Here is a 57,671-nt window from a genome sequence, read left to right on the forward strand (position 1 = left end):
ACGGGTTCTGCATCCCTTTCACGCCAACGAAAAAGGACCGCCTATGCGGTCCTTCTTCTTAGCGGAGAGAAAGGGATACTCTTCACTTCGTTCCGAGGCTGCGATGCCTTTGCTTCCGATGCTTATGCTTCGGCGTCCCCTTCCGACGGGTTCTGCATCCCTTTCACGCCAACGAAAAAGGACCGCCTATGCGGTCCTTCTTCTTAGCGGAGAGAAAGGGATTCGAACCCTTGCGGCTGTTACACCCTAACGCTTTAGCAAAGCGCCCCCTTCGGCCTCTTGGGTACCTCTCCATATGGCTCCCCGAACAGGACTCGAACCTGTGACAACTCGATTAACAGTCGAGTGCTCTACCGACTGAGCTATCAGGGAAAGTACAAGTTCAAATGTATCAGATCCCGGATCGTTAGTCAAGGGGAAGGCACCTATTCCCAACGGCGACAAGGTCTTGCTTCAGCCACTCCTTTTTGGTCTCATCGCGAAAAACGGCGGAAGGGTGATAAGTAGGCATGACCTGAATCCCGTCGATCTCCTGCCACTGCCCGCGGATCTCGGTAATTTTGGCCTTGGGATCGATAACCGCCTGTACGGCAATACTTCCGAGACAGACGATGAACGCCGGACGGATGAGCTCAATTTGCCGCAGCAGGTAGGGAAGCGCAACGTTGACTTCCGATTTCCGCGGGGTTCGGTTTCCTGGGGGCCTGACTTTAATCACATTCGTCACATAAACAAGTTCCCTCAGAATTCCCGCTTTGTCCAAATACCTGTTGAGCAGCCTCCCGGCGTTGCCCACAAAAGGATGTCCCGACTCCGCTTCCTGTTCCCCCGGGGCTTCCCCGATCAGGAGCAGACGGGCATGCTCGGGGCCTTCGCCGAATACAACCCGCTCACCCGCTTCCGGTACGAATTCGCGTTCACACACTTCGCGCAAGGTGGCCAAGTCTTCGATCCATTGTAAATCCGGCCGGTCGATCGTTCCCACGCTCATGTGGGCACCACCTCCTGCTCGAGCATTTCCCGCAGCATCCGTCCGTTAATGACGGCCTGCGCTCGATAATGATTGTTCATGCTGACGAACGTCTTTTCCGTTTTCTCGGCAAGCCTGCGGATATTCGGAACCCAATCCTGAAGCTCGGTGTCGGAGTACAAATAATCGTAGCGCTCGTACGCTTCTTTGTGCTGCCACCACTTCTTATAATTCCGGCCGTGGAACCGGACATAGCCGATTCGGCTCGTCGCGCGGACAACAGGCGGAACAAGCGTCTTGAACTGCGGCTCGTCCACACAGACGTACCCCAGCTCTTCCTCTTCCAGCAAATCGAATATCCGTTCGTCAATCCACTCTTCGTGGCGAAATTCGACGACGACCGGAATGTCCCCCATAAGCTCTTTGAACTCTTTGAGATAATCCCGGTTTTCGTCCCGATTTCGGAAGCTGGTCGGAAACTGAGCCAATACACAGCCCAACTTTCCCACCTCGATCAGCGGCTTTAACGCCTCTTTAAAATCATGAAAATGCTGTTCGTTGTCCTCCCGCTTATGCGTCATCCCGCGGTATGCTTTCATCACGAATTGAAAGTGCTCCGGCGTCTTCTCCCGCATGTGGTACAGCATGAACCGGTTAGGCATCGCGTAAAAAGAGGAGTTTACCTCCGTAAAGGGAAATTGCTTGGCATAAAACGCCAACATCTCTTTTTTGTCCAAATCCTCCGGGTAAAAAGGACCCCGCCAATCCTCATAGCTGTAGCCGGCCGTGCCGATCAGAAGCATGATTCATCCTCCAAGCGCCTTGATTTTGTGGGTCACGACTTGCATCTTCCCTTCTTGCGTCCGAACGATGCCTTCGATTAATATGCCCCGTGGGTTCAGCTCGTATAAAAAGGCTTTGTAGGTGTCAGGATACATCACCGCTTCGATCATATCCGTCTGATCCTGTACGACGAGCGAGAGCACATAGCCTCCGCCTTTCGCCGGCAGCCGACGGCTGTGAATGATGGTTCCGCATACGCGTACCCGTGTAGAGTCGCGGCAACCGGACAAGGACTCGATCGGAATCACGTTGAAGCTTTGCATAAACTTCTGCCATTTTGCGGTTGATTGGGCGGGTTGAAGCGAAAAGCCTAGCAGAGATTTTTCCAGCTTTCTTTTTTCCTGTTCGGTAAAATCAGGCAGCGTTGATGGAAGCAGGGCATCCAGAGACTCCTCAGGCTTTTCGCTCAAAGCTTCGAGCATCTGGCGGCGATTCCCCCACAAGCGATCGCAGGCTCCGGAAGCGATCCACGCCTCGAATACGGGGCGAGTAATCCTATACGGTTTCATCCGATTGACGAAGTCCGTGAACGTATGGAAATCGCCGCCTTGGCTGCGTGCGCTAAGCAGAGCTTTGACCGATTCCAAACCGGAACCGTGAATTCCTTCCATCCCCACACGGATTCCGTTATCTTCGGCACGGAACCCAAACCCGCTTCGATTAATATCCGGTCCGAGCAGCGAGAGACCCATTTTGGCGATTTCCCTCAGATAGACCGATTTATCGTAATACCCTTCCCCTTCGCTTACCAAGGAGGCCATGTATTCTTTGGGAAAGTGAGTTTTCAAATAAACCGTCCAATAGGACAAATAAGCATAGGAGACGCTGTGCGCTTTGTTGAAGCTGTATCCGGCGAAGCGAGCCAACAAGTCGAACAGGGCCAAAGCTTCTTTCTCCACAATGCCCTTTCCGGCAGCCCCCCGGACGAACTTCTCCTGGTGATGCGTCAATGCTTCGACAGATTTGCCCGACAATGCCCGCCGCAGGGAGTCTGCTTCGCCCATGGAGTACCCTGCCGCTTCGTGTGCGATGGCCATGACCTGCTCCTGGTACAAAATCAAGCCGTAAGTCGGCGCAAGGATACGCTGCAGCTCCGGCCATGGAATCCGGTAGGTCTCTTCTCCGCGGCGTCTGCGGAGATACGTCTCGACGATCCCTTCTCCCCACGCCCCGGGCCGGTATAAGGCGAGCAGATCGGCCAGTTCCCCGACATTGTGCGGCTGCATGCTGCGCATCAAATGGCGGATCCCCATGCTTTCGAGTTGAAAGCACCCCAGAGTATTGCCGCTGCATATCGCGTGGAACGTATCCGCGTCGTCAAGCGGAATCCGGTTCACTTCGAGCCGTTGACCGGCACGCGAGCGAATCGCGGCTAGCGTATCGTGAATGACCGTCAGGTTGCGCAAGCCGAGCAGGTCGATTTTCAATAGGCCAAGCGCTTTGATATCTTCCTTCGTGAAGGGCGTCATCGGTTCTCCGTTCACCCTTGTCTGGAGAGGAATCGTACGGGACAACCGTTCGTCCCCGAGCAGAATCCCCGAGGGGTGAGCGGAGTGGGTGTGAGGGAGTCCCTCAATCCTCTCGGCCAGTTGGAACATGGAGCGGAACGGGTCTTGGCGGAACAAAGGCTTTTGCAATTCCGGAAGATTCTCCAAGCAGTGACGGATCGCACCTTGTCCCGAGAAAGCGGGCATCAGCTTGGCTATAACGTCGATTTGTTTTTTCGGCATGCCCAGATACATTCCAGCCTCCCGGACCGCACCCCGAGTCCCATACGTGTTCAGCACGCCGATATGCGCAAAGCTGTCGGAGCCGTATTTGTCTTTGACATATTGAAGAAGCTCCTGCCGCCTCCTATGGCAGACGTCCAAGTCGATATCCGGCAAATCCGGACGGTCCGGGCTCAAAAAGCGTTCAAATGAAAGGCCGTGTATGAGCGGATCGACCTCGGTGATGCCGAGCAAAAAAGCGACCAAACTGCCTGCAGCCGAACCTCTTCCCGGCCCAATGGGGATACCTAAGTTTCGTGCGGCCTGAACGATATCCCAGACGATGAGAAAATAGTCCGAAAGCCCGCGGTTCCGGATGAGCTCCAGCTCCTTATTCATTCGATCCAAGATGGTCCGGTTCTTCGGGTCCTCATATCGAGTCATTAACCCTTTTCGGCATAAAGTAAGCAACCTCTCATCCGAGTTCAGGCCCCCTTCCCGTTCCTCTTCCGTCATAGAAAACCTCGGAAGCCTATAGGTTCCCCGTTCCGGTCTAAACCGGCAACGCTCGGCTATTCGTACGGTATTCTCTAAAGCTTCGGGAAGATGGCGGAATTTGTCCCTCATTTGTTGCGGGGAAGGGAGATAGAATGGGCCTGCTGCCGGCGGCGGAGCATTCTTGTCCTGCCCAAGCACGTGAAGAAGCGGAGCGTCTTCGGGAACGAGGTAATGTACGTCGTGGGTGGCCACAATCGGAATCCCTGTACGCTCCGAGAGCCGAACCGTCCGTTCGAGCAACGCCCCATCGCCGGAGAAACCGTGATGATAGACCTCAAGGTAAAAATGGTCTTTGCCGAACCAGTCCGCATATAAGAGCGCCTGCCGTTCCGCCAGCTCCATCTCCCCGCTCGCGATCAAACGATGAATTCGGCCTTTTCGTCCTCCGCTTAGCGCTATCAGATCCCCTTGGGCATCAGGGGGTTTGAACGCACCGCCGTTCAACCGTTCGACGATGTGTTCATACCCCCGATTTGTCACGGCCAGTAGAAGGAGGGTTTCTCCTGTTCCCTCAACCGTCATTTCACACCCAACAATCGGGCGAATCCCATACCGTTCCGCCATCTCGCAAAATCGAATCGCCCCACTGATCGTTCCCTTATCCGTGATCGCGAGCGAATTCATGTTCCACGCTTTGGCCGCTTGCAGCAAGTTTTCCAGCCGACAGGTCGCTTCCGCCAAGCTGTATTCCGTATGAACGTGCAAATGCACGAAATTCGTTCCCGAATGGCTCACTCTCAGCTCACCTCTAACCCGATAAGAACATTTGTTCTATCATACCGAGAGAAGCGCCATGCTGTCTAATGGATGTTGTTTCCTTACCTGCACAGCAAAAAAGCAGCCGTCGGGCAGGCTTCGAGCCTCCACCTAAAGGTGCTTTCTCCAATCATCAATCTATACTTGCTCATACACGCGCCCCAGGTAACTCGACGAGACTCAGCTTGCCCCGACATTTGCCGCAAACGTATTTCCTGAGGTCCATCTTCCTCTTCCGTAAATAATGGGTCCCACAAGCCCTACACTCAAGCCTGTACTTGTAAGCGGCCGGTTTGCGCGGGGCGAGCGCCTTGCAGAATCGGGTGCCTCCGACTTCCTTGAGCAGCTGTTTGAACTCCGGATCGCTATGCTTGTACCCTTTGCGCTGCAGATGCAGGTGGTAGTGGCACAGCTCGTGCTTGATGATTTTCTCCACCTCGGCCGGCCCGAACGTCTCGTATTGCTGCCAGCTGATGTCGATATTGTGGGACTTCATGAAATACCGCCCGCCCGTGGCACGAAGCCTGCGATTGAAGGTGGCCTTGTGGCGAAAGGGAACCCGGAACGACTCCAGCGAGATACGCTCCACCCAGGCCTGCAGCTGTTGATCGTCCATCGTGCTCCCCTCCCCAAGGTTTTTCCGCGTCTCGTCGCGGCTCTCTTGAATTTGTACCCCACATTAGCTACACTGTCAAGTAGATTGACGAGACGCCGCTATTCTGGAGAGGAGCTAACGACCCGCATGTCGAAAATGAAATATGCTTTGCTGCAGCTGAACACTCAGGTGGATTTCGTGGAAATGCCCGCCTCGCACGTATACCAATTGACCGCGCTGAACCGGAGGCTGCACAAGGAGCTGGACAAGCTGACCGCAGGCAACGTGCCGGAGCTCGGCCATATTCTCGCGGAATGCGAGCAGGTCGAAGTCGTAGCCGGCCAATGCCGCATCCTGCAAGGACTGACCTATATGAACGAGCTGGAGCAATCGTTCGCCGCGATCGAGGAGAAGTCGTACCCCTTGATTTCCCTCCTGACCGAGATCCGGGCGCTCCAAGCCCAACTCGAGCAATGGTACGAGGAAGAGGAAGAATCGCAGCTGGACTGAAGCGGACCTGCACCAGAGCCCACCTGTTCCCATATGCTAATAGGGTAAATGACTACGACGCATAGGGCCGATCCGCACTCGGTCCGGGGAAAGGGGATGCGACAATGCCGCAATGGCTTTGCCATCAGTTGGAACGGGCTTTCATGAAGAAAGACCTCCGGCAAATTCGTCTGCTGAACGATTGCTGGTACTTCTACCGCACCAAAACCACAACCGATTCGAAAGAGTCCGTTCCTATAAGTTCCCGACCTTGAACTGCCTACAACTTCCGCAAGCCGAACAGCCCGATCGTATGGAGGTATCTACCTGCCATTCGAATCGGGCTGTTTCGTTTCGGTCTATATGCTGCCGTCTAGGAAGACTGCTTCGGGGCTTTCATCGTAAGGCTGACACGGCCTTTCTTCTCATCCACGCCCAGTACCCACACGGTCACCGTGTCGCCGACGGACACGACGTCCATCGGATGCTTCACGAAGCGATCGCTCAGCTGGGAAATATGGACGAGCCCGTCGTTCTTGATCCCGATATCGACGAATGCGCCGAAATCGATGACATTGCGCACGGTGCCTTGCAGCTGCATGCCGGGCTGGAGGTCTTCGAGCTGCAGCACGTCCGTGCGGAAGATCGGCGGAGGCAGCTCCTCCCGAGGGTCGCGGCCAGGCCGCTGCAGGCTCTCGAGGATGTCGCGGAGCGTCGGCACCCCGACATCGAGCTGCTCGGCCAGCTGCTCCGGCACGACCTGCTGCAGCCGGCTCTTCAGCTCGGAGCTGCCGATAGCTGTCTTCGCCAGCTTCTGCTGCTTGAACAGCTTCTCTACGGCGTCGTACGATTCCGGGTGAATCGGCGTATTGTCGAGCGGATTGTCCCCGTCGCTGATGCGCATGAAGCCGATGCACTGCTCGTACGTTTTCGCTCCGAGCCGCGGCACCTTCTGCAGCTGCTTCCGGTTCGTGAATTTGCCGTTCTCCTCGCGATACTTCACGATGTTCTTGGCGATCGTCCCGTTGATGCCCGAGACGTACGCCAGGAGCGATGGAGAGGCCGTATTCAGGTCGACGCCGACGTGGTTAACGGCGGACTCTACTACGACCTTCAGGCTCTCCTCGAGCCGTTTCTGGGCGACGTCGTGCTGGTACTGCCCGACGCCGATCGCCTTCGGCTCGATCTTCACCAGCTCGGCGAGCGGGTCCTGCAGCCGCCGCGCGATCGAGATGGCGCTGCGTTCCGCGACGTCCAGCTCCGGGAATTCCTCCTGCGCCAGCTTGGAGGCGGAATACACGCTCGCGCCGGCTTCGCTCACGATCATGTACTGCAGCTGCCGCGTGCCTCGCAGCTTCTTGATCAGATCGGCGATGAACTGTTCCGTTTCTCTCGAGGCCGTCCCGTTGCCGATCACGATCAATTCGACGCCGAACTTCTCGATCATCGCCTTGATCTTGCTCTCCGCTTCGGCGACTCGATTGTTCGGCGGCGTCGGGTAGACGACGGCAATCTCGAGCGTTTTGCCCGTCTCATCCACGAGCGCGAGCTTGCAGCCAGTCCGGTAAGCCGGATCGACGCCGAGCACGACCTTGCCCTTGATGGGCGGCTGCAGCAGCAGGTTCCGCAAGTTCTCGGCGAAGATCGTTATCGCCTGCTCCTCGCCTTTGTCCGTCAGCTCGCCCCGGAGCTCCCGCTCGATTGAGGGTGCGATGAGCCGCTTATACGAGTCTTCGATCGTAAGCCACAGCATCTCCTTGACGATCGACTCCCCGCGGATTAACTGTCGCGCCATGTAGTCGTGGATCTTCTCCACCGGGACGTCCACGGTCACCTTCAGCACGTCCTCCCGCTCCCCGCGGTTGATGGCGAGCGTCCGGTGTGGCGGCAGCTTGCGGATCGGCTCCCGGTAGTTGTAGTACATCTCGTAGACGGACTCCTGCTTCGCATCCTTCGCCTCCGTCACGAGGCTGCCCTGGTCGCGCGTGTACCCGCGCACCCAGGCGCGAATTTTGGCGTCGTCGGCGATCGTCTCGGCGATGATGTCCATGGCGCCTTGGAGCGCCTCCTCCGCCGTGTTGACCTGCTTGTCCGGGTCTATGTATTTGGCCGCCTCCCGCTCGACAGAGCCCTGCCTAGGCTGCGTCAGGATCCATAGGGCCAGCGGCTCCAGCCCCCGCTCTTTGGCCACGCTGGCCCGGGTCTTGCGCTTTTGCCGGTAAGGCCTGTACAGATCCTCGACCTCCTGCAGCTTCACCGACCGTTCGATGGCCGTGCGCAGCTCGTCCGACAGCTTGCCCTGCTCGTCGATGAGGCGGAGTACCTCCAGCTTGCGATCCTCCAGGTTGCGCAAGTATTGCAGCCGCTCTTCGATCGAGCGCAGCTGCACTTCATCAAGCTCGCCCGTCATCTCCTTGCGGTACCGCGCGATGAACGGAATCGTGTTGCCGTCGTCCAGCAGCTCCATCGTCACTTTGACCTTGGTCGCCGGCAGCTGCAGTTCGGCCGAGATTTGCTTCAGGATGCGTTCCTGCGTCTGTTTTTGCTGTTCGGGCGTCGGCTTGTATTTGTCGTTTGCTGCTTCTTCTACGGCTTGCTCTCGGGCCATCTCTCTACCATCCTCTACCATTGGAATCGTATAATCGCGGGTGCGGCGACCGGAAAACCAAAAAAACGAGGGAGCTCTCACACCCTCGTCCTTGCCGTTTTCGTACCTGGTACCCATTAAAATTCAATCAGTCCTACGCTGATCTGCAAGGAATCGTCCACCTTGCGCATCGTCTCGTCGTCCAAATGCGTAATCTTGTCCGTGAGCCTCTGTTTGTCAATTGTCCGAATCTGCTCCATCAGAATAACGGAATCGCGATCAAATCCATGCGTCTCGGCATCAATCTCGACATGCGTCGGCAGCTTCGCCTTCTGGATCTGGGCCGTGATGGCCGCCACGATCACCGTCGGGCTGAAGCGGTTGCCGATATCGTTCTGGATCACGAGGACCGGCCTTACGCCGCCCTGCTCCGATCCGACTACGGGAGACAAATCTGCAAAAAACACATCGCCACGTTTTACAATCAAGCTCTACACCCCGCTTACTAAGCGATCGAGGGTACTATCCGCGTCTTCCTCCGCCTGAAATGCCTCCGCTGCCATGTGAAGATTGATTTTTGCCATTTCCATGTACCCGCGCTGCATCATTTCCCGCAATTGACGCTTCTTCCGCTCCAAGAGGTACAGCTTCATTGCTTGACGGATGAACTCGCTGCGGTTGGAGTTTTCCTTCTCCACAATCCCGTCCACCTCTTGCAATAAATGATCCGGCAAACTAATCATGATCCGTTTGGTGTTATGCACATTGGCCACCGATTACGCACCCCCAAAACATTCCCAAACCCATATTACCATTATGTCGTTAACCAAACCATTTTATACAATCCAAATATATGCCGCCGATGTAGCAATTATGCTATACCGGCCCTCAGGCGAGACTCCAGCTCATAAAAAACAAATTCGATAAAAAACGGCAAAATCCTTCTTTTCCACTCGTGGGAACTACTGGTAGTTCGGGCGATTTTCCGCTACCTTAAGAGCGGATTGGACACCTTCACTCGCTGTCCGTTTTTTGATATACACCCGCGGCACCCTGTGCCGACGCATCCGCTACCTCAAGAGTGGATTCGACACTTTGACTCGCTGCCCGTTCTTGATGTACACACGCGGCAACCTGTGCCGACGCTTCCACTATCTCAAGAGCGGATTCGACACTTTGACCCGCTGCCCGTTCTTCATGTACACCCGCGGTACGCTGTGCCGACGCTTCCACTACCTCAAGAGCGGATTCGACACCTTCACCCGCTGTCCATTCTTGATGTACACCCGCGGAACTCTGTGCCGACGCTTCCACTATCTCAAGAGCGGATTCGACACCTTCACTCGCTGTCCGTTTTTGATATACACCCGTGGCACCCTGTGCGAAATCATGCAGGTGATCTCATAGTTCACCGTTCCGAGCAATGTTGCGAGATTTTCCGCGGAGATGCATTCCGCCCCTTGACGCCCCATGAGCACCACTTCATCGTCCAAAGTCACTTGGTCCAAGGCGGTCGCGTTGATCATGCACTGGTCCATACAGATGCGCCCGACGACGGGCACCCGCTTCCCTTGCACCAGCGCTTCCACCCGTCCGGACAGCATCCGGCTATACCCGTCCGCATACCCGACCGGCAGTGTTGCAATCGTCTCCTCATCCTTCGTCCGATAGGTTACTCCATAGCTGATGCCCGTTCCTGGCGGCACCGTCTTGACCATCACCGGCTTCGTATACAGGCTCATCACCGGTTGCAGATCCAGCCGCTCCATGTGCACCTCTTCCGAAGGGTATAGCCCATACATGCTGATGCCGAGGCGCACCATATTATAGGAAAGCTCGGGACAATCGATCGCCGCCGCGCTGTTCCCCGTGTGCACATAGGGAAAGGTCACGCCTTGCTGTGCGAAATGGGCTATCACTTTGTCGAATCGGTTGTGCTGCATTCCGGTGTACGCTTTGTCCCGCTCGTCGGAGCTGGCGAAATGCGTGTACACGCCTTCCACTTCTACCTCTGGCATCCCCAGGGCCTGTTCCAAAAATGCAATCGCTTCATCTGTGTCGGTCAGCCCGAGCCTTCCCATGCCGGTGTCCAGTTTCACGTGGACCTTCAGCTTGTGCTCGGGATTCGCATGCTGTGCTGCCGCTCGCAGCACCTCTTGGCTGAATACCGTTAGCGTAACGTCGTGTTCCAGGGCAGCCGGGATTGCCTCAGGCGGCGTATAGCCCAGCACCAGGATTGGGAGTCGGACTCCGGTCTGGCGCAGCTCGATCGCTTCATCGAGGAAAGCCACTCCAGCGTATGTCGCTCCGGCCTCCACCGCTTCCCGCAGAACCTCCACCGCTCCATGCCCGTAGGCATCCGCTTTCACCACCGCCATCATCGCCATCTCGGGAGGCAGCCACTGGCGAAAGCAGCTTACATTGTGATGCACTGCATCGAGAGACACCTCCACCCAAGTCGGGCGATAAAACGTGTCCATCTGACTCACCTTCTCACCTAAATCCACTAGAGACACATAAAACCATGTTAAACGCTACCCGTTCCGGCTGTCAAATGGGAATGGTTCCAATTCGTAAACGAAAAGGAAATCCCAGAGAGCGCGGCGCGAGGCCTTTTCCGGGATTTCCTTTTATAGGATGAAGCTATGCTTTTGTAAGATTACGTGCGATTACCGTACGGTTATTTGCCGACTTGCCCTTGTACGGACTGGGCGATTTGGATCATTTCGGTTTGTGGGAGGTCGCTGGTGGACAGCCGGTACTCCATGCCGTCATACGTCCAAGTCAGCGTCCGCAAGCCGTTCTTGTCGCCCGTCACCACGCCCAAGGTGTAGCCCAGGTCGAGGATGTCGCCCGGCAAGAACGTCACCGTCACCGCACGAGGCTGCATCTCCGTCAGCGTGTAGTTGTACTTGCCGGTGTAGCGGAACAGGATAGCCTGCTCGTCGCCGACTTTAATCTGCTTCACTTCTTGCTTCACGACGTTCTTCGGCGTATACTCTGGCTCGACCAAGCCCAGTACTTGTTGCAACGCTTCATGATTGTTTTGCGCCGTTGCGGCCGCTCCGGTGCCGGTTGCAGCTCCGGTGGACGTCGACGATGTTGGGCTTGATTTGGAGGCGTCTGTTGTTGTGCCAGACTTGGAGGCGTCGGTAGTTGTACCGGCTTTCGCACCGGCGCCGGCTGCTGCGCCGCTTGTGGCTGCGCCATTGGCGCTGCCAGTGCCCGTAGTGCCGGCTGCCGTTCCGGATTTCGTGGCTCCGTTCGCACCTGCTGCACTCGTGCTGCCCGTCGCTGCTGTGCTCGAGCCGTTCGCCGCAGTACTATTGGCGGTGCCGCTGGTCGTGCCGTTGCCAGTTGCTCCGGCATTCGCGGCCGTACCTGTACCTGTACCAGTTCCTGCTCCTGCCTTTCCGGCGCCGTCTGCAGCCGTCCCTGTGCTCGCTCCCGCCTTACCGTCGCCGGTTGCAGCTGTCCCTGTGCTTGCTCCCGCCTTACCGTCGCCGGTTGTGCCGGTTCCGGTCGTGGCGCTAGTACCTTGCGTCCCGCTTGTCGTACCCGTCGTCGCTTTGCTCGACCCGGCCGCCCCAGCCGTGCCGCCGGTTCCGGTCGCGGTACTCCCGGCTGCCGTACCGGTAGCCGTCCCTGCCTCCGGCGATCCCGCCTTCGTGTTCGTGCTGGTCCCGCCCGTCGCCGTCGTCGGCATCGACTTCAGGTTCCAGCTCGTCATATTGCGCTGCATATCAAAGGAATCCTTCTCAAACTTTTTGCCAAACTCGAACTGCGTAAAGTCCACAACCACCATCACATTATTGCGCTCGTCCGACACTTCCACATGCTGAGGGGCCAGCGTCTTCTTGTTCAGCCAGATCTTCTGGCGGGCGAGAAGGCCGTTCTGGTAGTTCGCAGCGACGTCGAAGACATACGCATCCTTCTCGGTGTTAAACTGCCGCTCCGTGTCCGTCACAATGCTCTGAACGAGCGATTGGTACAGATACACCTGACCGGAGTTTTCCGGCCAATCGCTTTGGAACCGGAACATCTTATTCAGATGCGGGGTGAGCACGAACACCCCTTCATCGTTGCGTAGCACGATTTGCGTTACATCCTTAGACTCATTCGTCAGGGAGATGCGGTAGAAATGCGGCGCCTGGTACCAAACTTCCACATCATACTTCTGCGGCTGTTGCCCGGTCTGCAGAATCATCTGCCCCGATCCCTGATAACTGTCCAGTTTGCTGACCACATGATCCAAATCGTTTACCACTTGCCCTGCGTTCCTTGTTCCACAACCGGCTGCAACCAGTGCTATGCCCATCACGATGGCCAATATCCATGTGATCCGACGCATTGCATCATCCCCTCTTCACACGTAATGAACTACTTGTACAATGTCTATGAGGGGGGTTGTTCGATTATGCGGACTAGTTTCACCAGAGAATCTTGTCATTATGTTGATTTAGAATTGAAAATAAATAAATGGTGAAAAACTTACTGGCATCAAAAAGAGTAAACCTAATAATACGAAAAAGAAAACAAACAGACCACTAAAAGTAGTCAATTTGAGAACGGCATACCCCTTCTTTCTTTTACCAAAAATATGACAAACAACAATCAGAGGTAATATTAACAAAAACGATGTAGGAATCCACAAAATACCTTTATCCGGAGTGAAAAATAACAATTTCTTAATTATGTACATAGCAGTATCAATATTTGGTGATCTAAAGAAAACCCAAGTCAAACAAACAAAAGTTACTGTAACAAGCCAAGACCATGTTTTGTAAACAATCGTATGAATTTCTTTTCCGCGTAAAATGTACTCCAAGTATAGCTTATGAGCAACTAACGCTATTCCGTGAAGCCCTCCCCAAATAACGAAATTCCAACTGGCTCCATGCCATAACCCTCCTAGAAGCATTACTATGGACAAGTTAATCAGTTGTCGCACTTTCCCTTTTCTGTTTCCACCCAGAGAAATATACAAGTATTCCCTCAACCAGGAGGATAAGGAAATATGCCATCGTTTCCAGAATTCAGTCATACTTCGAGAGATATAGGGCATGTTAAAATTATGGGGAATCTCGAATCCCAAACATTTTGCCGATCCAATAGCCATATCAGTATATCCTGAAAAATCACAATAAATTTGTATAGCGTATGCAATCACTGCTAACCAAATTGAAAAAGAACTATAAACCTCGGAATCTTTAAAAACGGGATCCACGAATAAAGCCAACCTGTCAGCTATTAATACTTTCTTTAGCATCCCAAACAAAAAAATTTGGACCCCGATTTCAACATTAACCCATCTTATTCTGATTTCCTTCTTGAGTTGAGGTAGAAAATGAGACGGTTTTAATATCGGACCAGCTATTAGATGTGGAAAAAAAGCTACTAAAAGGGCAAAATCACCAAATGAATCCGCTGATTTTCCCGTTTTCCGGTAGATATCAATCGTATAGCTCATTACTTCGAACGTAATAAAAGAGATCCCTACTGGCAAAATAATATCTAATAGCGAGAATCTTACTCCTATTGAATCTAACATATTATTAGCAGATTCGATAAAAAAGTTATAATACTTGAAGTAACCAAGAACACATAAATTAAAAAAAACACTTATTAACAGCCATAACTTTCTACCTTTTTCTTGATTGGATTCCTCAATCTTTTTTCCAATAAAGAAATTAACAACTGTCATAAGAAACATTAATGCTACAAATCTATAATCCCAGTAAGAATAAAAATAATAACTACTCAATAATAAAATTGTCTTTTTAACTCTGCCTGACTTAATAATAATGAGTAATACAATAACTCCAACCATAAAAACCAAATAATCAATACTTGAGAAGATCATTTCAATATCCTACCTTCAAAGAAAGAAACTAATTTTAAAGCTATTAATTTATGTCCTATCTCATTAATATGTCCAACTCCAGGCTTGGTATTATAGAATCCATAGCTGGGCCATTTTCTATTATTATCATTATTAACAAAGGTTTCACGCATATTAATTACGTTAACTCCAACCTTTTCACCATATAATTGCACCTTTTCTTCAAATATCGAAGGAGGTTCATTTAAATATTGATAATTTAACGTCGGAATGTATATCACTAAAACATTATTATAATTCTTTTTTAGTGTTTCCATCGTCCAAGCAATTAAACTTTCGTCATAATGAGAGGGTTCCTTACTATTTGTTCGGATTTCTTGAGTATCCTGAGTTTTGGAAGAGGTGGAAGTAATAAATTTTTGCAGCTTATCTGCTCCGATTCTTACTGTGGAATAATTTAATAAGAAATATAAATTTTTTAATTTCTGCGCAATCTCATTGTTACTAGCAAAGTGTGTATTTTGAAAGGTTTTGAAGCCATCTCCATTTTTTTTAACAAAGAAGTTGGCATCGCCGCTTAACATTTCACTGAAATCTCCGTCATTTATTTCGACAACAACATAATTCGGCTTGTACTCATTATTGTAATAATTCGCTAAGTGCAAATAATGGGCAGGGGAAGCATAGCTTCTTCCTAAATTAATAGTAATAACTTCGGAAAATCCCTTCTCTTTTAAAATCAGTTCTGTTAAGTTAGAATATTTGTCCTGATCAGATACCTGGACTCCTTCTGTAAAGGAATCACCAAGAACAAGTATCCGATAACGTTCATTCATATCACTTGGAACTGGTTTACCAACAACACCATTTGGGAAAATTTTTGTTCTACTAAATCCTTCTGAACCTTGTAAATAGGTACCCTCATTTAATATTTTCCCCATCACAGGATGGTTACTGTAACCTGTCGTACTAATAATGGTGTTCTGTAATATTAGTTCCCAAATGAGAAGAGCTAACAATCCAGAAACCAGTATTTTAGAAATAATTTTCATGTCCCAACCTTCAGTTCCCTTTAATATTATTCCAATGTGCTGGATGTTTCTTTGTATCCCAATTCATTCATCAATTTTTTTTTAAAAGCGTTATTAGCCTCTTTGACTCCTTCAGCTTGTTCACGCTGCAGTACTACCCTGATGGTCTGAAGCATAATCTTTATATCCAAGGCGAAAGAATAATTCCTTATATACATTAAATCAAATCGCAATTTATCTTCCACAGAGCTGCTGTAATTCCCGAATACCTGTGCTAATCCGGTTATCCCTGGTTTTACAAGCATTCTACTTGAATAGTCGGGAATAACTGCAACAAATTGGCGGATAAAATGGTCGCGTTCGGGTCTTGGACCAACTAAACTCATATCCCCTTTTAGAACATTAAAAAACTGCGGGATTTCATCCAATCTTGTAGCCCGAATAAAACGTCCAATCTTGGTAATGCGCGGATCAAGGCTGCTTGCAAGCACCGGACCGCTTAACTTTTCAGCATCCTGAACCATACTTCTAAATTTATAAATAAAGTACTTTTTCCCATTTCGCCCCAATCTTTCTTGCTTGTACAAAACCGGTCCCTTGGATGTAACGGGAATAAGAATGCAGAGCAGGATTAGTACCGGACTTAATAAAATAATAAAGCATAGAGCAGTAATAATATCGAATAAACGTTTCGCAAACAATTGCCCAGGGTTTAACTTTGGCGGGGTTATGGAGAAGACAAGCATATCGCTTATATGTTGAGGGTCTGATCCAAGAACAAATAATTCGTAAAGTTCTGGAACTAATAATGCTTCCTTTCCATGTCTAGTGCAGTAACTTATAATCTCTGATTTTTGTTGTTTCGCAAGCGCAGGGCTGATTAATACAACATCGCATTCATTAATCTTCCCGACCTTGTCTTGCCACTCACTAAACGGCAGGAAACCTTTCACATCAAACCAGCCTATTGAATGTTCAATAAATTTATTGGCTATTATTACACCGTCTTCTATACTCTGACCAACAATCAATACCTTCCTGCTCCCAAAAAACTTTCGGGCAATTAACCAAAGAGTACTCCTTACGACAGCCAATAATAATATTTGTGTAAACAATGCGATAAGAATAACGCTTCTCGGGAAGGCAAAACCGCGATACCAGAATGTAAGAATCATTGTAAAAGCAGTAATCACCAATACGGAAAGTACAACTGAGAAAATTAGATTGTACAGTCTCTTTCTCCTCCAGCCAGAGTAAAGATCGAACAAATAAAATACTACTAGTGATAGTACAGACAACCATGGGATTAAATTAATATAGGGATCTAAATTAGTTCTTACCAATTTGAATTTCACTAAAAAAGTTATGTCATACCTGAGCCAAAACGCAAGAGCAAACCCAACGTTAACAATAACGATATCAAGCAGAGCAAGAAGTATAACAGATAAATTACTTCTGAAATTAGTCATATTACCTCCATTTAAATAGAACTAGTGATATTGTTCTTGCCCGGCTTCTTGCCAAATCTGTTCTAGTTTTGAGACGTTTCTTGCCCAGGAATACCGCTCTGCTACAAACCGTTGACCTGAAAAGGAATATTGCTGCCGGAGCTTCTCATCCAGCAAAAGCTCTTCAACGCCTTGTATGATTTCTTCTTTGGAATTAGCAATGAATACTTCACGATTAGTAATTCCGGCAATCCCTTGAATACCATAATTTGAACAAATTACTGGCAGTCCACATGCCAATGACTCCAGTACTTTGTTCTGTATACCTGTTCCAGCATTTAATGGATAGATTCCAATAATAGATTTCAATAAATATAAAGAAATATCCTCTACAAAACCGGTAACAACAATGTTGTACCTGTTATTTAAATTTTGAATTTCCTTGCTAGGGTCTTTTCCAACGATATATAGTTTATAATCCGGGTATTTTCGATGAATTTCGGGCCAGATCTCTTTGGTGAAATACAGCATCGCCTCGACATTTGGAAAATAACTCATGTTCCCATGGAAAATAAAAGCTTTCTCTTTACTAGGGTACTTTTCCATCTCGCTACGCGAGCAATCCATCGATGTCCCGTTGGAATTAACAACAACTCTAGGACTGTTAAAATATTCTTTTTCTTTTTCTGATACCAGAATAGTCCGATTGTATGCAGCAATAGCCTTCTCTTCATAACGTTTTAATAAAAAACTTTCAAAAAAATAAAAGGGTTTAAGAAATAATTTATCTCGTTTCGCCCTTCTCGCCATATTTAGAGAAATTGCATCTATCATATCCAAAATTTTAATGGTTGGATATTTTGTCATATACTCAGCCATTCTAATTGTTTGGACCTGAACCAAATCCGGATGAATGCTATCCATAATAGCGTGTGCTTGTTTTAATAATTTACGGTTATAAAACAGGTTTACTTGTAATGGTTTAAAGTTGAATAGAGTCTTAAACATTCCTAGCTTCATAAACTTGCTTCTTGGAAGCACATAAATACCTTTAAATAGAGCAATCACCTCATCTGGACAATTTCTATAATTATTATCATAATCTAATGTAACTAAATATACTTCGTGCTCATTATGTAAACGTTTAATTTGCTCATATGCTATTAATTGGTCACCTTTATAAGGCGGATATGGAAATCTTGCGGTAAGAAATACTATCTTCATGATATATCTCCAAGCCTTTCCTTGGCTATTCAGTTAATCTTCGTAAATGATCTTCTTTCTGGTTTAAAACTTGCATACCATAACTTATTACTAATACTAGCACAAATCTCAAATATTGATCCAAAAGTCCAAGAAATAACACAATAAAAAAAGAAATTAGCAAATAAATAAATCTTCTATCCATTTTTTTTCTATGCACCCAGAAGACACAGAAAGGGAAGAGCCACAAGACAAGTCCAATAATTCCTCTCTCAGAGAGTAATTCCAGAAAAAAGTTATGCGGTTCTAGAGTATGATATCTCTGTTTCTGGTCTTCATTTTTAGCCTTCTTAGATAGATACTCCTGATAACTATTCGGACCTGTGCCAAACACAGGATTCGATTCAAAATTAGCCCATCCTACTGTTAGCAGCATATATCTTTCCTTAGTTGATGCTTCGCCTGATGTAACATTCAGTTTTTTTGTAACCGCTACTATTTGATCACTATAAGAGACGGCGAAAACTAAAGATGCTGCTATCAACAATGCTTTATAGTTGATGCTCATTTCTCTAAATCTATTGATTACTCCGTTTACAGCTAGTAACAATCCGGTTTTAGCATTGATTATTAAACTAACAAGTGAATAGATCATGCTGGAGACGATAAATGTAAAGCTGTCTTTGATAAGCAGAATTAAGAAAATCAACGGAACGATAATAAACTTTGTTATTTCATGGTAAACCAGAAAAGAAGATACGATCTCTCCTACGCTAGCTATAATAATGGCGGTAACTATATCTCTGGAATTCAATTTCGAGAAGAATAATAGCATGATCGAGATACAAACATAGGTGTCTCTTATTAAATCCATCCTGATTTGTTGCGAAAAAATGCACCAACCAATAAGATAAATAATATTCAACAGTAGGATTAAGATTATATAAATATTTAATCGCTCGATTTTTTTATTCAAGTCTAAAGAAATAAAAGCATATCCTATCAGGAATAATTCAAACAATGAGAAATACGCATGAAAATCGACAGTGACAATAGACAATGCAATAAACGATAAATATTTAACAATTTTCATAAAGCACTTCCATCGTGTCAGTAAATTTACGGAATGAAAAGTGTTCCATTACTAGTCTTCTGCATTTTTGATAGTCTTCGTCTTTTCTCATATGCTGCAATTGCTGTTGGTTTTGAATTTCGTTAGCGAATTGCAAATAATCTTCCTTATCGCATAGGGATAATAAGGGTGTATTTAATAATCTATCAATATCTATGATGCCGCCCTCTTTTGAGGCTATCACCGGTTTTCCTAAATATAGTCCTTCAATGATCACTCTACCAAACCCTTCTCTTCTAGAGGGAACTACGAGTACATCGCAATGACGAATAAATGATTCTGGATCGTCGACAAAACCCGTCATTTTGTATGGGATTTTTAAACGCAAGCATTCGCTCTCTATTTCATCGGACAAGCTCCCGCTTCCAATGAACAAAAGCTCGTGTTCAATTTCGTGCACCTCGCTTAAAATCTTTGAAATCGAAATAAGTGCCTGAGGATTTTTTTCCTCCGAGAGTCTTCCGCAAAATCCAATAATAATTCTACCCGATTGTCTTAGGGAGTTAAAATCCAGTTTCTCGTAATTTTTGTTTAAGTAGTTGTAGACAACATTAATCTTAGTTGAATTTCTTTCGTCAAGAAAAGCGAAATGTTGTTTTACATAATTAGAAACAACAACTACCCGATTCATGTGTCGCATCGTTAAATTAAAAACAAAAGCTTTCAATGACTTTTTTTCGTACCAACCATAATTGTTATGAATGTGGGAAATGAAAACAAGCTTTTTATTTCGCATTTGACCGAATTTCAAGAAACAAGCTAATATTGAAGCAAAAACATCATGGGCATAGACGATATCTAAATTCTTTTCTTTTATGAATGTCAAAAGTCGACTTGTAGATTGCAATAGTCTGTTAGGGTTATAGTTTACGACATTTCCGTACTTTTCTTGATAATGGTCACTGTTAGTACCACCTGGTATTGCTATATAGCATTCATATTTTTGTGTTTGCTGGTAATAAGAGCAAATCTCATCAATCATCAATTCGGCTCCGCCGATTCCAGAACTATTTTTTAGAATGATTAGAATTTTTTTACTCATTTATACCACCTTCTGGTATATACGCAAGAGATACCATAAAACAGCAGAGAACTTGGTCTTTTTCGAAATTTTGTAGATGTTAGGATACTTTATGAAATCCATCGTTTCTTGCATTTGCTTATTCGCAAACTTTGTAGATAATTGGTCATCGCTAATAATAAACTTGCTCAGCGCTTCTTCCATAATAATGAACTTACGTCCACTATTAATATATCTATAATATAGATCAAAATCAGCAGAATATATGTATTGCAAGTTGTAATTTCCAAGTGATTCAAAAAATTCCTTTTTAAAAAAAACGCTGCTGTCACCTACATGACAGTCTACTAAGGATAAGATTGTGGGGTTATTCATAAATTTGGGAACTATTTTTTTTATGGGCTTTAGGTCAGGTTTGCAGAAATATTGCCCGCCAACCAGCGCTAATTCATTTGCTGGATTAAGTTTATGAAAGACTTTTAATAAAGCTCCAGCCAAATAAACATTACCAGCAGTAATGATGCCTACAATATTACCCGTACTTTGCATTAGCCCTTTATTAAGGGCGTCATATAAGGATTTATCCTTTTCACTAATAAACCGAATAATACCGGGATATTTCCTTACATATTCATTGACAATTGAAGCTGTCTGATCCGAAGAAGCACCGTCCATAATAATATGCTCCAGATTGAACTCCTCAGATTGTTGCTCTAGCACCGAACGGATTGTCTGTTCAATATACTTTTCGGCATTGTAGGTTGGAGTAATAATACTTATTTTCACGATTATGATTCCTTTCAAAGAATAAGATTAAAAAAGAGATGAAAATAAAAATAAAATTGCTCCCACAACTATTAATGGAATAAAACTATAAATAATAGCAGCAGAAATATAGTTCTTCTTTATGGCGATCATCGTATATATCGCAGTGCTAACTATTGTACTTATAATTGTAGCATAGACAATTCCATTCAACCCATAGTAATTCACAAATAGATAACCTAATATAGCATTCGTAATAAGACCGATTATATTAATTGCAGAGAGTATACTAGTATTGTAATGACAATAATATATTTTGCTTAATATTAATTTCCCAGCGATCCATCCGACGTTAAAGATCAGTAGAATGGCTAAACTAAAAATAATTTTGATTTGGTTTTCTTCTAACCTTATAAATACCAATTTCACGACAGGAAAACCAATATACGTAAATATTAGAAGTATAACACTAATAATAAGATTAAGATAAAAGTTTGTTTTAATAGATAACCGCGATATGTTTTCAGATTGAATAATCATTTTGGATATCTTCGGGAAATAGATGCTTACTACGGGACCAACCAAACCCGCTAATATAACTTCTTGCAGCACTAAAGAATAAGAGAGTAATGTTAAACTCCCAGTTTCAAGGAAACTGGCCAGAAACTTATCAATGAAATGTGAGATGTTTTCGATTCCACTCGAAATCATAACTGGAATGGCCAGAACGAAAATTGTCTTACTCATTTTGAGATCTATTCTAGCAATATATAACTTTGCCTTTAACCAAATGACTCCTATTCCAGCAACCAAGGCATTTGCAAGCAATGTAGACAGCGGCAAAAGCACTGCTTTATCAAAATAGAAAACAAACATAAATAATACAAGGGAAAGGCTGATTAGGAAATTTAATACAGCAGATTTGAAATACTCCCCATTAGCAGCCAGCAGACTCATACACAAATCGATTAGTGCTAGAATAGATATAAGCGGTGAGAGCATTATGATATAGTGCTGTGATATTCCTAAAACCTCATCCGATATTCCTGGAGTAAAGATTTTTAGAATTACCTTTGAATTGATTACGATTATACAAATCAAAAAAAATGTAAATAGTAAATTGGTTGATAAATAAGTCAAAATAGACTGTTTTTGTTTTTTAGTGTTTTCTAGGTATACGGGGACAATCACATTGGTCAACGCTGTCCCAAAAGTCATTTTGAAGAACATGATCGGAAGCAGTGCAGCCCAAAAAGCATCTGTGTATACCGACACACCAAACAAAAACGCTATAAACCAATTCCTAAAAAGTCCAAAAGCTTTTGATGAAAGATTAAATAAAGTGTAATAACCTGCAACCCAATAAGTATTTGATCTGTTAAATATCCTATTTAGCATAAAGCGGTTCTCTTAGGTAACGCTTATATTTTTGTTCCATTTCCACCAAAGCCCTTTTACTTATGTACTCCTCTTGAAGCTTATTCCACCTGCTAACTCGATTAAGTATGTTTAATTCAGCTAAGATGGTTTTGATTCTCTCTTTGCATTTCTCTTTGTTTATTATTTGTTGAGGAAAATCAGTATGATCAGCTAACCTCCTCGCTTCTTTGCTTACCATATTCTTAATCGCTTCGGCTGTTCTTTCAAAAGACATCCCGTCATTCGGGCCAAAATTATCCTCTATGAAAGAGTTGAATTCATCTACATGCCAATAAGCTGTCTCATCGTAGTTATGATTAAGACATAGGTTTAACGCATTCTCGAATTGATCATAAGTTTTAATAGATTTTGCGTAAGCAAAATGCGACAGCTTACTGTATCTAGTATCCACAGCATCAACAAGCCAACAAGGCTTGTTATTCATAAAGGCATCCATTATTGTAGTACTGGTCCAGGCAAATATAACATCCGATTGAAGAATCCACCCCTGAATACCATCTCCGTATATGATCTTCAATTGATCTAACTTTGGAAATCTCTTTTGTACTTCTTCAAGCGGCTCGGCAGGATGAGGTCTCAAGACAAATACATAATCATCATTCTTATTGTTTTCAATATATTGAGTAATATAACTTGTAATTTGAGTCAATTGATCGATGTTTTCGTCTCTCTCCTTATAAATATTAGGCATTTCTTTCTCCAATGTTTCCATTTCATGCGTCTTATAGTATACGATATTGAATGACATTGGAAACAAAATAACCTTCTTACATTCTAATCCGTATTTACTCTTGATGTCTGAACTATAGATCTGATTATACGGTTTTTTGTAAAGGTCCATACGTGAATTCCCGACAATGTAGGAAAACTCCTCGACCCCATCCAAATAGTCATTCTTAAACTTTTCCCCCCATGATAAATGATAATCGGACACTTTAATTGTGTTGTTTCTTAACACATCGTAAAGTGTTGTTTTGTCCATAATTTGTTCCGCATGAGAGTCAATCACGATGATGTTCGGATTTACTTTTCTAGCTGCTTGGATAAACCTTGTATCGTAGCCCCACGGCATAAAAAGCAAGTCGGGCACAAACGCGGTAAGAGTTTTCATAAAGCTATACGAAATACTTGCAATACGACACTGGAATCCGGCGTCTTCAAGTTTGATTTTCAAGAAAACAAGATAATCAATCTCTCTTCTTCTATGTTCATATACTAACATGATCTTCGTGTTGTTCATTCTGCTTCCTCCATCTTACAGATCATCCAACTCAGATTAAATAAATTCTATTATAACAAAAATATTTAATCTAATTAAGTAGAATTCAGCAATTTTCGATTGGCCATGGAATATCGCTTTTTTTATTTGTAATTATCTTTAAAAGTCTGGTAAGATATCTGTTGAGTCTTGTCAGAAGGAGGAAATGATTTTGTCTACTAGTGTCAAATACCGTCATTTAAAAACACCGATCGTTAAAAATCCTACCTTTACATATTGGTGCGGTTTTTCGCTCTTATCTATTTTTTTGTTTATACTTCCTTATTATAAGGGAGTTTTTAATGGTGGGACTGTTACATTTCAAAAGCCTTTATACGCATTCTTCCTCATATGCTCCGGTATATTGCTAACAGTTGCCATATCAAGCTTTCGCAATAAGCTTAACAATTCCCTTTCTTTATTTGCTTTGTGTATTTGGGGATTCCCCTTACTTTACACCCTCTCAATGTTAAACTCCGCTTCCGCATATCAATCCGCAATAATGGTCATTGTTCATATATCGTACACTGCCCTATTTCTATTAGGTATTTATATGACTCGCGAAGAGAAGGAGAGCAAACCTTTAGAGTTCCTGATATTATCATCAGGATTTATGATCGCAATATTCGGATTCATGAATATATTCGGTAATGTTCATTATGCGGATGCTATTTATCAACAAAGATTAACTTCTGTGTTCCAATATCCTAATACATATGCTGCTTTACTGATGGGACTATTGATAAGCAGTTTATATCGCACAAGTAACAATCAGACGGCTAACAGATCGTTTATAGCAACCTCTTTATTTGTAATTCCGATCGCTGTTTCCTTTTTTTTAACGTACTCTCGTGGTGCCCTTTTAACCCTTCTAATTGTGGTATTGTTAGTATTATTTCTAATGAAAAGCTCAAGGCAGATTAGTTTCCTTTTGAATTTTGCCGTTGCAATTGTAATTTCGTTGGAGATATCCGACCTCCTTCATGGAATGTATTTCCTGGATGAGAGTGCTCCATCGAAATCTTCGATAATAGGCTGGATGATCTTAATAGGAGCCTCCTTATTTTATTATGGGCTAGTCTTTATTCTTAATAAATATTTCGAGCCTTGGCTGCAAAAACGGATAGGTACCTTCGAAAAACACAGATTTATTGTACCTTTATGCGCCTTATTGATTGGGACTATATTATTGTTTTCTTTAACTTATTTGAACTTTTCCTTTTTACCCGATTCTATAGCAAAAAAGATTGAGAATATTAACTTTAAACAAAGCAGCGTGCTGGAAAGAGGAACATTTTATAAAGATTCCATAAAAATACTTAAAGACAATCCGATGATAGGAGCTGGAGGAGGAGCATGGTCCGCATTATTTGAAAAATACCAAAGCAATCCTTACGTCAGTAGACAAGCTCATAACTACTTCCTGCAGAATATGGTGGAGACTGGAATACTCGGACTGTCATTTTCCATAATATTATTTGTACTGCTATTCTCATTATTCATTCGATTCGCAGTAAGAAACGGGATAAATTCAATAACCTTTTTTATCATTCCATTCTCAATTCTCGCCCATAGTATGCTTGATTTTAATATGAGCTTTATTTTTATAGGCGGACTTGTTTTTTTGTGCTTGGGTGCAATGATCGGGCAAGTAAGCATGAAGTCCATCTCCATGCCTAATATCTATACTCAATTTAAGAAGAAAATTTATCCAACCTTATTATGTATTCTATCTATCAGTTTATTGGTTATATCTATGCTACTATTACGAGCACATAACCAATACACAACTGCTGTTGCTTTGTTACAAGCATCCAAGCCGGTTGATCAAGTGTTTCAGTCCTTGGATAAAGCAATAAATACATTTCCTAAAAATCCGGAGTACAGCCTGTTAAAATCAAACTTATTGCTGCAGTTATTTACACAAACCAATCAGGAGAAATTCGCAGATGATGCTGCAAGGATAATTAATCAATTGAAGAGAGTTGAACCGTACAACCGGTTCAATATTGAAGAAGAATATAACCTTTATATGAAGAGAAAACAGTACTCACAAGCTTTGGAATTAATAAAAGGAGCAATGAATACCCATCCTTGGGAAATCAGCTTTTACGATCGGAATATTGCTTTGAATTTAACTCTTGGCAACGAAATCTATACCTCTAATCCAAGCGACCCCAGTCAGAACAAGTATTGGAATCAAGCCATTGAAACTTACATGGAAGTAATTAGAAGAGAAGAGATCATCAGGATGTTGCCTGCTGAACAAGTAAAAGGTAACCCGTTTACGCTTTCTGACAATACATATTTATCCTTGGGCCAAATCTATTATCTGTCAGGGAAATATCAAGAAACTCATGATTTGCTCTATCCATTGCGTTCAAGGGTTCTTGATAATATGAATGAGGAGCTCAATCGCAAGATTGCTAGGTGGTATATTGCCGCTATAACCAAATTAGGCAGGCATGATACTGTATTACTAGATAAACTTACATCAATCGATTCTAATGAGAACAAGAACATTGATGATTTGATTAATATTAGAAAGTAAGCAACCAGAACTAATGAAGGAGGCTTTTCAATTGGCTAATGAAATTAGTTTGAGAGAGATTATTCAGGATGCTTGGCGAAATAAAATATGGATTGCTTTAGTGATTATTTGTGCAATGTTTATTGCCGGGGGTTACTCATATATGCAACCTTCCATATTTGAAAGTACTTCTATTGTAAGTCTAGTCCCTTCGGAAAAAGATGCAAAAACGAGTGATTTATCTTCCGCGAAAGAACAGGTGAAAAGTAAATTTACCACAAGCAAAATAATAAATGGATTAAAATTGGATCCGACAAAGTACACGATTGACTCTCTTATGAACAATATCTCAGTAGAGTCCCTGCCTAATTCAAGCTATATAAGTATTAAAGTTAAAGGAACTGATAATCAGGTTACAACAGACATTGCAAACTTATTGGCATTTAGTACCGGCTCGAACATTGAAATATTAAAACACTTAAGCAAACAAACCGAACAAAAAGCGAAACTCGAAGAAGTAAAAAGCAGCATGCAAATTGTCGAATCAGAACTAAATGAAGTCAGTAAATTGATCCAAGTTACTCCCCAAATTCTTAATACAAAGAAAGCCTTGGCGGATGATACATATCTAGTTAATGGAAAACAGTTGGGTGCATTGCAGTTGTCAAATGAAGAAATAAATCCTGTTTATCTTTCTCTGCAATCCAGACAAGCTGATGCTACTGTACAGAAATCAAAGCTAAATAGCGAAGAAGCGTCCCTTAATGAAGACATACAGTCACATAAGAAAACTATAGCTGAACTTGAACAACAATCTATTAATGGTAAACCTTATGACTTTAATTACGTAATGATAACTCCGGCAATCGTGCCTGCAGTTCCTATTGGTCCAGCTAAACTCATTACCACTGTACTGGGGGGAGCTATTGCACTATTATTAGCACTCTTCTTTCTCGTTATCCGAGCGTACTGGATCCGGAATCAAACGAGTAATTAGTAAAGGAGTTTATTGCAATTATGAAGATATTGGTTACAGGCGGAGCAGGCTTCATTGCTTCAAATATTGTTGATGAGCTCATCTCACTTGGTCACAGCGTAGCCGTTCTGGATAATTTGTCGTCAGGCCATAAAGCGTTTATTAACCCTCAAGCACATTTACTTCAAGCCGATATCGATGACTCCAAGATTGGTACTTATATTAAAGAGTTTCGGCCTGAGCTGCTAATTCATCATGCAGCACAAATTGACGTCCAGAACTCAATGTTAGATTCAGTACATGATGCGCGTGTTAATATTCTTGGAACTCTCAATGTCCTGGAATGCTGCAAAAATTATATCAGAAAAGTTGTATATGCTTCTTCCGCTGCTGTGTACGGAGTACCAAAATACATTCCAATAGATGAAGCCCACCCGATAAATCCAATATCTAATTATGGGATTTCAAAATATACACCGGAAAGTTATTTGAGAGTTTATTCAGAGCGCTTTGGGATTCCATACACAATACTTCGTTATGGCAATGTCTTTGGAATCCGCCAAGACCCAAATGGCGAAGGCGGTGTAGTTTCTGTTTTTCTAGACAAATTATTAAACGGTCATCGCCCAATTATTTATGGAGATGGTGAAAATACCAGAGACTTCATATTCGTCAAGGACGTAGTAAAAGCAAACATACAGTCTTTATATACAGGCGATAACCGCGTGTTAAATATCAGTTGCGGCAAACAAACCTCGGTAAACCAGCTCTTAGCCGAAATGTGTTCCATATTAAATGTACCATTCAATCCCATTTATCAGCCTAATCGACCTGGAGATATTATCCATAGCTGCTTAGACAATACGTTGGCGAAGCAGATATTAGATTGGGAGCCGGAATTCTCGATAAAAGAAGGCGTCAAACAGACAATAAATTACTACTTAAATCAAAAAATAGAAGCGGTTGGGCAGGGATAGCTCCCTGCTCAACCGCTTTTACAAAGCATAACTGTTAATTAACATGACTATACCAATCAAAAGGAAAATGTACGATATCTTCTTCGACGATTTTTCCGGTTTGAACTTCAATCAACTCCATGTTCTCATGAGCTAAGATACCGTGTTTAATCTTGGGATAGATTTTAACCACATCATTGACACTAACTTGTATTCGTTCCCCGTCAATGATGACCTCTCCACTCCCGCTGATTATGGTCCATATCTCGGTCCGGTAAAAATGAGCCTGATACCCAAAGGTTTCCCCGGCTGATAAACTGATCCTTTTGGTCAAAACCTCATTCCCGTCGCCAAGCTTGGTATAATCCAACACCCTATAGGAGCCCCATAAACTTTCCTCATACATGGGACGGTGGTCGAAGCGGATTAAGTCTTTCAGCCTTGGACTAGCCCCCTTGTCGGAAACCAATACTCCGTCGGGACTTACAGCGACAACCGCATTAGAGAGGCCTAACACGACCACAGGAATATCCAGTTCGTTTATTAAATGAGTATTGAAAGAGTCATCACTAAGAATGCCATTTCCAATCAGACTTGTATCCATTTCTTCAGTGAGCGTGTTCCAGGTACCAAGGTCTTTCCAATCCCCTTCATAAGGAAGGACGACGATTTGGGACTCTTGCTCTACGATTTCATAATCAAAGCTGATCTTGGGTAACCGATGATACTGCTTCAAAAGCTGCTCATACTGAACCGGCAGCCCTTTTTCCAACAAAGCATGAACAATATATTCCAGTTTAAAGGCGAACACACCGCAGTTCCACAATGCATTATTATCCTCAATTAGAACAATCGCCTGCTCTTCCGTCGGCTTCTCCTTAAATTGCTTCACCTGATAGTAAGACGACTGAGCAAATCCATCCTCAGGAACAATATAACCGTACTTGGACGATGGATATGTAGGACGAACCCCCATTAAGGCAAGTCGAGCCGAAGATGCTTGCAAGACGGCTTGCAAATCTTTCAGTCTATTAAAAAAGTGATCATCCACATAAGGATCCACCGGAAGAATAACGACCACTTCATCCAAACTGACCCCTTGAATCGAATATAAATAAGATGCAGCCAAGGCAATGGCCGGAAAAGTGTCTCTTCGTTCCGGTTCGATTAGGATAGGCACATTCATGCCGATCTGATGATGAAGCATGTCCACTTGAGTGGGATTTGTGGCAATAATGGAGGAATCCGCTAATCCACATACCTCCAATTGCTGCCAAACGCGCTGCACCATTGACTCCATCTGCCTAGACTTGTTCTCCAGTATCTTCAAGAATTGTTTGGATCTAGCATCATTGGACAATGGCCAAAGTCGTTTCCCTGAGCCGCCTGATAATAAGACAAGCTTCATTGGCAAACCCTCCATTCAAAAAAGAATCTTATGATTGTTTCAGATACCACTGATATGTCGACTTCAGGCCGTCACTTAGTGAGATCTACCTGGTATGCCGAGTCAATAACGTTTGTTTGTATCATCAAATTGTCGCGAATAAAGTCAGCGGGATAATTGTTATTTGCAATAATCCCTCCGACCTTTGCAGCTGCAAGGAAAACATAGTCCGGTCTCTCTTCATTGAAGTAGCTCAACACTTGTCTATTGTCCCTTAAGTCGACTTCCTTGCTGGTTCGATAAAGAAGATTACTGTACCCTTGAGAATCCAAGTATCTTAATATAGCGGATCCTACAAGACCCTTATGGCCGGCCACGTATATTTTGTCCGACGGCTTCATCTGACTCACTCCTCACCGCAAACAATGGGTTTATGTGATTGAAGCTCTGCTTCCGCCTCTCTCAGGTCCGCATCGACCATAAGGGATACAAGCTCTTGGAACGACACTTTAGACTTCCAGCCCAGCCTCTGGCGAGCTTTGGATGCATCCCCTAGCAGTAAATCAACCTCCGTAGGTCTGAAATATTCAGGGTCCACTGAAACGACAACCTCCCCCGTCTCTTCGTTAATACCTACCTCCTCGATCCCCATGCCTTTCCAAACCACTTTAATCCCCACTTGGCTAAAGGCGAGCTCAACAAATTCTCGGACCGTTCGTGTCTCCCCTGTGGCAATGACAAAATCTTCAGGAGTTTCTTGCTGAAGCATTAACCACATTGCTTCCACATAATCCTTTGCATATCCCCAATCCCGTTTGGCGTCCAAATTGCCCAAATATAGTCTCTCTTGTACACCAAGGCTAATACGCGCAACGGCTCGGGTGATTTTACGAGTAACAAATGTCTCTCCTCTTAACGGCGACTCATGGTTAAATAAAATACCGTTACAAGCAAATACGCCATATGCTTCGCGATAGTTTACTGTAATCCAATACGCATAGAGCTTCGCAGCAGCATAAGGGCTCCTCGGATAAAAAGGGGTTGTCTCCTTCTGCGGCGTTTCTTGTACCAGTCCATATAACTCGCTCGTAGAGGCTTGATAAAACTTGGTCTTACTTTCCAACCCTAGTATGCGAATCGCTTCAAGCAATCTCAGAGTACCGATCCCATCCGCGTTCGCCGTATATTCGGGGGTTTCAAATGAAACCGCTACATGGCTTTGGGCGGCTAAATTGTAGATTTCAGCCGGCTGTACTTCCTGAATAATTCGAATCAGATTCGTAGAATCCGTTAAGTCTCCATAATGAAGAACGAACCGCACATTCTTCTCATGCGGATCCTGATAAAGATGATCAATTCTTCCTGTATTGAAAGAAGAAGATCGCCTCTTTATCCCATGAACAATATATCCTTTGTCTAGTAAGAATTCAGCCAAATAGGCCCCGTCCTGACCTGTAATACCCGTAATTAATGCGACTTTCATTTATTTCTCTCTCCCTTTGGTAATTATTATTAGGACAACTAGGTGATTAATTAAGTCGATTATACATGTTAAGTATTAAGAATGTCGAATTGTTTTGGCCGGCTCTATTGAACACTTTGAGCATGTTGTTGGCCTAGACTGATTTGAAGAGGTATCGTATAATTACGGTTGGGAGTTTTTGAATAAACAAGAAGATTTGAAATATTTTTTGTTGCGAATTACGAGGTTTCATATAAAAAACGCAAAAGAGAGTGAATGGAATGAATGGTTTCTATAAGAATAAAAAAGTACTTATTATCGGAGGGACAGGTACAATTGGGCAAGGTTTATTAGAACAAATTTTAAAAGATGAACCGGCTGTGGTACGGATTTTGTCCAGAGACGAGCACAAGCAATTCCTCTTACAGCAAAGAATGCGCCAATATGATAACATACGTTACTTAATAGGTGATGTTCGAAGCTTGGAGCGTGTCATCCGAGCGATGGAAAGTATTGATTATGTATTTCATGTTGCCGCTATGAAACATGTCCCTTCTTGCGAATATAATCCATATGAAGCCGTGCAAACGAATATAATCGGTACGCAAAATGTTATTCGCGCAGCCATCGAGACAGGGATCAAAAAAGTAGTCTTTACAAGCACTGACAAGGCGATTGCCCCTACTAACACTTACGGTGCAACGAAATTGATGGCCGAACGATTGATAGCAAATGCGCAATACAATAGCGGAGCACATGAAACAGACTTTTCTGTTGTACGATTCGGGAATGTAATTGGTTCACGCGGATCGGTAGTTCCATTGTTTTTTTCGCAGATTCAGCGGGAACGTGCCGTTTATGTTACAGACATACATATGACGAGATTTATGATGACTTTAAATCAAGCGACCTCCTTAACTCTAAAGTCGATGCAACAATCTAGAGGCGGGGAAATATTTGTGTTGAAAATGCCTGTTATTCGTTTGAGTGATTTAGTACAGGTGGTGATCGAAAAGGCGACAAGAATTTTGAATATTAATCCCGAGGCAATAAAAATCCATGAAATCGGCTTGCGACCTGGTGAGAAAATGTTCGAGGAGCTAATGACGATTGATGAATCGAACGGTGCTTGGGAGCTTCCGGACATGTTTGTCATTCCAAACCCATTGTTAGAGAGGTCTGTACATTACGATTCCGCCAATACAGCCGAAATTAAAATGTATAGCTCACATGATGAAGAGCCGATTTCCATTGACTCTGTTAGGACTTTGCTGGAAAGGGAATTCTTTAAGGAAATTAGCAGCTATGAAGGATAAGATTGCTTTCTTAGTAGCGATAGGTAACCGAATAGGCACCGGACATTACAGAAGAATGTGGAATGTAAATAAATATTTTCGGAGCAAGGGTGTCCAAACTTTATTCTTCGCTGTTTCCGAAGTTAATTCCACGCAATTGGAACATGAAGTTATGCAGCTTGATGAGTTGGGACAATTGAAAGATCATTTAATAGAAAATAAAGTAGAGAAAATAATAATAGACATTCCTGCCCTTTATTATTATGATCCTATTTTCACAACGATTCGCTCTCTAGGCGTACAAATAACTTGGATTAATGATAGCGCGGAAGCTCGTATTCAAGCTGGAGAAAAGTTAATTTCATGTAGTTTGAATTTTGATTCACAACAATCAGACGATTATGTTTTTTATGGCTTAAAATACGTTATATTAAATCCGCTTATATCCGAACTCGCTTCAACCCAACGAATGATTCAACCCAAAATCAAGAAAGTATTGGTATCGTTCGGCGGTACGGATCCCAATGGTATAACTTTGCGCCTATTAAACCTATTAGACGGAATGAAAGGTATTTGGGATAACAATCTAGAGATAGACGTCATATTAGGCAGCTCGAATATAGACTTGTCATCCTTACATACTGACAAATTTCCATATAAAATGTATGTTCACCAATACATACAAGATATGGCCGGCAAGTTATTGTCCTCTGACTTGGCCTTCATTTCGGGAGGCATGACTATGTATGAAGCTTGTTCATTGGGTACCCCCTCTATCATTATTAATCAAAATTCGGAGCAAAATGACGAAGCGGCTTCGTTTCATAACAGAGGCGCTGTGTATAATTTAGGGAGCTACAATCAGCTTAATGCAGTTTCATTACATGATGCAATTACGCATATTCAAGGACAAACGATCCGGGAACAGATGTCCAAAGAGGCAAAAAGTTTAATTGACGGCAAGGGAATCGAGAGGATATTTCAAATTGTTTGAGAGAAGGTTCGTATAATGATTCCATTAGTGCATCCATGCGTGGAAGCAGATGATCTTCATATTTTACAACAGTATGGTAAGCAGGACAGCTTTAAAAACTCAAAGCTAAAATTAGAGAACGAATTTGCTGATTTTTTAGGTTATAAATATGCCATTGCGGTAACTTCAGGAACGGCCGCTCTTCATTTAGCATTACTTGCCTTAGGCATTACCAATGACGACGAAGTTATTTGTCCCTCTTATACATGTACAGCAATACTGAACAGCATATTATATACGGGTGCTAAGCCTGTTTTTACAGACATTGCAATGAATGTGCAAAACTCGGACTTCAGTATGGATCTGCTGCATGCTAGAGCAAATATTACGGAAAGAACCAAAGCATTAATATTTACGCACATGTTCGGTAAAGCGATTGATCTAGATGAATTTAAGAGCTTGAACATTCCCTTGATTGAGGATGCCACACTATCATTAGGCGCCGTTTCGAAGAACAATCGTAAGGCTGGAAGTAAAGGAGATATTTCCATTGTTTCCTTACACGAAAGCAAAATGATTTCTGCGATTGCCGGCGGAGTGTTGTGTACGAGTAACGAAGTGTATTATCATGCTGCTCTCGAGTATCTAGAGTCTACTAGTCACTCAAAGCTGTTCCATCTGAGATATAATTATGAGATGCCTCCTATTCACGCTGCACTAGCAATAAACCAGCTTCAGAAGCTTCCTAAATTTATTGAGAGGCGGCTGCAGCTGGCATCCTTATATAAGGAAAAATTAATGGCTTACAAGCACGTGCTGGAACTTCCTGAATTAATGGATGATAACATTTTTTTCCGCTATATGGTTCAGCTGAAAGAAGGCATCACTCCAGAGAGCATATTATCACAAGGTCTTGAGTATCGGATTCAATTTGGCAGAGGAGTATATCCCTCTCTTCACCAATATACCGGAATATCTAATGAGCTTTTCCCTAACACCACGGAAGCTGTACAAACGATGCTTAGTATTCCTTTATACCCCGCATTAACGGATTCGGAGGCACTCCATATTCTTGATACGCTTATCCATATATTAATGAAAAAGTAAAGGAATAATAAAATGAGAAATGTAGCGATTATTCAAGCCCGCATGGGCTCGACTCGGCTTCCTGGAAAGGTATTAAAAATGCTTGGTGAAACAACTGTACTTGAGCTGGTTGTGAACCGTGTTAAAGCCTCCCAAAAAATACAGGAGGTTATAGTAGCTACATCGATTTTGGAGCGGGATGACCCTATTGAATCGCTTTGTAAATCAATCAATGTTAGATGCTACAGAGGCTCAGAGACCGATGTGATGGAACGATATTATTATGCCGCCAAAGAAGCAAGAGCAGATAACATTGTTCGGGTTACATGTGATTGCCCATTAGTAGATCCTGATACGATCGATGAATTGATTGAACTTGCCTCAACTGGGCAATACGACTATATTCTGAAGGATGAACTGCCAGTTGGTTTAACATCAGAATTGTTCTCGATGGATATCCTTACGAAGCTTACTGAGGAAGAAACCTCTTTAAAGCATCGCGAACATATCGTGACTGCATTTTTAGATCATATGGAGCAGTATAGAACTTGCATCTATTATCCTGAAGCAGCTTTACGTCACCCGGAAATTCGATTGACCCTTGATACTTCGGATGATTACAAACTGTTGGAGCATGTGGTACAACACTTTAGAAATGATATGCCCCTTGTGAATATTAGTAAAGTAATCGATTATTTGTTAGCTAACAAAGAGATATTAACGAACTAGTGCTGAGAATTTGAAAGTGAGGTAGATTATGTATATATCCGAGCATCAATTGAAATGGGATGAATTACATACAAACCAACGTTTTCTACTAAGGCACCCAGACGAATCGGTACTAAGATTCGTGGAATCAAATTATGACGAACCGAGAAAAACACATTTATTGGATCTAGGCTGCGGAGCAGGTCGGCATGTGATATTTCTGGCCCATCAAGGTTATAGAGTAACGGGCATCGATTTTTCAGATCAAGCTCTTCAATTTACAAATTCAATTCTGCAAGAATACAAACTTCAGGCAGATTTAGTACAAGGAAATATTCTTGCATTGCCTTTCGATACAGAGTGTTTTGATGCTGTTATTTGCTACGGAGTACTCTATTATTTCTATAAAGCAGATATTGAGACCATCGTACGTGAATTATACAGAGTAATGAAACAAGGCGGAAAGGCGTTTTTTGTAGTAAGATCAATTCGTGATCAAAGGTATGTTTTAGGACAAGAGGTTGAGAAGAACACAATTGTGTTAAACGATAATCGAACCAATGAACAAGGTATGAGAATGCACTTTTTTGAACCTGAAGAATTAAACAGTCTCTTTTCTGAATTTTCGGAAATAGAAATAGGCATTAAGGAAGAAAGCATGTATAGCAAAGAAGTTGTTAACTCAGATTACTTAATTACTGTAACCAAATAATCCAAATAAGGATGAGGATATGAGCGCCCTTTCGAATCTTCCAAGTGAATTAGTGATACGCTTTGTTAAAACTCACTTCAAAGAGCGAAACAGTTATCATCTTGCCGACTTAAGCTGTGGCAATGGAAGACACATGCTATTTATGTTAAGGGAAGGACATGTCGTAGCCGGTACTGATAGTTCTACCAGGAATGTAGAGTCCGCACAACAACTTTTAACAAAACATGGTTTTGAACCCCTTATAATTCAAGCCAATTTAACTAACCTTCCATTCGAAAACGAACAGTTTGACGGTCTACTATGCGAACATATGCTCATGTTTCTTAATCAGCAGGAGCTTGAACAGGCTATAGGAGAGCTCTACAGAATATTAAAGCCCGGGGGCAAATGTTTTATCACGGTTAGAAATACAAACGATACGCTCTTCCGTACTGGTAACACATTGGAGGATCACACTTTTATTCATTTTTTCACAGAAGAGGAAATTCATCAATTATTCAAAGCTTTTATGAACGTAACGATTGGAGTTAAACGGTTCAGTCAAAACTCTTTAACCCAATATAGCTCTGAATACCTCATCACTCTTGTAAAATAAACCATGGGGGAGTCGGATTAATGGGTAAATTACTAATTATTGGTGCCGGACCTCTTCAGGTCCCTCTTATATTAAAAGCCAAGGAATTAGGACTGTATACCGTTGCGGTCGATTATAACCCCGAAGCACCTGGTGCAAAGCTGGCAGATGATTTTTATGCAATCAGTACAAGCGACCAAGAACGAATTGTTCAGCTTGCGGATGATTTGAGCATCGATGGAGTTGTAACCAACTCGGACTTTCCAGTAAGGGTTGCTAGTATTGTTGGGAATAATAGAGGACTTCCTGGTATTTCGCCTTTAACCGCAACTATAGCAACGAATAAACTGCTGCTGCGTGAGATATTAAGAGAGAACCAAATTAACCAACCGAAGTTTTTCAAGGTTTCTACTCTCGAAGACGTCCGATATTTCAATACAAAGCTTGGTCTCCCATGGATTATTAAACCGGTCGATTCTTCCGCAAGCAGGGGAGTCAGCTTAGTTGTTTCTGAAAGTCAGATTGAATATGCCTTTCACCGGGCACAGCAAAATTCAAAGTCTTCCATATGTATAATGGAGGAATATGTAACGGGTGAAGAATATTCCATTGAAAGCTTTACAAACAATGGGCATACAGAAATAATAGCTATAACTCAAAAAGTAACGTCTGGTCCCCCCTATTTCGTCGAGACTGGGCATATCATTCCCGCACCTATTGATGATGAATTAAAAAGGCATATTTCGAATTATGTGAAGGATGTAATAAAAAGTATTCATTTTACTTGCGGCCCCACTCATACAGAGATCAAAGTGAAAAGTGACAAAGAAATTGTACTGATCGAAATTGGCCCTAGGCTGGGTGGAGATTACATTACTACCGATCTAGTACCTTTTGCGACTGGTTATGATATAGTAGAGAATACAATCAGAGCAGCTTGTAATATGGAATTAATCAATTTCGATACTAGTGGCGAGAAATGTGCAGGAGTTCTTTTTATAAAGCAAAAGAAAGGTGTTTTTAAAGGTATTGAGGGCTGGGAAGAGATACTATCGAAACCGTATGTCAAGCGCGGAGAGTTATTCGTAAATATAGGTGATTCAATAGATGAATTACAGAGCAGTCAATGCAGGATTGGATATTTAATCCTAAATACCGACCGTTACGCAGATATTGAAAGCGCCTTTCGTACAATAGAAAAGGAACTACATTTGATCATTACTTAATTATTGCGGCCTTAAAAATTGAGTGAGAGAACTAGCGGAGGGTATAAATATGTTTACAGTTCATAATCATGGCGTAAGCCCGGGTCATCGCCCTTTCATCATCGCGGAGATGTCGGGCAATCATAACCAATCGCTTGATCGGGCACTGGCTATCGTGGAAGCGGCGGCGGAAGCAGGGGCGCATGCGCTTAAGCTGCAGACGTATACGGCTGATACGATGACACTTGACTTGTCAGAAGGGGCCTTTTTCATCGACGACCCGAACAGCCTGTGGAAAGGGACCTCTTTGCACAAGCTGTATCAGGAAGCTTATACGCCATGGGAATGGCATAAACCGATCTTCGAGCGATGTCGGGAATTAGGTATGATTGGGTTCAGCACTCCATTTGACGAGTCTGCAGTTGATTTTCTGGAATCGCTAGATGTACCGCTCTATAAGATCGCTTCGTTCGAAAACACGGACATACCTCTTATACGGAAAGTAGCAGCTACAGGAAAACCTATGATCATATCGACGGGCATGGCTTCCATTGCCGAATTAGATGAGACGGTAAGAGAAGCTAGAGCTGCAGGCTGCACAAACTTGGTCCTGCTAAAATGCACTAGTACATACCCCGCTACTCCAGAGTATTCCAACCTGCTGACAATTCCGCATCTAAAGCAGTTATTCGGGTGCCAGGTTGGTTTATCCGATCATACGATGGGTGTTGGAGCAGCAGTTGCTAGTGTAGCTCTAGGGGCAACGGTAATTGAGAAGCACTTCACTCTCCGAAGAGCCGACGGAGGTGTCGACTCGACCTTCTCATTGGAGCCGGAAGAGATGAAGTCGCTTGTTGTCGAGACGGAGAGGGCTTGGCAAGCGTTAGGACAAATTCATTACGGATACACGGAGAAAGAAGCTCCTTCACTCAAATATCGCAGATCCCTATATATCGCTGAAGATATGAAAGCAGGAGACCAATTCACCGCTCGCAACCTCCGAGCTATTCGTCCGGGATTCGGTCTTCCTCCCAAGCATTATGATCAACTGCTTGGCAATACCGTAAAGCGGGATGTGGCTAAAGGCACTCCAGTTACGTGGGACTTATTCATATAATATAGAAAGCAGGGGAACCATTACATGAAAAATATTTTACTAACCGGCGGAGCCGGGTTTATTGGGCGTTGGGTCGCCAAGCGATTGCTCGACGACGGAAATTCCGTATGGATACTAGACGATTTGTCCAATGGACAAGAAGCAAATCTGACCGAATTTATGAGTAACCCCCGGTTAAAGCAATTTATCCATGGGGACATCAAGGACGAGTCGCTTCTGGAGCAATTGTTTTCTTTAACCCGATTCGACATCTGTTACCACCTTGGTGCATCGATCAATGTGCAGGATTCGATAGATGATCCGCGAACGACGTTTTACAACGATACAATAGGGACGTTCTTCTTGATGGAGCAGTGCCGGAAACATCATGTGAAGGTCGTATTCATGAGCACTTGCATGGTTTATGATCGCTGTACAGATGAGACCGGAATTACCGAACAGCATCCAATCAAGCCTGCATCGCCTTATGCAGGAGCAAAGATTGCCGCTGAGAACATGGTACTGTCCTACTATCATGCATATGGATTGCCGGTCGTTGTTATACGGCCGTTCAACACATACGGCCCGTTCCAGAAGACCGGAGGCGAAGGCGGCGTCGTTGCCATTTTTATTCATAACAAGCTTGCTGGCAAGGACCTCAACATTTACGGCGAGGGAACTCAAACCCGCGATCTGCTATATGTCGAAGATTGTGCTCACTTCGTCGTAGAGGCGGGATACTCCGACCAGGTGGACGGTCATATCGTGAATGCCGGTCTCGGACGGGATATTTCCGTTAACGATCTGGCTCTGCTGATCGTTGGGGATCCGTCTAAGATCAAGCATGTCGAACACATTCATCCTCAAAGTGAAATTCAAAAGCTGCTGGGCAACTCAGCGAAAGCTAAACAACTCCTAGGCTGGGAGCCTCAAGTTAGTCTGGAAGAGGGCATTCGCTTGACCGAAGAGTGGATTAAAGCCAACCTGTTGTCAGAAAAGGCGGTAAAATAAATGAAGCCATCTACGAGTCAAGTGAGTACGCCGGTTCGCAGCACGATGCTCTCCTATGGCCAGCAATGGATTGACGAGCAGGACATCGCCTCCGTTGTGGAAGTGTTAAAAGGCAGCTACTTGACGCAGGGCCCGCGAATTGCCGACTTTGAGAGAGCGGTTGCGGAGGAAGCGGGTGCCCGTTATGCGGTGGCTTTCTCAAGCGGTACAGCCGCTTTACACGGTGCCGCATTCGCTGCGGGCATCGGACTGGGCGACGAGGCGATAACAACGCCGATTACGTTCGCGGCAAGCAGTAACTGCGTGCTCTACCAACGCGGCACACCTGTTTTTGCCGATATTAGGCCAGATACTTACAATATCGACCCGGAGGATATTGAGCGTAAGCTAACCTCTCGTACAAAGGCCATCATACCTGTTGATTACACAGGCCAGCCGGCTGATATGGATGCAATCCGAGCACTGGCGGATAAGCGAGGTCTGGTCGTAATTGAAGATGCGGCGCACTCCTTGGGAGCTACGTATAAGAATCGTAAAGTCGGTACTCTAGCCGATATGACGATGTTTAGCTTCCACCCGCTTAAGCATGTGACGACGGCCGAAGGCGGAGTAATCGTGACCGATCACCACGAATACTATAAAAAGCTGGAGTTGTTCCGCAGCCACGGTATTACGAAAGACCCCGAGATGCTGCTAACAGACGAAGGTCCTTGGTATTACGAGATGCATGAACTCGGATATCACTATCGGATGACAGATCTGCACGCAGCGCTAGGCTTATCCCAGATGGCCAAGCTGCACTCTTTTGTTGAGCGGAGAAGGGAAATCGCTTCGATTTATAACGAGGCATTCAGCGATCTTCCTGGAATCGTCCGGCCATATCAACATCCTGATACGAATTCCAGTTGGCACTTATATATGATTCGATTGGAGTTCAGCGAATTCTCTGTAGGCCGCAGAAGATGGTTCGAGGCCCTTCGCGCTGAGAATATAGGCGTACATGTCCATTATATTCCTGTTTACAAACTGCCTTACTATCAGAAGCTGGGCTATAAGGCGGGACTATGTCCAATAGCAGAACAATATTATGAGTCGGCGATAACACTCCCCCTGTTCCCTAAGATGTCGAATCAAGATGTCCAAGACGTTATTCACGCCGTGAAAAAAATACATGCCGCTTATAAATACTGAACTAAGCCGGTAGGGTCCATTAAGCAGCTGAAAGCCGACAAGTGAGGCTAAAGCCTGCTGAAAGCCACCTCTGGCTGAAGCCGCTCAAGCTTCCGACTGAAACTCGGCAATCTTATTGGCTACTCTTTGATGCTGTTGTCCTTCGATATACCGCCGGATCGTATCTTCATTCATGGTACCGACAGTTGCACAGAAATATCCTCTGGCCCATAGATGTTGACCCCAGTATTACTTCTTGAGATGTGGGAGTTCATCCTGGATAAGTCTTGATGACCTTCCCTTGAGGTGGCTGGGGCCATCGTGGGCGGGCAGGGTATCAATAAGTGGATATGATCCTTCCCCACGCTACCCTTTATAATCGTGATCCCACGGGTGAAGCAGCATTGGTTTATTAACTCTCGAGTTCTCATGGCAATTTCGCCAGTTAGCCCATGATAGCGATATTTGGTAATCCAGTCATATACCGAATGTCCTTCGGTCTGGTAATCGACCATGTTTTTCACCTTTACCATTATGGTAGAGGTGGCATGCTACACTGTCAATGTGCTGGAAGCTGACCGCCTAAAGGCGGTAGGTTTAGACCCGTCACGTGGATACTAAATCAGATAGCCTCATGATTATGAATTATTATGCCCTCTCGCTTCCCAATAAGGTTTTTACATCTCTCAACTTACCAACGGTTGACCGACAGAGAATGCACACGGCCGGTGGAATAAGCGATATTCAATATGGTTACCTATCGTGTCCTTGATCCCGGCGGCAAACTGGCCATTGATGACTGTCGACCGTAAAGTTGTGTTTCCTGATTTGCGATCTTTCGAAGTTCAGTACGGCTTCCGGTCGATGGAAGTCAAAGAAATCGTCATCGCGACGGTGAGGCGTGGGCGCGTTATGTATTTGTCTACAATCCAGGGAAAGCCAAGTGGGATGTCGCCCGGCGTGAAGCCCATTTGGAACGCTGCACGCAAACCTGGCACGGCTGAACGAGTTCGATTATGGAGACTCTCCTCAGTTGGAGTTCATATAATTTACGAAAAATGGAACTTAAGGACCTTTATATGGCGGAAAGTCATCTGCCTCTTTTTGAAAGTCAATACTTGCTTTGCTTATCTAATAAATTGTAAAGAAACTCAATTTTATCTCTAATGTCATAGTGATGATTCCCTACAAAAAAACCAAACTTATCTATATATTCAGAATTATGAAGAGTACCGTGAACCTCTGAATCGAACCATTTGACTACTTCATTCTTTGCAAAGTTCCCTGCTACTATAGGTCTGCAGTCAATTCCATTATTTTGCAATACCGAAATAAGATCACCGCGGGTAAATGGTGCATTTTCCTTAATAATTAACGCAAAACCAAACCAACTACTACTTCCTAATTCCTTTTGGATATCAAAATGCTCATGATTAGAAAAACATTCTTTAAAATGGTCAGCATTTAAACGTCTTTCACTAATAAATTGAGGCAGTTTCTTCAGCTGTTCAATTCCTATCGCACCACTCATCTCAACAGGCCTTACATTGTAGCCCGGAAGCACAAACCGAAATGATTCTTCAAATGGATTATTACTCTTAGTTCCACATACATGATTATGCTGGGGTAAATTCCGAGTCCACCCATGGGCTCTTAATGATAATAGAATGTGATATAATTCCTCATCATCAGTTACTACCATACCGCCTTCCATTGTAGAGATATGATGACTGAAGAATGAGCTAAATGTCCCCATTATGCCATATGTCCCTGCTTGTTTCTGTTTATAAAGAGCACCTAGAGATTCACAGTTATCTTCAACAAGAATGATGTCTCGATCACCGATAATGCTACGAATTTGATCGAAATCATTGGGGTTGCCCAGAAGGTTCACTGCCATGATCATTCTAGTTTTATCGGAGACCGCTTGCTCAAGTGCTTGCAAATCATAATTCAATGTATGAGCATCTATATCTACAAATTTTATTCTGAGACCATATTGATAGAGCGGATAATAAGTGGTAGGCCAGGAGACTGCAGGCACAATTACCTCATCACCGCGTTGTAATGGATTTTCTTTACGGTAGAACAACGCTGCCACTACCAATAAATTAGCCGAAGATCCAGAGTTAACCATTACACAATAATTACTTCCAACAAATTCAGCAAAATCTAGTTCGAACTCACTTACATATGAGCCCATTGTGTACATCCCTGAGTCAATCACTTTATGGATTGCTGCGTGCTCTTCTTTTCCCCACGAACTTGAGGCTAGTGGATACATACTCATTTTCTTTCCTCCCGCATCAAAAAATGCTCAAAAGTTCGAGTTATCCCATCACTTAACGTAGTGGCTGGTCTCCATCCCCATGCTGTTTGCTTAGTTATATCTACTAATTTCTGCTTCATTCCCACAGGCTTATCTAAATTATGAATGAAACCTCCCTCAAATCCAATTATCTTCGCTGCTGCTTCATAGTACTCGTTAATTGAGAAATCATAGCCTAGTCCCACGTTCATAAGGAATGGCAACGATTCAAAATTTTCAACGCCATGCCAAATACAATCAGCCAAATCTGCTGCGTACATAAACTCTCTACGTGCTTGTCCATCGCCCCAGATCTCTACACTAGACTCATTTAGTTGTTTAGCAATATACACTTTTCGTATTACAGCAGGTATTAAATGTGAAGCATCCGGATCAAATTTATCCCATTTTCCGTATAAATTACAGGGAATCATCGTCTTATAGGAGTAAGTTGGATACTCTTTGTGTATGTAATCGCACAATTTTGCCGTTGCCACTTTGGCAATTGCATAGCCCTCATTTGTGGGCTCTAGCTCACCTTTTAGAATATCATCCTCACGAAGCGGATTCTGTGTATTCCTCGGATACATGCATGAACTCCCCAGATTGATAAGCCTAGTGATCCCTGCTTGATAAGCTGCCCAAACCAAGTTTCTCCCCATGTCCAGGTTATCAAGCAAAAATTTTACAGGTTCACGAAGATTAGCTTGAATACCCCCTACTTTTCCTGCACAATGAATTATTATATCTGGCTTATGCTTATTCAAATATTGAATAACATTTTCATATAACAACAAATTTAATTCATTGCTAGAGGGGCTCAATACATTGTGATCGTGTGCCTTATTATGGTCTAATATATTTCTCCCAACCATTCCTGAAGATCCTGTAACAAGAACTTTCATTATTATTTTCACACTCTCATTTTTGAATATTTTCAACTAATGACCTAATTTAGTATAACAAAAACCTCCTTAGTTGAGAAGGAACTTGGGATATGTTAAAAGGAGGAATTGGATAAGTCCGAGATCCCCGTCAATGGAGCAAATGTGTCGCTAATACTGCGTACAAAAATACACCGGGAGGTCACCCCATTTGTATCGGCTTAAGCCAATTCAGTATTTCATCCATTGTCACTACTCGCACAACACGGCATTGGTGGTGTTGACCCCGTACAAATCGCAAGGAACTGAAATGGCTCCTGCCGGAGGATCTGACTGATTAAGACTGTTGCTTTGCCGTTCCCAGAAAAGCCAAGTCGTTCCCGCAGTCACGCGCTCAGTGCTGCAATTACATGCGGAAGTTGGTGGCGACGACCAAAGCAATAATGCATATCCGGGACAATGAGTCGTGTCGGTACGCCGCCCAAGCGGTGAGACAGATCCTGTAGCCCGTGCTCCATGCACTCCGCGGTCTCTCCGCCGAAGAGCTGCATGTAACCAGCGTTGCTGCAGGGGAAACTGACACACAGGAACTTGTACATTCACTTCTCGCCGCTAGCGTCGTAAAAAGTCAGCTTCCCCGAAGTCCACTTGCGCTTCGCTCGGCGTCCAGTCCAGCTCAAGCATACCTTCTTGGTGCCGGTATTCCCGCATTCTCTTCACAGCGCCGGACTATCGGATACGAAGCGTCTAAACACTCTGCTATTTGCCGCTTTTGAATGCGCATCGCGGTACGGCGCTGCTTTAGCGGTTCTTACGGTTCACTTCCAGCCAGAATGAGCGGCTTGAAGGGGTCCAGCTTGAATGGTAGTTCTTCTTTCTGGGCTTTGGGCCTCTCTTGAAATCCTTCTTCAGCTACGTACTTGCTAACCAAACGAGGCACGGTTTCAGGATATGCGACGCCGGGCAATTTGAGTTAATCGGTGCTCTGCCAAGCGCATAAAAAGTAGAGCCGCTTCTGAGCAAGCGGCTCTACTTTTTAGTATTCCAAAAATCACGCTAGCCTCGGAAGTACACTGAAGCATTGAGGATGCCTAATTGAACGTTAAAGGGAATCAGTAGCTCCCCATCCGTCCAATTGGAATGTTTCTTGAAGACAGCAATCACCAGATTGCGGAATGAATATTGTTGCTTATTTGAAAGTCCAATAGATCCGCTATTAAAAGGTTCCTGCCGTTCATCACTTGAGATAGTTCTTATGCTGAAGGCTACAACTTCATTTTGACGCAGTTGAATAAACAGATTCCCTGAGCCTGTATTAGATAAATCACTACTCAACTCATCGAATACTTCTATAAGCTTTTTCTCAAGCGATGATAGTTCGATTTGGTACCCCGCCTTTGTATAGAATGGATCACAAGGCAATTATTCGTTTATAACCCTGCCGCAGCCTTCGCTGCAGCTTTCTGAGCTTCATATTCTTGTTTATATTCGGAGATAATACTAATGCTATATTCGTTGTTCCTCAATACACTTTCGAAATCGTTCATAATATTATTGAATCTACTATTAAACTCCTCTAACTTGGCAGAACCTTGTGCTTTTAGTGCCAACTTCTGCTCAGGGGTTGCCGATAGGGAAGAGAGTAAGAGATTTAAAAAATAACTTTCCGCTTCAGTTTTCAATGCAGCAATCTTAGCATCTGCCGAAGCCTTCAAGCTGTCATAAGATGGCTTCGATACCACCACTCCACCTACCCCGCCTCCACCTGGAACTATTACTGGAGTAGGAGTACTTGTAGGCTTAGCTATGGGCTGTGGGTTTGGTTTAGGTTCAGGTTTGCTAACCACCTCTTGAGTAGTTGCAGACACCGTGTAAGTGACAGGGTCCCAGTCTATTTTTTTACCTATCGACTCGCTGAAGAATCTCATAGGGACATATAGGGTATTCTCATAGATCAGACCAGGCAGATCCTTAGCCGGCTGCTTAAGTTGATTGTCAAATACGTAATTGATTGTCTTAAAATAAGCTTCAATCTGATTAGGATCCTGGACTATATCAGCTTTCGAATTATTGATACTCTCACGTACTTCCCGATTAAGTCGATAATCTTGAATTTCCACCTGTTGCTGCTTTGTCGGAGCTCCGACGGACACCGTATAGGTTTCTTGGTCCCACTCTACTCCCTTATTGAGGGCATATGAGATAAAACGCAACGGCACATAGGTACTTCCTTCATAGATAAATCCACGTTGGTCCTCAGGCGGAGTCAACTCTTGACTATCAAATACGAAATGCATGGATGGATAGTAAACTGAAATAGCCACGGATTGTTGAGTTGCTGTTACATGTATTCCCGAAAGCAAAAGTGACCCTATCGTAAAAGTAGAAAGAAAACTTATTTTTTTTGTGTTCATACTGCACTTCCTCGCTCCCATAAATAAATCTTTTCTTATATTAATTATAATATAAGATTAGAAATAAACAATGGATAATCGGAACTATCAGCATTAGAAGTATTAACACTAATTTTGTTACATTGGAATTTCGGAATTTTATCTATCACTATACTCCTTTTGACTATCAGAATAGTTCTTCCCTTGACTTAAGCCAAGTTTAGTTGCAATAGCAATAAGTTCATTATACTCCTCTTCTGTAAGTTTCTTAAGAATAATTTCCTTAGCTTGCTTCTTCTCTTCCGAAGTAACACCATTATCACTCATTCTGACAAAGAGAGTAATATCAGAGGAACTCAGCTTTTTGAGCAGAACCGACATTACTTTTGCTTTATCCTTCAACGTAATATTTTCTTGCGCAAAGTTCACCTCATCAGTTGTGATATTACCATCGGAGCCCGCTTTTTCGGCCTGAGCAACACTTCGGAAATTCTGATTTGAATCTGGGGTGCTTGTTGGAGATAATTCTCCACTTGATTTTGGCTCTTGTGAGTCCGGGATTGCTTCTGTTTGAGACGTTCCTAAGGAATATGAAAATGGAGATGGAGATAAAGGGCTACTATTTTGTGAATCTGATGAACTTGTTGCTTGCTGTGTACTATTCTCCACTGGTAAAGCAGCACTGTTCTTGCCTTCAATAGATGCAACAATTGATCGGTAGAAATAGTCTGTTAAATAGTTCAATGTTACAAAAAAAACCATGATCATTGTTATAACACTGCAGAGAGTCCAATAAATATGTTTCTTTTTTATTCTCGTTCTCATACACCATCTCACCAATAGAATGGATTCTTATATATTACTTTTCTCTTGTTATATTATATAACGTGAAACTAATATATCCGTAATTATCCACCTCTTGAATAGATTAGTATTTTTCTACCATAATTATAAGGTTTCGAAGTATAAGTTAATTTAAAAGTTGAAGGGAGTATTGTATCAAAATCGTGTATAAATTTGTAATTCGGGACGTCATCTACAATGATATTATTTATATTATTATTATTACATATTTTTGCGAAAGAGTCTCTTAAACTTTGACTATCAATGCTTTGAGTAAAGTTAACTGCTATCAAATATTCTATATCTAGATTTTGAATATCCTCGAATGTCCCTAATCTATATACTACTTTAGGATTTTTATTACTTTGATCCATTTTTATTGCAGCTTGAATTACCCGAGGACTTATATCAAGACCATATCTAGCATTACATCTTATATTACTTATTATCTCGCCTAACCCACAGCCTATTTCAACAACTACGGTACCCATAGATATCCTATCATTAATATATTTTATTAAATCTAATGTATATGGCCTAAACTCTTTAGGGGAAGTATGCCATTCTTCAAAATTGTATTTTTTTCTTAATTTTTTTAGATGTATCATCCTAAATAAGCCTTTTCCAAAGCCCCAGAGATAATTATATTCATATAATTCATATATTTTTAGAATAACTTTAAGCAATCATTTACACCACTCTTTCTTACATATTATCGATTATAGTAACCATTATTAGTTTACTAAACAGCTATTTCATCGGTTTGAATTTGACACTTTTTCTACTTATACTTCTTTTTATTAAAAGTGCGAAATAATTTAAGCGAATATTTTATAATTGTGCCAGTTGGAATATTCGAGATACTCGGAAATAGTCTTTCCGCTTCTGTGAATTTTATAACATGATTTTGATACCTCTTTAAGAATCCCTCAAGTTTTTCAAAGCCATCATTATCCATATTATTCAAATGGAGGCAAAATGTATACACACCGTATTTCATTTTCCTTGGACTTGCAAATAGTTGGGGAACAAAAAGAATCTCCTTGTATAAGTAAGGAAATAATCCATAGCCATCTGTTATTTTTAAGATACCAATTTGTTTTAAAGCTATTAAAGTATTATTATCGAACGAATGTGCAGGCGCCATAAAAGCAACTGCCTCAATATTGTTTTTTTCTAGTATCTCTTTCCCCATAGTAAGTTTTAAAAGTTGTTGATCAAATGGAACACCAGCAAATTCACTAAATCTATTTATACCCAGAATTCCTGCGCAGTTAGTTGAAAATTTATGTTGATACCCGTGTAATGCTATTTCCCATCCACGATCTTGGACAGATTGAATCTCATTCCAAAAGTTTCCCGCACACAGTGGAAATTTTTTTAATTCTGGATCCTGATTGTCAGGTATTACACCTAAGATAGGTTTGACATTATATTTTACGAGAATATCCTTTACTCGGAAGTAATTTTCCCAATTCATATTAGGAGCAATATCATCGAACCTAAAAATATATCTATCGATCATACTATTCTCCGATCCAATTAATTTACACAAAATCCACACTTACTAGGGATAAGTGCTTAGATCAGCAATTTTTTACGAATTTTATGAAAAAAGATACTTATATATCCCATTACTACTTTCAACGCTTTGGCTTCAACAATCGAGAATAATGATAGATAACCTCCTCCTATACATATCAGAAATACGACAAATACAACTCCAAAATCAAAATAGGATGTAATAGTATATTTAAAACAATTAGCAAGATAAACAATTACACTACCTAATATCAAATTAATAAACCAACGTCTTACTGGAATTATCCAACTTCTACGTAATAAGTACTTATTGGAATATCTTATTACAGCAATTGTGTAGAATAGCATTGCAATTATTGTCGCTATCAAAACTCCGTATATGCCGTATTTCCTAACTAATAGTATTGAAAGAGATATATTCAGAATAGCTTCAAAAATAGCGTACCACTTTAGTTGATTAAAGTGCCCCGCTATACTTGCGACAATTAAAGAAGGCTCTCTAAGACTTTCTAAAAGTCTTATTGACACAAATAATAATGGTAACCAAGGATCAACATAATTAATATCAGTAATGTCAGCTGTGTATAACTTAATAAAGGGCAGCATTAAAATATAAGCAATTATCATAACTGTAAACATTAAATAGGTATACAATGCTTCAAAAGAGTCAAATAACATCTTAAATCTTAATTTATCCTCAACAAATAAATGCCCAAATCCTGCTGTAAGACTTTCAGAAAACATCTTTGGTATAAATAAAACTTGGATACAGATAATATTGTATACTGTGTAAAGACTTACTAATTTTAAATTGCAAAAAATAGTTAAGATTAATATATCTACATTATTAATAATAACTGATAGAACCTGTTGAATTAGCACCGCACTTTTTTTTGAGATAGCTGAAAAATCAGGAGTCACTGACAAATCTAGAAATTTGTAATTCTTTTTTACATAACTAACAATAAATAATATGCGTAATGTTGTTAGTATCAAAACGGAGAACAAAACAAATACAATACTAAATTCAAAAATAATCAATAATACTTTAATTATACTAGACAATACAGATAAAATGGTGGAAGAAACAACCAGAATATAACTTTTATTGTCAGCTAAAAGAAGAACATTATAAATACCTTTAAAATAGTATTCAATGAATGATGTTAATGCTATAGTTAACACGATAGCAACAACCAACCAATAATTAATTCCTGTTTTTACTAATACTGGATAAAGGAGTGCAATAGTGGTTACACACACTAAATAAACAATACTTGTCTTTTTGTAGAATTTAGAAGTAGCTGCTAAAATCCCATTAATTTTTGTTTTATTTTTCTTTGCAATTGCACTATATAACGCTTGAACTGATGCCCCCCCAACACCTGCCTCTAGCAGATTTACATATACAAAAATCCCTATTAATGAAGTGACCAATCCATTAATCTCGGAACCATAATAGTCAATTATTAATTTTGGTATTAGTATTCCAAGAACAGCAGTAATTAATTTGCCGAATAAATTGGATATTATATTAAATAAAGCAATATTTGTTTTCAAAGAAAATTAACTCCCTGCTTTTGTTTACGTTTAATATTTGTAATTATTTCAATCAAAACAATTGGGAGTATTCCATATTTAAAGAAAGGGCTAAAAATATTCGCCAGATCTGCTCGGTTAGAGTAAAGCATAACACTTATCAAAAGCAAATATAGTACAAATCTATAATTACTTTTATTGCTTTTAAAATAGAACCATTTAACAAATAATGCAATAAAAACATACCATATAACAATTCCTATTATTCCGAAATTCAAATAACCTTCGCCGACTAGTGTAAATCCCATACCTGAGGTAGAGGTTTTCCAAAAAGTAGATTGATTCCAGTATACTGCACTAAAATTATTGATATTGAAAGGATTTACGTTTAATAAATCAAATGGACTTAATAAATCATATATTAAAGTTGATCCCAATCTGTAGTTCCACAAATCTTGCATTAACAATAAATAGTTTAGATTAAAGGAAGCAGCATAAAATTCTGAATACAGAATATCAATAAAAAAACTCCTTTCAGGGCTAGTTACAGCAATAAATCCATTGGCTATGAACATTTTTAATGGTGACATAATAGCCACTAATGACAAACCTAATATCCCCATAACTGTAAAAGTACTTATTTTAATTTTTTTATACGTTACATTGTATAGAAATACATATGTAAGAATATATTTTAGAACTACTGATCGATCTCCGCTAGCCAGAAATGCTAAACTTAAAACCATCAACCCAATTGAAAAATGCCAAATACGAATTTTCGCTGTTGCCTTGGGTTGTAAATACAGGAAAATGGAAGGAATTATCAATCCATTACTAGCAAACCTTCCCATTACAATGAAAAAGTTGTTTGATTGTGCAATGCTTATTTTTGTGGTGTAACCAAGTGAAACGATAAATATAACTTGCAATAATGTCAGTAAGATTGTAACTACATATAAAATAACAATGATTAACTCACTCTTTTTTGTAAGTAGCAACTTATTATAACTAACCTGTTTGTTTCCTGTAGTAACGATGAATACGCATAAGGCTAGCCATTCAAGCAATAACGTTTCTTTGGTAAAATAATATTCCGTAGCCCCCAAAATGAATAGGAGCGGAAATGAAATAGAATATATAGTAAATACAGGAACAAACCACACAAAGGGGTGCAATATATCAAAATCTATTGAATAGAAACATATGAAAGTAAGTATAATAAATGAAAGTATACTAATAACACTACTATCTAATAATAATTGAATTAATGTAGCTATTCCCATGAAGAAATATACAAAAAACATACTCTTTTTCACGTTTTCCCCCGGTATATCGCCAATAGCACAATTAGGTTCCATAATTATTTACCATTTCTTTTTTACAATACTTCGAAAACTCGTCATAAAAATTATTTCTTTGTTTACTTAACAATTCGTTTGAATATCTTTTCGCAACCTCGAAATTTCTTTTTGCACATACCTGCTGTTTTTCTTTATTAATAATAATTTCTTCAATTTTGTAGGTTAGCTGTTTATAATTTTTTGCATTAAATAAATTATCTGAATCTAATAGTTCTGACATACCTCCACCTTCCCATGAACCAAGCGCTGGACAAGCACGGCTCATCGCCTCAATCATTGAACGAGGCAAGCCCTCAGTCATACTTGGCATGATATATAAATCCAAGTTATCAAGCCAATTTAATACAGGCTGACCAGAAGGAAGCACCCCACAAAACTCTACTTTATCTAACACTCCTAGTTTAGATGCCAGATCTTTCCACTTGGCTTCGTTCCCCCCACCGAGACAACGTAAACGTATGTCATATGAAGAGTTTTTAAACTCAGCAATGGCTCTAATTGCTGATTCATGCCCTTTATATGCTACCTTCATTGAACCAATCAATCCAAGAATTATTGGTTTGTTCAAGTCAAATGATTTTATCTTATCTAATCTTTTTTGCAAAACAAAATCTTCAGCTGATGGGATGATTACATTTGAAAGTCCATCACCCCTCACTCCTTTTGTTGGATATTTTTTTTGTAAGAAAAACTTTGTTACATACAAAACGTATGGCGCCTTTTTTATGTAATGATGCGTTAATGTGTACATTACTGGAGCAGCAAGTTTACCTTGCATATTTCCATAATTGTTAAAGCCGTCCCATGGACATCCACATAATTCAACTAGCCAAGGCTTCCCTTGCTTTATACATTCTCGTGCAGCAATAAAACCTTGGACAGTTGGGAAATGTATAATACAACAATCTACCTCTGAAACCAGTTTTTTTACTGCCTTACTAATTTGAAAATATTCCAGAAAATATTGAGAAATATTATGAAACGATGGATTTTCTACTATATGAATCTTTTTGTTATTTACTTGAATAAATGTATTTACATCACCTTCAACTATCCTTCCCATATAAAAAACCTCATCAAAGTTTGACAAATACCTAGTGAAATTACGCTCTAGAGTCGCACTGCCATTGACATAATACATATCTTTATGTTTATTAATACGGTAGTCACTAATAACAGCTACCTTCATATGTTCACACACTTCTTTCTACGTAAAACCGTTGAAGTTTATCAGCTACGTATTGTGAGTCATAGCCCTTAATTAGTAGATTATTTGGATTTAGTAGTGTTCTATTATATTTTTCTTTTTTTCTTAAAACAGTATCAGCCCACTTTTCAGTATTAGCTTGGAGACTAATAAATTCAATAAGACCAGAACCTATATCCACCTCCCTTGGGATTGATGCGGAGACAACACTTGGTAAGTTTGATGCTTGTGCTTCTATTATCACCATCCCCAAACCCTCATAAATTGATGGAAATAAGAAAACATCGAAAGCTTGCATTAACTCGTTTACATCATTGCGGACACCTAAAAATTTGACTGCATGTTTTAGCCCTAGTACATCTACCTTCTTCTCAATTTTTGATCTTAATTCACCCTCACCAACTAAACAAAGTAATGAATTTTCGTTTTTTTCATATATTTTTTTAAAAATATCAATAAGAAATTCATGATTTTTCGGTTCTCTAAATCCCCCAACATGACCAATAATATAAGTATCACCATTATCACACAGCGATTTTCGTTTGATACTTCGTATTTTTTCATTAAATTTGTAACCTTCAGAATCGATTCCATTATTAATAACTAAAAAACTTGCTTTTTTACCAAATAGCCATTCGCCTGCTTTGTTTGAGCATGCAAATAGATCTGTTGCAGATCTATTAATAAATAATTTATTATATTGTTTGTAGAGGTAGCCTATATAACCACCAAAAGCTTGCGTTGAATTTTTTGTACTATGACTATGTGCTATTCTAACTGGAACACCATACTTTTTTGCTATTGGAAGAAAAAAACCACTCCACGTATTCATGTGACAATGTACTATATTATATTCAGGATGTGTTTCAAAAAATTGTTTTACAATTCTCCGGTAGTTAATATATCCTATCGTTGAAATATGAGGAAGATTATGAATCATGCCTCCTAAAGAAATAATCTCTTCGTCGTAATCTCCAACTTCTTGTCTAGTCATAAGAAAATCGAATTGTACCTTGCTACGATTAACTTTACGATAGGTGTTCATAATGAAAGTTTCCAAACCACCGCGATCCATAGCGGATACAATGTGTAGTACTTTGATCAAAGTTATCACCAACTATAAAATTTATTGAATAAGGAGTAACTTTTTAGTTACTTGACTCGCACACCAAGGCGACACTATTCGCAGGTATTGACTTAACAACAACAGGATTGCACCCAATATGTTGTTTCCAATAGTAATTAGACCAATTATTTTGGCTACTGCACCGATTATGGCATCATCTCCAATAACAGAACGAAATATTTGAAGTTTTTATTGTACTTAGGTTATGAATATCATTCTTTTCAGGAGTCGTACCAATAGTAACATGTTGATATATAATTCCTATTAAACTGCAAGCCCAAGTCCATTATGGGGAAAATAAAGGTTTTTCGAACTTGAATTTTTTAGTGTTTTGTCACAATCAATGACAACTTTAAAAAAGTCTTGGAATAAAAGGAGCTTTCTCAAATGAGTGATCGGGAGAGAAAATACCTATCCTATGTTCATCTGTGACTGCCTCATTTTAAATTCTCTTTATACCATTCCACAGCATGCTTAAACCCACGAATAAAATCCCAGTCCGGTGAATATCCAATCTTCTGTTTAGCCTTAGATATATCAGCTAAGCTGTGCCGAATATCACCATATCTTGATTCAAGATACTTTGGCTCAATATTTATTTCAAGTAACTGACACATTAAATTATATATTTGATTGACAGTAAACCTCTCACCAAAAGCTATGTTGTATGCTTGTCCTGCAGCTTCTTTAGGAGCAACGCAGGCTTTTATATTAGCCTCAATTACATTTTCAATATAGGTAAAGTCACGGCTTTGTTCCCCGTCACCATAAATTTCAACTTGTTCTCCGGCTTTTAACGCTTTAATAAATTTCGGTATTACTGCAGCATATTGAGAATCAGGGTCTTGTCGACGTCCAAATACATTGAAATATCTTAGCCCAATACACTCTAATCCGTAAATCTCTGTATATAACTTACCATACATTTCATCCACTTTTTTTGTTAATGAGTATGGTGATAATAGATTCCCTTCGGCACCTTCCTTTTTAGGGAGTGTTGGGGAATCACCATAGACAGATGATGATGATGCGTATACGAATCGTTTTACTCCGGCTATCCGAGCTGCTTCCATCATTACAGAGGTTCCTTTAATATTATTTTCTACGTAGAGTAGTGGTTGTGCCAATGAGCGAGGAACTGAGCCTAAAGCAGCTTGATTGAATACATAATCAACATCTTCACATACAGCAAGACAAGCTTCAATATCACATATGTCACCTTTAATAAAAGAATAGTTCGGATCATTTATAAATTCATCTATATTCTTTTGCAATCCTCTCGACAGATTGTCAAATCCACGTACCCTGACTCCCTTTTTGAGCAACGCCTCTACAAGGTTAGCTCCGATAAATCCAGCAGCCCCAGTTACTACAACCGTTGTATTTTCTTTAAAATTGATCTCAGAATATCCCATTCTACAACCTCCAATAACTAAGTCCTGCTTTATTAGCTTCTACTGAATAAAAAATGCCCTTAATATCAACGAATACTGTCGCTGTTTTAGCTAACATATCCTTAATTTCATCAATAGTTAATTTAGTATATTCATTATGATTCACTGCTACAATTACAGAATCCACCAAAGGTGGATTCTTAGTCAGACTAATGCCGTATTCACGCTGTACTTCTTCAGTGTCTGCATGGGGGTCCATAATAAAGACTTGAGTTCCATATTCTTTCAATTCCTTTACGATATCAAAAACCTTTGAATTTCGCACATCAGGAACATTCTCTTTAAAAGTTGCACCAAGAATGAGAACTTTTGATCCTTTTATATTCGTATTATCTGCAATCATTAATTTAATTGTCTTCTCGGCTATGTACTTACCCATGTAATCATTAATTTTCCGGCCTGAAAGTATTACTTCAGGAACATACCCAAGTTCTTTTGCCTTGAATGTTAAATAATAAGGGTCAACACCTATACAGTGACCACCAACAAGGCCAGGTATAAATCTAAGAAAATTCCATTTTGTGCTCGCGGCAGCTAGGACCTCTTGCGTATCGATATTCATTTTATTAAATATAATAGAAAGCTCATTCATAAATGCTATGTTAATATCACGCTGAGCATTCTCAATTACTTTAGCAGCTTCCGCAACTTTAATTGAATTCGCCTTGTATACACCGGCTTCAATTATCATACTGTATGTATCAGAAATAATTTCCAAGCTTGACTCATCCATTCCTGATACTATTTTCACTATTTTTTCAAGGCGGTGATCCTTATCACCAGGATTAATTCTTTCAGGTGAATAACCAACCTTGAAATCAATTCCACATACTAAACCGGATTCCTTTTCCAAAACAGGAACACATTCTTCTTCTGTAACACCGGGATAGACAGTGGACTCAAAAACCACAATTGAATTCTCTTTTAAATTCCGCCCTACTATTCTAGATGCCGTAATAATTGGAGATAAATCCGGATTATTATGCTGATCAACCGGAGTCGGGACTGCAACAATAATAAATGAAGCATTTCTTAATTCAATGGGGTCAAAAGTAAAGTTTATGCCACTTTCTTTAATTGCTACATCTCCGACTTCCTTTGTAAGATCAATACCATCTCGATATAATTCTATTTTTCTTTTATTTAAATCGAATCCGATTACATTAAATCTTTTTGAGAATGCTACAGCTAGTGGAAGTCCAACGTAACCTAATCCTACTACTGCGATTGTTTTAATCTCCTTCACACTGCACCTCAGGTTTTTGCGAAATCCCCATGGAATTTAGCATAATATTATTAACCTTGAAAACATCGTATTTATCCCTACAGATCTCCAAGCTTTTTTCTCCCATAATAGAAATGCATTCTGAGTTTTCAATGAAATAAATCATTTTTTCGACAAGTTTGCTAACACTTTTGACTGGTACTAAAAAGCCATTAATACCATCTAAAACCGTTTCTCGGCATCCTGGTGTGTCAGTCGTAATGATCGGCAATCCCGAAGCCATTGCCTCAAGTACACTTCGAGGAGTACCTTCACGATATGAAGGTAAAACATAAACAGATGAGTCAGCCAAATATGGACGCACATCACTTGTTTCGCCTAAGTATTCGATACTTCCATCATCAATAAATGGTTGTAGATCTTCCATCTTTAATGCTGTTGGATTAATATCAAACTGCCCTAGAAGTCGGAACTTTGCGTCAGGGTATTTTTCCTTAGTAATTTTCGCCGCCTGCACAAATTCCATAATTCCTTTATCACGTATCATTCTACCTATTAAAAGAAATACTGGTTTTACAGAAAGCGTATGAGGTGTAAACATTTCCATGTTTACACCTGATCCATTAACAAGTACTACTCTTTTCTGTTGTATTAAGCGCAATTTCACAAATTCATTTGCATCATCTTTATTTTGAAAAAACGTCTTTTTACTAATCTTTAGAGCAAGTGCTATTATCGGGAATGCCAAGATCTTTACAAAAAATGTTTTTTTCTTTCTAGAAATAAATAATGTACCTGCGCCGTTAATTACACAGAAAATACTTTTTACTCTAGCCAGCCAAGCCGAAATAACACAAGCAGTTAATATTTTTATACCGTAAATTAAAACTAGATCAGCACTCTGAGCCTTAATTTCTTTACTTACCGTAAATAATGCTATTATTTCTTTTAGAGGATTCACATTAACCCTATCAATACTTATTTGTTGATAACCACACCCT

At 41.8% G+C, this 57,671-nt stretch carries 49 protein-coding genes, 2 tRNA genes and 2 pseudogenes (1 of these 53 running past the window's edge); 15 read left to right on the top strand and 38 right to left on the bottom strand.

Features of this window, described 5'->3' with window-relative positions:
- Positions 1-207: 207 nt before the first annotated feature.
- The 6 genes from ACI5FR_RS29075 to ACI5FR_RS29100 all read right to left on the bottom strand — a co-directional run bounded on the left by ACI5FR_RS29075 (position 208) and on the right by ACI5FR_RS29100 (position 5,452).
- A tRNA-Ser gene (locus tag ACI5FR_RS29075) sits at positions 208-293 on the bottom strand.
- 3 nt (positions 294-296) lie between these two features.
- Positions 297-372 (bottom strand) — tRNA-Asn (locus ACI5FR_RS29080).
- Positions 373-406: 34 nt separating this feature from the next.
- Positions 407-991, bottom strand: a complete 585-nt coding sequence (locus ACI5FR_RS29085; RefSeq protein WP_405461029.1) for a uracil-DNA glycosylase — start codon at positions 989-991, stop codon at positions 407-409.
- The gene (locus tag ACI5FR_RS29090; protein ID WP_405461030.1) at positions 988-1,773 is read right to left on the bottom strand and encodes a DUF72 domain-containing protein; all 786 of its coding nucleotides are present in this window, start codon (positions 1,771-1,773) and stop codon (positions 988-990) included. Before ACI5FR_RS29090 ends, ACI5FR_RS29085 begins: the two co-directional genes overlap by 4 nt.
- Positions 1,774-1,776: 3 nt before the next feature.
- Positions 1,777-4,815 carry a DNA polymerase III subunit alpha gene (locus ACI5FR_RS29095; RefSeq protein WP_405461032.1) on the bottom strand — a complete coding sequence of 1,013 codons (3,039 nt, stop codon included), beginning with the start codon at positions 4,813-4,815 and terminating at the stop codon, positions 1,777-1,779.
- A gap of 169 nt (positions 4,816-4,984) precedes the next feature.
- A complete protein-coding gene (locus ACI5FR_RS29100) occupies positions 4,985-5,452 on the bottom strand; it encodes a SprT family protein (RefSeq protein ID WP_405461034.1) in 468 nt (155 codons plus the stop codon).
- Positions 5,453-5,578: 126 nt separating this feature from the next.
- Here ACI5FR_RS29100 and ACI5FR_RS29105 point away from each other — a divergent pair, with 126 nt between their 5' ends.
- A complete protein-coding gene (locus ACI5FR_RS29105; protein WP_405461036.1) occupies positions 5,579-5,941 on the top strand; it encodes a hydrolase/acyltransferase in 363 nt (120 codons plus the stop codon).
- A 104-nt stretch (positions 5,942-6,045) separates the two neighbouring features.
- Entirely contained in the window at positions 6,046-6,195 is a 150-nt protein-coding gene (cmpA, locus tag ACI5FR_RS29110; protein WP_405461038.1) for a cortex morphogenetic protein CmpA, read from the top strand.
- 98 nt (positions 6,196-6,293) lie between these two features.
- On the opposite strand, the gene ACI5FR_RS29115 is transcribed toward cmpA, so the two are convergent.
- The 14 genes from ACI5FR_RS29115 to ACI5FR_RS29180 form a co-directional block, all read right to left on the bottom strand.
- Positions 6,294-8,528, bottom strand: coding sequence for a Tex family protein (locus ACI5FR_RS29115; RefSeq protein ID WP_405461040.1), 2,235 nt, complete (start codon positions 8,526-8,528; stop codon positions 6,294-6,296).
- A gap of 116 nt (positions 8,529-8,644) precedes the next feature.
- Complete coding sequence (locus ACI5FR_RS29120; RefSeq protein WP_127579914.1) at positions 8,645-8,995, bottom strand: type II toxin-antitoxin system PemK/MazF family toxin; 351 nt, start codon at positions 8,993-8,995, stop codon at positions 8,645-8,647.
- Between the two features lie 3 nt (positions 8,996-8,998).
- The gene (locus ACI5FR_RS29125; protein ID WP_405461042.1) at positions 8,999-9,280 is read right to left on the bottom strand and encodes a CopG family ribbon-helix-helix protein; all 282 of its coding nucleotides are present in this window, start codon (positions 9,278-9,280) and stop codon (positions 8,999-9,001) included.
- A 540-nt stretch (positions 9,281-9,820) separates the two neighbouring features.
- Positions 9,821-10,987, bottom strand: a complete 1,167-nt coding sequence (alr, locus tag ACI5FR_RS29130) for an alanine racemase (protein ID WP_405461043.1) — start codon at positions 10,985-10,987, stop codon at positions 9,821-9,823.
- 200 nt (positions 10,988-11,187) lie between these two features.
- Complete coding sequence (locus ACI5FR_RS29135) at positions 11,188-12,858, bottom strand: outer membrane lipoprotein-sorting protein (RefSeq protein ID WP_405461044.1); 1,671 nt, start codon at positions 12,856-12,858, stop codon at positions 11,188-11,190.
- 108 nt (positions 12,859-12,966) lie between these two features.
- Positions 12,967-14,370, bottom strand: coding sequence for an MBOAT family O-acyltransferase (locus ACI5FR_RS29140; RefSeq protein WP_405461046.1), 1,404 nt, complete (start codon positions 14,368-14,370; stop codon positions 12,967-12,969).
- Positions 14,367-15,401: an SGNH/GDSL hydrolase family protein gene (locus tag ACI5FR_RS29145; protein WP_405461048.1), complete on the bottom strand. Its 1,035-nt coding sequence runs from the start codon at positions 15,399-15,401 to the stop codon at positions 14,367-14,369. Before ACI5FR_RS29145 ends, ACI5FR_RS29140 begins: the two co-directional genes overlap by 4 nt.
- 26 nt (positions 15,402-15,427) lie before the next feature.
- Positions 15,428-16,849 (bottom strand): sugar transferase, encoded by a 1,422-nt coding sequence (locus ACI5FR_RS29150; protein ID WP_405461049.1) that lies wholly within the window; start codon positions 16,847-16,849, stop codon positions 15,428-15,430.
- A gap of 21 nt (positions 16,850-16,870) precedes the next feature.
- A complete protein-coding gene (locus ACI5FR_RS29155; RefSeq protein ID WP_405461051.1) occupies positions 16,871-18,052 on the bottom strand; it encodes a glycosyltransferase family 4 protein in 1,182 nt (393 codons plus the stop codon).
- A 25-nt stretch (positions 18,053-18,077) separates the two neighbouring features.
- Positions 18,078-19,124 carry an O-antigen ligase family protein gene (locus ACI5FR_RS29160; protein ID WP_405461053.1) on the bottom strand — a complete coding sequence of 349 codons (1,047 nt, stop codon included), beginning with the start codon at positions 19,122-19,124 and terminating at the stop codon, positions 18,078-18,080.
- Positions 19,111-20,205 carry a glycosyltransferase family 4 protein gene (locus ACI5FR_RS29165; RefSeq protein ID WP_405461055.1) on the bottom strand — a complete coding sequence of 365 codons (1,095 nt, stop codon included), beginning with the start codon at positions 20,203-20,205 and terminating at the stop codon, positions 19,111-19,113. The genes ACI5FR_RS29160 and ACI5FR_RS29165 overlap by 14 nt, the downstream gene beginning before the upstream one ends.
- Positions 20,206-20,970: a glycosyltransferase gene (locus ACI5FR_RS29170; RefSeq protein ID WP_405461057.1), complete on the bottom strand. Its 765-nt coding sequence runs from the start codon at positions 20,968-20,970 to the stop codon at positions 20,206-20,208.
- A gap of 27 nt (positions 20,971-20,997) precedes the next feature.
- Positions 20,998-22,347 (bottom strand): lipid II flippase MurJ, encoded by a 1,350-nt coding sequence (locus ACI5FR_RS29175; protein ID WP_405461059.1) that lies wholly within the window; start codon positions 22,345-22,347, stop codon positions 20,998-21,000.
- Positions 22,337-23,629, bottom strand: coding sequence for a surface carbohydrate biosynthesis protein (locus tag ACI5FR_RS29180; protein WP_405461061.1), 1,293 nt, complete (start codon positions 23,627-23,629; stop codon positions 22,337-22,339). Before ACI5FR_RS29180 ends, ACI5FR_RS29175 begins: the two co-directional genes overlap by 11 nt.
- 190 nt (positions 23,630-23,819) lie before the next feature.
- On the opposite strand from ACI5FR_RS29180, the gene ACI5FR_RS29185 reads away from it, so the two are divergent.
- From ACI5FR_RS29185 to ACI5FR_RS29195, 3 genes are read left to right on the top strand one after another with little or no spacing between them, the layout of a single operon-like run.
- Positions 23,820-26,198 carry an O-antigen ligase family protein gene (locus tag ACI5FR_RS29185; protein WP_405461063.1) on the top strand — a complete coding sequence of 793 codons (2,379 nt, stop codon included), beginning with the start codon at positions 23,820-23,822 and terminating at the stop codon, positions 26,196-26,198.
- Positions 26,199-26,229: 31 nt separating this feature from the next.
- Positions 26,230-27,174, top strand: coding sequence for a Wzz/FepE/Etk N-terminal domain-containing protein (locus ACI5FR_RS29190; protein WP_405461065.1), 945 nt, complete (start codon positions 26,230-26,232; stop codon positions 27,172-27,174).
- Positions 27,175-27,194: 20 nt separating this feature from the next.
- Positions 27,195-28,130: an NAD-dependent epimerase/dehydratase family protein gene (locus ACI5FR_RS29195; RefSeq protein WP_405461067.1), complete on the top strand. Its 936-nt coding sequence runs from the start codon at positions 27,195-27,197 to the stop codon at positions 28,128-28,130.
- A 34-nt stretch (positions 28,131-28,164) separates the two neighbouring features.
- Here ACI5FR_RS29195 and ACI5FR_RS29200 read toward each other — a convergent pair whose 3' ends face one another.
- The 3 genes and pseudogenes from ACI5FR_RS29200 to gmd all read right to left on the bottom strand — a co-directional run bounded on the left by ACI5FR_RS29200 (position 28,165) and on the right by gmd (position 30,979).
- Positions 28,165-29,517, bottom strand: coding sequence for a sugar phosphate nucleotidyltransferase (locus ACI5FR_RS29200; protein ID WP_405461068.1), 1,353 nt, complete (start codon positions 29,515-29,517; stop codon positions 28,165-28,167).
- Positions 29,518-29,591: 74 nt separating this feature from the next.
- Positions 29,592-29,897: pseudogene (locus ACI5FR_RS29205) on the bottom strand (NAD-dependent epimerase/dehydratase family protein); the annotation flags it as partial.
- Between the two features lie 5 nt (positions 29,898-29,902).
- The gene (gene gmd, locus ACI5FR_RS29210) at positions 29,903-30,979 is read right to left on the bottom strand and encodes a GDP-mannose 4,6-dehydratase (RefSeq protein WP_405461070.1); all 1,077 of its coding nucleotides are present in this window, start codon (positions 30,977-30,979) and stop codon (positions 29,903-29,905) included.
- Between the two features lie 260 nt (positions 30,980-31,239).
- Here gmd and ACI5FR_RS29215 point away from each other — a divergent pair, with 260 nt between their 5' ends.
- Genes ACI5FR_RS29215 through pseC form a run of 10 tightly spaced genes read left to right on the top strand, consistent with a single transcriptional unit; the run spans position 31,240 to position 40,809 of the window.
- The gene (locus ACI5FR_RS29215) at positions 31,240-32,274 is read left to right on the top strand and encodes a polysaccharide biosynthesis protein (protein WP_405461071.1); all 1,035 of its coding nucleotides are present in this window, start codon (positions 31,240-31,242) and stop codon (positions 32,272-32,274) included.
- A complete protein-coding gene (locus ACI5FR_RS29220) occupies positions 32,264-33,247 on the top strand; it encodes a glycosyltransferase (RefSeq protein ID WP_405461073.1) in 984 nt (327 codons plus the stop codon). Before ACI5FR_RS29215 ends, ACI5FR_RS29220 begins: the two co-directional genes overlap by 11 nt.
- Before the next feature lie 15 nt (positions 33,248-33,262).
- Positions 33,263-34,333: a DegT/DnrJ/EryC1/StrS family aminotransferase gene (locus tag ACI5FR_RS29225; RefSeq protein ID WP_405461075.1), complete on the top strand. Its 1,071-nt coding sequence runs from the start codon at positions 33,263-33,265 to the stop codon at positions 34,331-34,333.
- Between the two features lie 12 nt (positions 34,334-34,345).
- Positions 34,346-35,041, top strand: a complete 696-nt coding sequence (locus tag ACI5FR_RS29230; RefSeq protein ID WP_405461077.1) for a cytidylyltransferase domain-containing protein — start codon at positions 34,346-34,348, stop codon at positions 35,039-35,041.
- 28 nt (positions 35,042-35,069) lie between these two features.
- On the top strand, positions 35,070-35,732 hold the full coding sequence (locus tag ACI5FR_RS29235) for a class I SAM-dependent methyltransferase (protein WP_405461079.1): 663 nt from the start codon (positions 35,070-35,072) through the stop codon (positions 35,730-35,732).
- A gap of 19 nt (positions 35,733-35,751) precedes the next feature.
- Entirely contained in the window at positions 35,752-36,327 is a 576-nt protein-coding gene (locus ACI5FR_RS29240) for a class I SAM-dependent methyltransferase (RefSeq protein ID WP_405461081.1), read from the top strand.
- Positions 36,328-36,347: 20 nt separating this feature from the next.
- Positions 36,348-37,532 (top strand): ATP-grasp domain-containing protein, encoded by a 1,185-nt coding sequence (locus tag ACI5FR_RS29245; RefSeq protein ID WP_405461082.1) that lies wholly within the window; start codon positions 36,348-36,350, stop codon positions 37,530-37,532.
- Between the two features lie 49 nt (positions 37,533-37,581).
- On the top strand, positions 37,582-38,628 hold the full coding sequence (gene pseI / locus ACI5FR_RS29250; RefSeq protein WP_405461084.1) for a pseudaminic acid synthase: 1,047 nt from the start codon (positions 37,582-37,584) through the stop codon (positions 38,626-38,628).
- A gap of 24 nt (positions 38,629-38,652) precedes the next feature.
- Complete coding sequence (locus tag ACI5FR_RS29255) at positions 38,653-39,618, top strand: dTDP-glucose 4,6-dehydratase (protein ID WP_405461086.1); 966 nt, start codon at positions 38,653-38,655, stop codon at positions 39,616-39,618.
- The gene (pseC, locus tag ACI5FR_RS29260) at positions 39,619-40,809 is read left to right on the top strand and encodes a UDP-4-amino-4,6-dideoxy-N-acetyl-beta-L-altrosamine transaminase (protein ID WP_405461088.1); all 1,191 of its coding nucleotides are present in this window, start codon (positions 39,619-39,621) and stop codon (positions 40,807-40,809) included.
- A gap of 84 nt (positions 40,810-40,893) precedes the next feature.
- Here the strand turns inward: pseC and tnpA are convergent.
- From tnpA to ACI5FR_RS29335, 15 genes and pseudogenes are all read right to left on the bottom strand, one after another.
- A pseudogene (tnpA, locus tag ACI5FR_RS29265) lies at positions 40,894-41,303 on the bottom strand (IS200/IS605 family transposase).
- Between the two features lie 596 nt (positions 41,304-41,899).
- Positions 41,900-43,078: a DegT/DnrJ/EryC1/StrS family aminotransferase gene (locus ACI5FR_RS29270; protein ID WP_405461090.1), complete on the bottom strand. Its 1,179-nt coding sequence runs from the start codon at positions 43,076-43,078 to the stop codon at positions 41,900-41,902.
- A complete protein-coding gene (locus tag ACI5FR_RS29275; protein ID WP_405461092.1) occupies positions 43,075-44,037 on the bottom strand; it encodes a GDP-L-fucose synthase family protein in 963 nt (320 codons plus the stop codon). Before ACI5FR_RS29275 ends, ACI5FR_RS29270 begins: the two co-directional genes overlap by 4 nt.
- Positions 44,038-45,036: 999 nt before the next feature.
- Positions 45,037-45,315, bottom strand: a complete 279-nt coding sequence (locus ACI5FR_RS29280) for a hypothetical protein (RefSeq protein ID WP_405461093.1) — start codon at positions 45,313-45,315, stop codon at positions 45,037-45,039.
- Positions 45,316-45,410: 95 nt separating this feature from the next.
- Entirely contained in the window at positions 45,411-46,394 is a 984-nt protein-coding gene (locus tag ACI5FR_RS29285; RefSeq protein ID WP_405461095.1) for a stalk domain-containing protein, read from the bottom strand.
- Positions 46,395-46,532: 138 nt separating this feature from the next.
- A complete protein-coding gene (locus ACI5FR_RS29290) occupies positions 46,533-47,198 on the bottom strand; it encodes a hypothetical protein (protein WP_405461097.1) in 666 nt (221 codons plus the stop codon).
- Positions 47,199-47,281: 83 nt separating this feature from the next.
- Positions 47,282-47,902, bottom strand: a complete 621-nt coding sequence (locus tag ACI5FR_RS29295; RefSeq protein WP_405461099.1) for a class I SAM-dependent methyltransferase — start codon at positions 47,900-47,902, stop codon at positions 47,282-47,284.
- Positions 47,903-47,997: 95 nt separating this feature from the next.
- Positions 47,998-48,741 carry a DUF2334 domain-containing protein gene (locus ACI5FR_RS29300; RefSeq protein WP_405461101.1) on the bottom strand — a complete coding sequence of 248 codons (744 nt, stop codon included), beginning with the start codon at positions 48,739-48,741 and terminating at the stop codon, positions 47,998-48,000.
- A gap of 56 nt (positions 48,742-48,797) precedes the next feature.
- The gene (locus ACI5FR_RS29305) at positions 48,798-50,318 is read right to left on the bottom strand and encodes a lipopolysaccharide biosynthesis protein (RefSeq protein WP_405461103.1); all 1,521 of its coding nucleotides are present in this window, start codon (positions 50,316-50,318) and stop codon (positions 48,798-48,800) included.
- On the bottom strand, positions 50,315-51,613 hold the full coding sequence (locus tag ACI5FR_RS29310; protein WP_405461105.1) for an O-antigen polymerase: 1,299 nt from the start codon (positions 51,611-51,613) through the stop codon (positions 50,315-50,317). The genes ACI5FR_RS29305 and ACI5FR_RS29310 overlap by 4 nt, the downstream gene beginning before the upstream one ends.
- A gap of 31 nt (positions 51,614-51,644) precedes the next feature.
- The gene (locus tag ACI5FR_RS29315) at positions 51,645-52,847 is read right to left on the bottom strand and encodes a glycosyltransferase family 4 protein (RefSeq protein ID WP_405461107.1); all 1,203 of its coding nucleotides are present in this window, start codon (positions 52,845-52,847) and stop codon (positions 51,645-51,647) included.
- A gap of 4 nt (positions 52,848-52,851) precedes the next feature.
- The gene (locus tag ACI5FR_RS29320) at positions 52,852-53,940 is read right to left on the bottom strand and encodes a glycosyltransferase family 1 protein (RefSeq protein ID WP_405461135.1); all 1,089 of its coding nucleotides are present in this window, start codon (positions 53,938-53,940) and stop codon (positions 52,852-52,854) included.
- 488 nt (positions 53,941-54,428) lie between these two features.
- On the bottom strand, positions 54,429-55,406 hold the full coding sequence (locus tag ACI5FR_RS29325) for an SDR family oxidoreductase (RefSeq protein WP_405461109.1): 978 nt from the start codon (positions 55,404-55,406) through the stop codon (positions 54,429-54,431).
- Position 55,407: 1 nt separating this feature from the next.
- Entirely contained in the window at positions 55,408-56,691 is a 1,284-nt protein-coding gene (locus ACI5FR_RS29330) for a nucleotide sugar dehydrogenase (RefSeq protein WP_405461111.1), read from the bottom strand.
- Positions 56,678-57,671 carry the 3' portion of a glycosyltransferase family 4 protein gene (locus tag ACI5FR_RS29335; protein ID WP_405461112.1) on the bottom strand. The gene runs 146 nt beyond the window's last position, so the window shows 994 of its 1,140 coding nt (coding positions 147-1,140); the start codon falls outside the window, past its right edge; its stop codon occupies positions 56,678-56,680. Before ACI5FR_RS29335 ends, ACI5FR_RS29330 begins: the two co-directional genes overlap by 14 nt.

Source organism: Paenibacillus sp. HJGM_3, assembly GCF_045062745.1.
Lineage (GTDB): Bacteria > Bacillota > Bacilli > Paenibacillales > NBRC-103111 > Paenibacillus_AA.

Excerpts from the sequence above, each read along its gene's own strand:
- ACI5FR_RS29085 (WP_405461029.1), bottom strand. The coding sequence starts at position 991 with ATGAGCGTGGGAACGATCGACCGGCCGGATTTACAATGGATCGAAGAC.
- ACI5FR_RS29090 (WP_405461030.1), bottom strand. The coding sequence starts at position 1,773 with ATGCTTCTGATCGGCACGGCCGGCTACAGCTATGAGGATTGGCGGGGT.
- ACI5FR_RS29100 (WP_405461034.1), bottom strand. The coding sequence starts at position 5,452 with ATGGACGATCAACAGCTGCAGGCCTGGGTGGAGCGTATCTCGCTGGAG.
- ACI5FR_RS29105 (WP_405461036.1), top strand. The coding sequence starts at position 5,579 with ATGTCGAAAATGAAATATGCTTTGCTGCAGCTGAACACTCAGGTGGAT.
- cmpA (WP_405461038.1), top strand. The coding sequence starts at position 6,046 with ATGCCGCAATGGCTTTGCCATCAGTTGGAACGGGCTTTCATGAAGAAA.
- ACI5FR_RS29115 (WP_405461040.1), bottom strand. The coding sequence starts at position 8,528 with ATGGCCCGAGAGCAAGCCGTAGAAGAAGCAGCAAACGACAAATACAAG.
- alr (WP_405461043.1), bottom strand. The coding sequence starts at position 10,987 with ATGGACACGTTTTATCGCCCGACTTGGGTGGAGGTGTCTCTCGATGCA.
- ACI5FR_RS29135 (WP_405461044.1), bottom strand. The coding sequence starts at position 12,858 with ATGCGTCGGATCACATGGATATTGGCCATCGTGATGGGCATAGCACTG.
- ACI5FR_RS29140 (WP_405461046.1), bottom strand. The coding sequence starts at position 14,370 with ATGATCTTCTCAAGTATTGATTATTTGGTTTTTATGGTTGGAGTTATT.
- ACI5FR_RS29145 (WP_405461048.1), bottom strand. The coding sequence starts at position 15,401 with ATGAAAATTATTTCTAAAATACTGGTTTCTGGATTGTTAGCTCTTCTC.
- ACI5FR_RS29150 (WP_405461049.1), bottom strand. The coding sequence starts at position 16,849 with ATGACTAATTTCAGAAGTAATTTATCTGTTATACTTCTTGCTCTGCTT.
- ACI5FR_RS29155 (WP_405461051.1), bottom strand. The coding sequence starts at position 18,052 with ATGAAGATAGTATTTCTTACCGCAAGATTTCCATATCCGCCTTATAAA.
- ACI5FR_RS29160 (WP_405461053.1), bottom strand. The coding sequence starts at position 19,124 with ATGAAAATTGTTAAATATTTATCGTTTATTGCATTGTCTATTGTCACT.
- ACI5FR_RS29165 (WP_405461055.1), bottom strand. The coding sequence starts at position 20,205 with ATGAGTAAAAAAATTCTAATCATTCTAAAAAATAGTTCTGGAATCGGC.
- ACI5FR_RS29175 (WP_405461059.1), bottom strand. The coding sequence starts at position 22,347 with ATGCTAAATAGGATATTTAACAGATCAAATACTTATTGGGTTGCAGGT.
- ACI5FR_RS29180 (WP_405461061.1), bottom strand. The coding sequence starts at position 23,629 with ATGAACAACACGAAGATCATGTTAGTATATGAACATAGAAGAAGAGAG.
- ACI5FR_RS29195 (WP_405461067.1), top strand. The coding sequence starts at position 27,195 with ATGAAGATATTGGTTACAGGCGGAGCAGGCTTCATTGCTTCAAATATT.
- ACI5FR_RS29200 (WP_405461068.1), bottom strand. The coding sequence starts at position 29,517 with ATGAAGCTTGTCTTATTATCAGGCGGCTCAGGGAAACGACTTTGGCCA.
- gmd (WP_405461070.1), bottom strand. The coding sequence starts at position 30,979 with ATGAAAGTCGCATTAATTACGGGTATTACAGGTCAGGACGGGGCCTAT.
- ACI5FR_RS29215 (WP_405461071.1), top strand. The coding sequence starts at position 31,240 with ATGAATGGTTTCTATAAGAATAAAAAAGTACTTATTATCGGAGGGACA.
- ACI5FR_RS29220 (WP_405461073.1), top strand. The coding sequence starts at position 32,264 with ATGAAGGATAAGATTGCTTTCTTAGTAGCGATAGGTAACCGAATAGGC.
- ACI5FR_RS29225 (WP_405461075.1), top strand. The coding sequence starts at position 33,263 with ATGATTCCATTAGTGCATCCATGCGTGGAAGCAGATGATCTTCATATT.
- ACI5FR_RS29230 (WP_405461077.1), top strand. The coding sequence starts at position 34,346 with ATGAGAAATGTAGCGATTATTCAAGCCCGCATGGGCTCGACTCGGCTT.
- ACI5FR_RS29235 (WP_405461079.1), top strand. The coding sequence starts at position 35,070 with ATGTATATATCCGAGCATCAATTGAAATGGGATGAATTACATACAAAC.
- ACI5FR_RS29240 (WP_405461081.1), top strand. The coding sequence starts at position 35,752 with ATGAGCGCCCTTTCGAATCTTCCAAGTGAATTAGTGATACGCTTTGTT.
- ACI5FR_RS29245 (WP_405461082.1), top strand. The coding sequence starts at position 36,348 with ATGGGTAAATTACTAATTATTGGTGCCGGACCTCTTCAGGTCCCTCTT.
- pseI (WP_405461084.1), top strand. The coding sequence starts at position 37,582 with ATGTTTACAGTTCATAATCATGGCGTAAGCCCGGGTCATCGCCCTTTC.
- ACI5FR_RS29255 (WP_405461086.1), top strand. The coding sequence starts at position 38,653 with ATGAAAAATATTTTACTAACCGGCGGAGCCGGGTTTATTGGGCGTTGG.
- pseC (WP_405461088.1), top strand. The coding sequence starts at position 39,619 with ATGAAGCCATCTACGAGTCAAGTGAGTACGCCGGTTCGCAGCACGATG.
- ACI5FR_RS29270 (WP_405461090.1), bottom strand. The coding sequence starts at position 43,078 with ATGAGTATGTATCCACTAGCCTCAAGTTCGTGGGGAAAAGAAGAGCAC.
- ACI5FR_RS29285 (WP_405461095.1), bottom strand. The coding sequence starts at position 46,394 with ATGAACACAAAAAAAATAAGTTTTCTTTCTACTTTTACGATAGGGTCA.
- ACI5FR_RS29290 (WP_405461097.1), bottom strand. The coding sequence starts at position 47,198 with ATGAGAACGAGAATAAAAAAGAAACATATTTATTGGACTCTCTGCAGT.
- ACI5FR_RS29300 (WP_405461101.1), bottom strand. The coding sequence starts at position 48,741 with ATGATCGATAGATATATTTTTAGGTTCGATGATATTGCTCCTAATATG.
- ACI5FR_RS29315 (WP_405461107.1), bottom strand. The coding sequence starts at position 52,847 with ATGAAGGTAGCTGTTATTAGTGACTACCGTATTAATAAACATAAAGAT.
- ACI5FR_RS29320 (WP_405461135.1), bottom strand. The coding sequence starts at position 53,940 with ATGGATCGCGGTGGTTTGGAAACTTTCATTATGAACACCTATCGTAAA.
- ACI5FR_RS29325 (WP_405461109.1), bottom strand. The coding sequence starts at position 55,406 with ATGGGATATTCTGAGATCAATTTTAAAGAAAATACAACGGTTGTAGTA.